Origin of the sequence: Vibrio sp. THAF64 (genome assembly GCF_009363455.1) — a bacterium.
GTDB lineage: Bacteria > Pseudomonadota > Gammaproteobacteria > Enterobacterales > Vibrionaceae > Vibrio > Vibrio coralliilyticus.
The window spans coordinates 1,556,256-1,613,926 of record NZ_CP045356.1 but is presented as its reverse complement, the minus strand read 5'-3'; the positions used below and the strand labels follow the sequence as shown (position 1 = coordinate 1,613,926).

50 protein-coding genes and 2 pseudogenes (1 of these 52 only partly in view) are annotated in these 57,671 nt (G+C 45.1%); 22 read left to right on the top strand and 30 right to left on the bottom strand.

Going from position 1 to position 57,671, the window contains the following annotated elements; translation table 11 throughout:
• From FIU99_RS23760 to FIU99_RS23750, 3 genes are all read right to left on the bottom strand, one after another.
• On the bottom strand, positions 1 to 746 hold the 5' portion of the coding sequence (locus tag FIU99_RS23760) for a MerR family transcriptional regulator (RefSeq protein ID WP_006961387.1). The gene continues 415 nt to the left of window position 1, outside the view; only the first 746 of its 1,161 coding nucleotides appear in the window; it begins with the start codon at positions 744 to 746; its stop codon lies beyond the left edge, outside the window.
• A gap of 119 nt (positions 747 to 865) precedes the next feature.
• The gene (locus FIU99_RS23755) at positions 866 to 3,991 is read right to left on the bottom strand and encodes an efflux RND transporter permease subunit (protein WP_006961388.1); all 3,126 of its coding nucleotides are present in this window, start codon (positions 3,989 to 3,991) and stop codon (positions 866 to 868) included.
• A 10-nt stretch (positions 3,992 to 4,001) separates the two neighbouring features.
• The gene (locus FIU99_RS23750) at positions 4,002 to 5,141 is read right to left on the bottom strand and encodes an efflux RND transporter periplasmic adaptor subunit (protein ID WP_006961389.1); all 1,140 of its coding nucleotides are present in this window, start codon (positions 5,139 to 5,141) and stop codon (positions 4,002 to 4,004) included.
• Positions 5,142 to 5,490: 349 nt separating this feature from the next.
• On the opposite strand from FIU99_RS23750, the gene FIU99_RS23745 reads away from it, so the two are divergent.
• The gene (locus tag FIU99_RS23745; RefSeq protein WP_006961390.1) at positions 5,491 to 5,964 is read left to right on the top strand and encodes an HAD family hydrolase; all 474 of its coding nucleotides are present in this window, start codon (positions 5,491 to 5,493) and stop codon (positions 5,962 to 5,964) included.
• A gap of 40 nt (positions 5,965 to 6,004) precedes the next feature.
• Here the strand turns inward: FIU99_RS23745 and FIU99_RS23740 are convergent, their stop codons facing one another.
• The 3 genes from FIU99_RS23740 to FIU99_RS23730 all read right to left on the bottom strand — a co-directional run bounded on the left by FIU99_RS23740 (position 6,005) and on the right by FIU99_RS23730 (position 9,141).
• On the bottom strand, positions 6,005 to 6,616 hold the full coding sequence (locus FIU99_RS23740; protein WP_006961391.1) for a YitT family protein: 612 nt from the start codon (positions 6,614 to 6,616) through the stop codon (positions 6,005 to 6,007).
• Between the two features lie 188 nt (positions 6,617 to 6,804).
• Positions 6,805 to 8,166 (bottom strand): diguanylate cyclase, encoded by a 1,362-nt coding sequence (locus FIU99_RS23735; protein ID WP_006961392.1) that lies wholly within the window; start codon positions 8,164 to 8,166, stop codon positions 6,805 to 6,807.
• 3 nt (positions 8,167 to 8,169) lie between these two features.
• Entirely contained in the window at positions 8,170 to 9,141 is a 972-nt protein-coding gene (locus tag FIU99_RS23730) for an ABC transporter substrate-binding protein (RefSeq protein WP_006961393.1), read from the bottom strand.
• Positions 9,142 to 9,451: 310 nt separating this feature from the next.
• Between FIU99_RS23730 and FIU99_RS23725 the strand changes: the two genes are divergently transcribed.
• Positions 9,452 to 10,159, top strand: a complete 708-nt coding sequence (locus FIU99_RS23725; RefSeq protein ID WP_006961394.1) for an SDR family oxidoreductase — start codon at positions 9,452 to 9,454, stop codon at positions 10,157 to 10,159.
• Here the strand turns inward: FIU99_RS23725 and FIU99_RS23720 are convergent.
• Together FIU99_RS23720 and FIU99_RS23715 are read right to left on the bottom strand one after the other, a co-directional pair.
• A complete protein-coding gene (locus FIU99_RS23720) occupies positions 10,132 to 10,287 on the bottom strand; it encodes a DUF2256 domain-containing protein (protein WP_080555942.1) in 156 nt (51 codons plus the stop codon). The genes FIU99_RS23725 and FIU99_RS23720 overlap by 28 nt on opposite strands.
• A 4-nt stretch (positions 10,288 to 10,291) precedes the next feature.
• Complete coding sequence (locus FIU99_RS23715) at positions 10,292 to 11,533, bottom strand: NADH:ubiquinone reductase (Na(+)-transporting) subunit B (protein WP_006961395.1); 1,242 nt, start codon at positions 11,531 to 11,533, stop codon at positions 10,292 to 10,294.
• A 138-nt stretch (positions 11,534 to 11,671) separates the two neighbouring features.
• Here FIU99_RS23715 and FIU99_RS23710 point away from each other — a divergent pair, with 138 nt between their 5' ends.
• Genes FIU99_RS23710 through FIU99_RS27770 form a run of 3 tightly spaced genes read left to right on the top strand, consistent with a single transcriptional unit; the run spans position 11,672 to position 14,161 of the window.
• Positions 11,672 to 13,060: a cytochrome ubiquinol oxidase subunit I gene (locus FIU99_RS23710; RefSeq protein WP_006961396.1), complete on the top strand. Its 1,389-nt coding sequence runs from the start codon at positions 11,672 to 11,674 to the stop codon at positions 13,058 to 13,060.
• Between the two features lie 10 nt (positions 13,061 to 13,070).
• The gene (cydB, locus tag FIU99_RS23705) at positions 13,071 to 14,069 is read left to right on the top strand and encodes a cytochrome d ubiquinol oxidase subunit II (protein WP_006961397.1); all 999 of its coding nucleotides are present in this window, start codon (positions 13,071 to 13,073) and stop codon (positions 14,067 to 14,069) included.
• Positions 14,069 to 14,161 carry a DUF2474 family protein gene (locus tag FIU99_RS27770; RefSeq protein WP_080555943.1) on the top strand — a complete coding sequence of 31 codons (93 nt, stop codon included), beginning with the start codon at positions 14,069 to 14,071 and terminating at the stop codon, positions 14,159 to 14,161. The genes cydB and FIU99_RS27770 overlap by 1 nt, the downstream gene beginning before the upstream one ends.
• A 10-nt stretch (positions 14,162 to 14,171) precedes the next feature.
• On the opposite strand, the gene FIU99_RS23695 is transcribed toward FIU99_RS27770, so the two are convergent.
• Positions 14,172 to 14,825: a Qnr family pentapeptide repeat protein gene (locus FIU99_RS23695; RefSeq protein ID WP_006961398.1), complete on the bottom strand. Its 654-nt coding sequence runs from the start codon at positions 14,823 to 14,825 to the stop codon at positions 14,172 to 14,174.
• A gap of 283 nt (positions 14,826 to 15,108) precedes the next feature.
• On the opposite strand from FIU99_RS23695, the gene FIU99_RS23690 reads away from it, so the two are divergent.
• Positions 15,109 to 15,585 (top strand): peptide-methionine (S)-S-oxide reductase, encoded by a 477-nt coding sequence (locus FIU99_RS23690; RefSeq protein ID WP_006961399.1) that lies wholly within the window; start codon positions 15,109 to 15,111, stop codon positions 15,583 to 15,585.
• A gap of 53 nt (positions 15,586 to 15,638) precedes the next feature.
• Here the strand turns inward: FIU99_RS23690 and FIU99_RS23685 are convergent, their stop codons facing one another.
• The 3 genes from FIU99_RS23685 to FIU99_RS23675 form a co-directional block, all read right to left on the bottom strand.
• Entirely contained in the window at positions 15,639 to 17,330 is a 1,692-nt protein-coding gene (locus FIU99_RS23685) for a methyl-accepting chemotaxis protein (protein WP_152472573.1), read from the bottom strand.
• A gap of 11 nt (positions 17,331 to 17,341) precedes the next feature.
• On the bottom strand, positions 17,342 to 17,767 hold the full coding sequence (locus FIU99_RS23680) for a BLUF domain-containing protein (protein WP_006961401.1): 426 nt from the start codon (positions 17,765 to 17,767) through the stop codon (positions 17,342 to 17,344).
• 391 nt (positions 17,768 to 18,158) lie between these two features.
• Positions 18,159 to 19,094 carry a DMT family transporter gene (locus FIU99_RS23675; protein WP_039952157.1) on the bottom strand — a complete coding sequence of 312 codons (936 nt, stop codon included), beginning with the start codon at positions 19,092 to 19,094 and terminating at the stop codon, positions 18,159 to 18,161.
• 114 nt (positions 19,095 to 19,208) lie between these two features.
• Between FIU99_RS23675 and FIU99_RS23670 the strand changes: the two genes are divergently transcribed.
• Positions 19,209 to 19,694, top strand: a complete 486-nt coding sequence (locus tag FIU99_RS23670; protein WP_006961403.1) for an Lrp/AsnC family transcriptional regulator — start codon at positions 19,209 to 19,211, stop codon at positions 19,692 to 19,694.
• 56 nt (positions 19,695 to 19,750) lie between these two features.
• Here FIU99_RS23670 and FIU99_RS23665 read toward each other — a convergent pair whose 3' ends face one another.
• Complete coding sequence (locus FIU99_RS23665; RefSeq protein ID WP_006961404.1) at positions 19,751 to 20,650, bottom strand: EamA family transporter; 900 nt, start codon at positions 20,648 to 20,650, stop codon at positions 19,751 to 19,753.
• Between the two features lie 101 nt (positions 20,651 to 20,751).
• Between FIU99_RS23665 and FIU99_RS23660 the strand changes: the two genes are divergently transcribed.
• Positions 20,752 to 22,137, top strand: coding sequence for a PLP-dependent aminotransferase family protein (locus FIU99_RS23660; RefSeq protein WP_039952249.1), 1,386 nt, complete (start codon positions 20,752 to 20,754; stop codon positions 22,135 to 22,137).
• Here the strand turns inward: FIU99_RS23660 and FIU99_RS23655 are convergent.
• Positions 22,134 to 22,955: an AraC family transcriptional regulator gene (locus FIU99_RS23655; RefSeq protein ID WP_152472572.1), complete on the bottom strand. Its 822-nt coding sequence runs from the start codon at positions 22,953 to 22,955 to the stop codon at positions 22,134 to 22,136. The genes FIU99_RS23660 and FIU99_RS23655 overlap by 4 nt on opposite strands.
• A 249-nt stretch (positions 22,956 to 23,204) precedes the next feature.
• Here FIU99_RS23655 and FIU99_RS23650 point away from each other — a divergent pair, with 249 nt between their 5' ends.
• Positions 23,205 to 23,819: a LysE family translocator gene (locus FIU99_RS23650; RefSeq protein WP_006961407.1), complete on the top strand. Its 615-nt coding sequence runs from the start codon at positions 23,205 to 23,207 to the stop codon at positions 23,817 to 23,819.
• A 159-nt stretch (positions 23,820 to 23,978) separates the two neighbouring features.
• Positions 23,979 to 25,028, top strand: a complete 1,050-nt coding sequence (locus FIU99_RS23645; RefSeq protein WP_006961408.1) for an ArsO family NAD(P)H-dependent flavin-containing monooxygenase — start codon at positions 23,979 to 23,981, stop codon at positions 25,026 to 25,028.
• 61 nt (positions 25,029 to 25,089) lie between these two features.
• On the opposite strand, the gene FIU99_RS23640 is transcribed toward FIU99_RS23645, so the two are convergent.
• Entirely contained in the window at positions 25,090 to 26,265 is a 1,176-nt protein-coding gene (locus FIU99_RS23640) for a PLP-dependent aminotransferase family protein (protein ID WP_006961409.1), read from the bottom strand.
• Between the two features lie 127 nt (positions 26,266 to 26,392).
• Between FIU99_RS23640 and FIU99_RS23635 the strand changes: the two genes are divergently transcribed.
• Together FIU99_RS23635 and FIU99_RS23630 are read left to right on the top strand one after the other, a co-directional pair.
• Entirely contained in the window at positions 26,393 to 27,262 is an 870-nt protein-coding gene (locus FIU99_RS23635) for a GyrI-like domain-containing protein (RefSeq protein ID WP_043009986.1), read from the top strand.
• 94 nt (positions 27,263 to 27,356) lie between these two features.
• Positions 27,357 to 28,157: an arylamine N-acetyltransferase gene (locus tag FIU99_RS23630; RefSeq protein ID WP_006961411.1), complete on the top strand. Its 801-nt coding sequence runs from the start codon at positions 27,357 to 27,359 to the stop codon at positions 28,155 to 28,157.
• 117 nt (positions 28,158 to 28,274) lie between these two features.
• Here the strand turns inward: FIU99_RS23630 and queF are convergent.
• The 3 genes and pseudogenes from queF to FIU99_RS23615 form a co-directional block, all read right to left on the bottom strand.
• Positions 28,275 to 29,081: pseudogene (queF, locus tag FIU99_RS23625) on the bottom strand (NADPH-dependent 7-cyano-7-deazaguanine reductase QueF).
• Positions 29,068 to 29,949, bottom strand: a complete 882-nt coding sequence (locus FIU99_RS23620) for a queuosine precursor transporter (protein WP_006961413.1) — start codon at positions 29,947 to 29,949, stop codon at positions 29,068 to 29,070. Before FIU99_RS23620 ends, queF begins: the two are co-directional and overlap by 14 nt.
• On the bottom strand, positions 29,942 to 30,538 hold the full coding sequence (locus tag FIU99_RS23615; RefSeq protein ID WP_006961414.1) for a helix-turn-helix domain-containing protein: 597 nt from the start codon (positions 30,536 to 30,538) through the stop codon (positions 29,942 to 29,944). Before FIU99_RS23615 ends, FIU99_RS23620 begins: the two co-directional genes overlap by 8 nt.
• A gap of 143 nt (positions 30,539 to 30,681) precedes the next feature.
• Here FIU99_RS23615 and FIU99_RS27405 point away from each other — a divergent pair, with 143 nt between their 5' ends.
• Positions 30,682 to 30,855: a hypothetical protein gene (locus FIU99_RS27405; protein WP_006961415.1), complete on the top strand. Its 174-nt coding sequence runs from the start codon at positions 30,682 to 30,684 to the stop codon at positions 30,853 to 30,855.
• 139 nt (positions 30,856 to 30,994) lie between these two features.
• Here the strand turns inward: FIU99_RS27405 and pulA are convergent, their stop codons facing one another.
• Positions 30,995 to 37,039 (bottom strand): pullulanase-type alpha-1,6-glucosidase, encoded by a 6,045-nt coding sequence (gene pulA / locus FIU99_RS23610; protein ID WP_006961416.1) that lies wholly within the window; start codon positions 37,037 to 37,039, stop codon positions 30,995 to 30,997.
• A 400-nt stretch (positions 37,040 to 37,439) separates the two neighbouring features.
• Complete coding sequence (locus tag FIU99_RS23605; RefSeq protein WP_006961417.1) at positions 37,440 to 37,919, bottom strand: MarR family winged helix-turn-helix transcriptional regulator; 480 nt, start codon at positions 37,917 to 37,919, stop codon at positions 37,440 to 37,442.
• 132 nt (positions 37,920 to 38,051) lie between these two features.
• Here FIU99_RS23605 and FIU99_RS23600 point away from each other — a divergent pair, with 132 nt between their 5' ends.
• Together FIU99_RS23600 and FIU99_RS23595 are read left to right on the top strand one after the other, a co-directional pair.
• Complete coding sequence (locus FIU99_RS23600) at positions 38,052 to 38,966, top strand: EamA family transporter (protein WP_006961418.1); 915 nt, start codon at positions 38,052 to 38,054, stop codon at positions 38,964 to 38,966.
• Entirely contained in the window at positions 38,963 to 39,556 is a 594-nt protein-coding gene (locus FIU99_RS23595; protein ID WP_006961419.1) for an NADPH-dependent FMN reductase, read from the top strand. The genes FIU99_RS23600 and FIU99_RS23595 overlap by 4 nt, the downstream gene beginning before the upstream one ends.
• A gap of 57 nt (positions 39,557 to 39,613) precedes the next feature.
• Here the strand turns inward: FIU99_RS23595 and FIU99_RS23590 are convergent, their stop codons facing one another.
• The 3 genes from FIU99_RS23590 to FIU99_RS23580 form a co-directional block, all read right to left on the bottom strand.
• Positions 39,614 to 40,180: a hypothetical protein gene (locus tag FIU99_RS23590; protein WP_039952158.1), complete on the bottom strand. Its 567-nt coding sequence runs from the start codon at positions 40,178 to 40,180 to the stop codon at positions 39,614 to 39,616.
• Positions 40,181 to 40,354: 174 nt separating this feature from the next.
• Entirely contained in the window at positions 40,355 to 41,044 is a 690-nt protein-coding gene (locus FIU99_RS23585; protein ID WP_006961421.1) for a flavin reductase family protein, read from the bottom strand.
• A gap of 174 nt (positions 41,045 to 41,218) precedes the next feature.
• Positions 41,219 to 42,682 (bottom strand): cryptochrome/deoxyribodipyrimidine photo-lyase family protein, encoded by a 1,464-nt coding sequence (locus FIU99_RS23580; RefSeq protein ID WP_006961423.1) that lies wholly within the window; start codon positions 42,680 to 42,682, stop codon positions 41,219 to 41,221.
• A 79-nt stretch (positions 42,683 to 42,761) separates the two neighbouring features.
• Here FIU99_RS23580 and FIU99_RS23575 point away from each other — a divergent pair, with 79 nt between their 5' ends.
• Positions 42,762 to 43,067: a DUF6482 family protein gene (locus FIU99_RS23575; protein ID WP_006961424.1), complete on the top strand. Its 306-nt coding sequence runs from the start codon at positions 42,762 to 42,764 to the stop codon at positions 43,065 to 43,067.
• A gap of 86 nt (positions 43,068 to 43,153) precedes the next feature.
• Here FIU99_RS23575 and FIU99_RS23570 read toward each other — a convergent pair whose 3' ends face one another.
• The gene (locus tag FIU99_RS23570; protein ID WP_006961425.1) at positions 43,154 to 44,695 is read right to left on the bottom strand and encodes a sodium:solute symporter; all 1,542 of its coding nucleotides are present in this window, start codon (positions 44,693 to 44,695) and stop codon (positions 43,154 to 43,156) included.
• 339 nt (positions 44,696 to 45,034) lie between these two features.
• Here FIU99_RS23570 and FIU99_RS23565 point away from each other — a divergent pair, with 339 nt between their 5' ends.
• The 3 genes from FIU99_RS23565 (at position 45,035) to FIU99_RS23555 (ending at position 48,496) form a co-directional block, all read left to right on the top strand.
• Entirely contained in the window at positions 45,035 to 46,330 is a 1,296-nt protein-coding gene (locus FIU99_RS23565) for an MFS transporter (protein ID WP_006961426.1), read from the top strand.
• Between the two features lie 99 nt (positions 46,331 to 46,429).
• Positions 46,430 to 47,446 carry a nuclear transport factor 2 family protein gene (locus tag FIU99_RS23560; protein ID WP_006961427.1) on the top strand — a complete coding sequence of 339 codons (1,017 nt, stop codon included), beginning with the start codon at positions 46,430 to 46,432 and terminating at the stop codon, positions 47,444 to 47,446.
• A 171-nt stretch (positions 47,447 to 47,617) separates the two neighbouring features.
• Positions 47,618 to 48,496 carry an AEC family transporter gene (locus FIU99_RS23555; RefSeq protein ID WP_006961428.1) on the top strand — a complete coding sequence of 293 codons (879 nt, stop codon included), beginning with the start codon at positions 47,618 to 47,620 and terminating at the stop codon, positions 48,494 to 48,496.
• Here FIU99_RS23555 and soxR read toward each other — a convergent pair.
• Complete coding sequence (soxR, locus tag FIU99_RS23550; protein WP_006961429.1) at positions 48,467 to 48,934, bottom strand: redox-sensitive transcriptional activator SoxR; 468 nt, start codon at positions 48,932 to 48,934, stop codon at positions 48,467 to 48,469. The genes FIU99_RS23555 and soxR overlap by 30 nt on opposite strands.
• A 115-nt stretch (positions 48,935 to 49,049) precedes the next feature.
• Between soxR and FIU99_RS23545 the strand changes: the two genes are divergently transcribed.
• Together FIU99_RS23545 and FIU99_RS23540 are read left to right on the top strand one after the other, a co-directional pair.
• Complete coding sequence (locus FIU99_RS23545) at positions 49,050 to 50,261, top strand: MFS transporter (RefSeq protein ID WP_006961430.1); 1,212 nt, start codon at positions 49,050 to 49,052, stop codon at positions 50,259 to 50,261.
• A gap of 138 nt (positions 50,262 to 50,399) precedes the next feature.
• Positions 50,400 to 51,992 (top strand): bacteriohemerythrin, encoded by a 1,593-nt coding sequence (locus tag FIU99_RS23540; RefSeq protein ID WP_006961431.1) that lies wholly within the window; start codon positions 50,400 to 50,402, stop codon positions 51,990 to 51,992.
• Here FIU99_RS23540 and FIU99_RS23535 read toward each other — a convergent pair.
• From FIU99_RS23535 to FIU99_RS23525, 3 genes are read right to left on the bottom strand one after another with little or no spacing between them, the layout of a single operon-like run.
• Positions 51,984 to 52,853: a DUF3626 domain-containing protein gene (locus FIU99_RS23535; RefSeq protein WP_050778634.1), complete on the bottom strand. Its 870-nt coding sequence runs from the start codon at positions 52,851 to 52,853 to the stop codon at positions 51,984 to 51,986. The two genes, FIU99_RS23540 and FIU99_RS23535, sit on opposite strands and share 9 nt — an antisense overlap.
• 8 nt (positions 52,854 to 52,861) lie before the next feature.
• Positions 52,862 to 53,383 carry a MerR family DNA-binding transcriptional regulator gene (locus FIU99_RS23530; RefSeq protein WP_006961433.1) on the bottom strand — a complete coding sequence of 174 codons (522 nt, stop codon included), beginning with the start codon at positions 53,381 to 53,383 and terminating at the stop codon, positions 52,862 to 52,864.
• Positions 53,384 to 53,391: 8 nt separating this feature from the next.
• Positions 53,392 to 54,312: a DMT family transporter gene (locus FIU99_RS23525; protein WP_236612187.1), complete on the bottom strand. Its 921-nt coding sequence runs from the start codon at positions 54,310 to 54,312 to the stop codon at positions 53,392 to 53,394.
• A gap of 153 nt (positions 54,313 to 54,465) precedes the next feature.
• Between FIU99_RS23525 and FIU99_RS23520 the strand changes: the two are divergent.
• A pseudogene (locus FIU99_RS23520) lies at positions 54,466 to 55,097 on the top strand (SDR family NAD(P)-dependent oxidoreductase).
• 37 nt (positions 55,098 to 55,134) lie between these two features.
• On the opposite strand, the gene FIU99_RS27700 reads toward FIU99_RS23520, so the two are convergent.
• On the bottom strand, positions 55,135 to 55,260 hold the full coding sequence (locus FIU99_RS27700; protein ID WP_006961436.1) for a hypothetical protein: 126 nt from the start codon (positions 55,258 to 55,260) through the stop codon (positions 55,135 to 55,137).
• A 372-nt stretch (positions 55,261 to 55,632) separates the two neighbouring features.
• Positions 55,633 to 57,543, bottom strand: coding sequence for a methyl-accepting chemotaxis protein (locus tag FIU99_RS23515; protein WP_039952160.1), 1,911 nt, complete (start codon positions 57,541 to 57,543; stop codon positions 55,633 to 55,635).
• Positions 57,544 to 57,671: the final 128 nt, after the last annotated feature.

The window sequence follows — 57,671 nt, the reverse complement described above, 5'->3', positions numbered from 1 at the left end:
AACTGAGCGGCTTCAAATGGCATGTCCGTCATGCTGGCACAAATCGCATTCACTTGTTTTTCAACGGGTATTCCTTCTTGTAAGCTTCTGAGACTTGCTTCGTCGTTATCCAACGCGGTAATACGGAATTCCGAATGAGACGCTAAGACCCCGGTGGCGATGCCTTTACCGCAGCCGACTTCCAGTAAAGCCCCTTTATTCTGGGATAATGCACTCAATGCACGCAATGTATCCTGCTCAGAGCCGGGGCCAAGTCTCTTCAATCCCGTAAAAATCTGCTCGAAATCTGCCATATATTGTTCGTGTTCATTCATATCTTTTGATAACCATTTCAATCTCAATGCCTGCTTTTCGCTGAAGCCCTGTTTTATCAACCACTCCATGTGAGCCGAAGGGGCGTGCTCCTCCATCTCCTGGTGCCAATCGCGCATTGAATTCATCCCCAACATGGCTGACAGCAGTTCCTTGGCTTTCTTCTTGCGTTGGATCTCCTCATCCAGCGCGTTCAGTCTTTGCAGTAACTTGTTTCTGTCGATTTTCGACTCCAGACATTCAAGACACTCTTCCAATGTCAAGCCACCTGCCTGTAGCTGCTGCAACAGACGCACCCTTTGCACATCTTTGTCTGTGTACATCCGGTATCCATTGGCTTGTCTGGTCCCTTGAATCAAACCCAGTTTTTCGTAATACAAAAGAGTGGAACGACTTAAGCCGATTTGTTCTGCGAGTTGAGAAATTCGATACATGCTTCGTCCTCATGTTGATATCAACACTATAAACTATGAAGCTTTAGACAGGTCAATAGAGAAAACTGACTTTAGGTGGATTAAAGAAAAGGGGGCCTAGTTGCCCCCTTGTATCCGAATTACTGTTCAACAACCTCCGACGTCGAGCGACGGGTCAGTTTCTGTTTTATCCAGCGGAAGATACCCTTAATGTCATCCAACATCAGGTACAAGCAAGGAACGAGCACTAAAGTTAACAAGGTTGCAAATAGCACAGCGAAACCTAAAGCAACCGCCATTGGAATCACGAATCTTGCCTGCAAACTCGTTTCGAACATAATCGGCAAGACCCCAACGAACGTAGTGATTGAAGTCAGTGTAATTGCACGGAACCTTGCACAACCTGCTTCAATCACAGCCTCCTTAATTGCCACCCCACGAGCACGCACATGATTGACGTAATCGGTCATGACCAAGGAGTCATTCACCACTACCCCAGCGGCGGCTATCAAACCAAAGGTCGACATCATGCTGAGATCTAAACCAAACCAGTAGTGTCCCCAGATTGCGCCAGTGAGACTAAACGGGATGACTGACATGATGATCAACGGCTGAGTGTAACTCTTTAACGGCACGGCTAATAAGATGTAGACGATGATCATCCCTGCGACAAAGAAGATTTTTTGCTCATCTTGCTGAGCTTGCTGTTCTTCAATGGTTCCGCCTAACTGGCTTTTCACGCCAGGATAACCAGATAGAATATCCGGTATGATTTGCTCATGGACCCGCTCTACAATTTCACTTGGCTCCACCAGCTCTTCATCAATCGAGCCGTAGACATACACACTGCGGAAGCCACCTTCTCGGCGAATACTGCTCACACCCGGTTTCTGGTTGATTTCTACTACATCTCCCAGCATTACCTTTTTGCCTTCGGGTGTAGTGATCACCGCATAGCGTAGAGAGGCGAAGGCTTCTCGCGTCAATTTAGGGTAACGAACCATGACTTTGATCTCTTCGCCATCCCTAAGCACGCGTTGTGCTTCACCACCGTAAAAACTACCGCCGACTTGCACGGCAATATCAGACAAATTAAGCCCGAGGTCGTAAGCGACAGGTGCCAGAGACAGTAAAACTTCCTGACTACCCGCATCAATAGAAGACGAAATATCAAATAAGCCTTCTTCTTGCTTCAGTTTCACAATCAGCGCACGTCCCGCTTCATTCAAAGTGTCAATGTCTGAGCCGTAAAGAAGGAAACCAAACTCGTCCCCTTTCTCATCGTCATTGACGTTGTCAGAGACATTGAGCATCTTCAGCCCCGGTATATTCGGCATCTCTTCACGCCAACGACGCGCCAACTCAAAGGTATTGAAAGGACGCAGTTCTTCGTCAACTAACGGGATCACCAATCGACCTTCTTTGCGGCCCTGGCTGAAAGTCAAAATATCCCGGATCATCTTCTGGCCGGTTTGCTGCTCCGTTTCCCTATCGATACGTAACACAGTACTTTCGATCTGTTTGAGCGCTTCAATGGTCTGTTCACTCGACACATTGTCGTTCATCACCAGCTTAATACTTGGGAAGTCATGCGGCACTTTCGGCGATGGTATGATTCTCACATAGTTCGCCATAACCAGAGCAATACTGATCACAAGCAACGCCGCGAATCCAGCAAATACACTCCAGCGCCAGTAAGTACAAGCGGTAACAAAGCGCTTGTAGGGGCCATGAACAAAACTAAAGAAACGCTGGTTGAATCTATCTCGCCAGCTTCCCTTTTTAATCGGCTTAAAGTTCGAATGTGCCAAATGTGACGGTAAGATCAGCTTGGACTCAATCAAGCTGAAGATGAGACACAGAATCACTATCGCTGCGATACCAAAGAAAAAGGCACGCTCAATTCCCTTCGACATTAAAAACGGCGCAAATACAGCAATTGTGGTCAGGACACCAAAGGTTGCAGGAGTTGCCACGCGCTTAACGCCGCGTACCACGTTATCAACCCCACCGCCGCTTTTCTCTATCTCAGAATAAGCACTCTCACCAATGACAATGGCATCATCGACGACTATCCCTAACACCATAATGAAAGCGAACAGTGAGACAATATTGATGCTGACGCCAATCGCAGGCATTAACATCACAGCCCCAAGGAAGCAGACAGGTAAGCCTATCATTACCCACATCGCAAGTTTGACACGCAAGAAAAGGCTGAGCATCAATGCAACCAGAACAGCACCTTGCAGCAGGTTTTTAAGCATCATATCGAGGCGTGCGTTGAGGTAATAGGTCATGTCGACCAGCGTTTTGATCTTCAGGTCTGCGGGTAAGCTTGTGTTCTTTTGCTCTATATAAGCCTTTACTGACTCCGCTACCGTGACCATATTTTGGTCTTTGGTCGCTTTTACAGACAGGTAAATAGCATTCTCGCCAGAATACTTAAAGTAGCGATCATCTTCGGTAAAACCATCTTTGATGGTCGCAATATCTTGCAGCAAGACCCGACCGCCATTAGCACCGATCTTGACCGGAATATCACGAAACTCTTCACCGCTGTAATACTGATTCTCAATGCGAACCGAAATCATCCCAGCGTTGGTTCTGACCTCGCCCGCCGAGTAGTTAGCGGAGTAGCGTTGAATCGCCTGACTCACATCATTGAGAGTGAGACTATATTTGCGTAGCACCTGTGGCTCTACTTCAATCGCAATTTCATACTCTGGCGCACTCAGCTCTACCAGAGCAACATTTTGCAACTGCAGCAGCTCATCTTCGATCTGCTTAGCTATCGGTTTGAGTTCCAGTAGCGAACGGTTACCGACCAGCGCCATTTCAATCACATCCTGCCTAAACTCAAACTGGTAAACCTGAATCGGCTCCATTCCCGCTGGGAAGTTAGATACAGAATCGACCTTTTGTTTGACTTTATCCAGCACGTCTTCGACGTCTTGATCGACATCGACTTCAATCTCAATAGCGCCACTACCACGAGAAGCTGTGGTGACCGCCTTTTTTATCCCCGTTACATCTTTTAGAGATTCTTCCAACTTAATGAGAATACTCTCTTCGATTTCTTGAGGCGAAGCGCCCGGATACTGCGCACTAACATTGATGTAGTTAACCTCAATATTGGGGAACATTTGTCTCTGAATGAAGAAGAAACTCACCGTACCAACAATCAGGACAAACACCATCAACAGGTTAGCGGCGACTGGATTGTGAGCAAAGTAGGCAATCAAGCCCTTTTGTTTAGAATCGTCCATGCTATAACCCCTACTGTTCACTTTCAGTGACGGCAACTTCTACCCGCATACCTTTTTGCGGATATTCAGGTACCGTCAGAACAATCTGGTCTTCGTCAGATAAACCTTCGCTGATCAGCATAAACTCTTGCTCGGCGCGTAACACGTTGACGATACGAGGTTCCAATTCGTTATCTTCGTTGACAACCCAAACCTGTCGGTTGTTGACCAACTCCTGAGGTAAACGGTAAATGTGTTTGAGTTCTTTACCGATAAACTGCACTTCCACATAAGAGCCAAACTTGAGCGGTGAAGCGTCGGATTCAATGGCGTACGGGTCATCAACACGGACCACCATATTGATCATTCGAGTAGCACTATCAACCACGCCAAGATCACGCTCGATTACTCCCTCTCGCTTCGCATCAATAATACCTCGTTGCACCACTGTGGCTGAGACTCCGGCGTAGTTTTCCGGCAAGAAAGCGCTGTCAAAGCCAGCAATCGGAATATGAACCTCACCTGCTTCAATATTGTTAAGCGTCGCGACATGTGCGCCAGCTGAAATATATTGCCCGACACCAATATCGCGTGATACCACCAGCGCATCATAGGGTGCAACGATTTTGCAGTTTTCAAGATCGCGCTTTGCCCGCTTAAGACCAGCCTGCGCTGATTTAACCTGTGCCATGGCACTCAGCACCTGGGGCTTGCGTAAATAAAGATCTGTTACCTGCTTAGCTGGCAGGTTTTTCGCCTGGCGCTTCGCCACCTCTGCTTTTGCTTTTTCTTCAATTAAAGACGCCTGAGCGCTGGCCAAATTCGCTTCTGCCTGTAATACCGCGGCCTGATAGTTGTCGCTCTCGATTGAAAACAGCGTCTCTCCACGTTTAACGACCCCACCTGCAACAAAATTGGGGTGCCAGCTCGTTACCTCACCAGATACCTGAGCAGAAACTTGCGTCACCTCTACGGGCAACAGTTCACCGTGACTGGTGATCAGTACTTTATGATCGCTTGATTTCACTGACGCTACAGTCACAGTTAACGGCTTTTTCTCTGGTTTAGTTTCTGTGCTTTCTGCTGCGCTTGAGGCAATTGCAGCATAGCCACCGTAGGCTCCTCCGAGGATGACAACGGGAAGCAACCAACGTAACGGCTTAGTTTTCATAAAAAGTCCTTATTAGAATGACAGCCTATTATTTTTCTGCTCTTACGAGGCAGGCTTTGTTTTATACGAGTAAGCTATAGCTTCGACATCATAAAGATATGAAATATCCATAAAATTAATGCTTTTAATTGGTAATCCATTTCACCGATGACGAATTGCTTGCACTAAAGGCGTGAGCAAAGAGAGTGCCAACAACAAAGTTCATAAAATACAAACAGTTAAATAAAACAAGCCAAACGCCGAAATAAATTAATTAGGTGAATATGTTTATATGTTGGCGAAATTTACCTCTGGATTTATGGCAGCCGATTTAAAATAATGAAATCAACCATGTTAAACGGAGAGAGTAATGAATAAGGTTTATCTTTTTGATTGGGGAAACACGCTCATGGTCGACTTCCCAGATCAGCAGGGGAAAATGTATCTATGGCCGAACGTAGAGGCCGTAGATAAAGCGGAACAGACACTTAAGTCGCTCAGCCGCCATTTCCCAGTCTACGTAGCAACCAGCGCTCAAGACTCAACCGAACGTGAAATCCAACAAGCCTTTCAAAGGGTCGGATTAGATCCCTATATTAACGGCTATTTCTGCAAGGCTAACTTAGGCCTAGAGAAGAATAGTGCTGAGTTTTATCTCGAAATTGCCAAATCACTTTGCCATCACCCCTCTGAACTGGTGATGGTCGGCGACATTCTTGAGAAAGATATCTACCCCGCAGAGAAAGCAGGATTACAGACCATTTGGTACAACCCAACAAATCTTCCTGTTCCAAAAGGCGTTCGCAGTATTCAAAGTCTAGAAGCGCTACTCGAAGACAGATAAAAACGGCTTAATATAGCATTAAACCGTTTGACTGCTTTATCTAAGATGCTGAGGATTGCTGGGGTTGATAACGACCCGGTTTATGATTCATTGCCAAGATTAGGTTTGTGGCAATGGCGCCAACTACTGAAAGCAGAATAAGAGAAAGATCGACAATAAACAGAGATAAAACAACGATTGTGCAATCCAGCACCATCTGAACTTTACCTGCTCGAATGCCAAAGCGCTCCTGAAGGAATAACGCCAGAATGTTAAACCCTCCTAGGCTCATTTTGTGGCGAAAGATAACTAGCATCCCCATGCCTATTAAGCCTCCACCCAGCAGAGCAGCGTATAAAGGTTCAATGCGAGCTATCTCAATGACATGATGCAGATGATCAACAGCAAGGGAAACAATACTGACAGCGACAAATGTATTGACGGTAAATCGCCAACCCATGCGAGCGATAGACAGAGCATAGAACGGCAGGTTAAGCATAAAAAATACCTGACCGAAGCTAAAGTCGCTGACTTTCGTCAGGAATATCGCCAAGCCAGCAGTCCCACCAGTCAGTAACCCAACTTTATTGAAGAAAATAACTCCGAGAGAGACCAAAGCGCTCCCTAAGATAAGTGCGAGCAAATTCTCACGTAAACTGTGTTCTTTATCCATGTTGGCTTCCTATCCAAATACGATTCACAAAACCATGCGTGAACCAAACGCGGATAAGATGTCGATAATTGACAATAATGTCGAGATAATGCGTTAAATCTATCAATAAACGGGTGTTTAAAGAAATGTACAACCTCTTAGAAAGGCCAGTGAATTTAAAGGCGATTTGAATCTATTCTGCCCTAATTTCAATCATTGATTGAAGTTAACCGAACAGACTTAGAACCTTTTTTGCAGACTGTAGTTTTCCCATCAAAACACGCGGATCCCGCCATCTGTTTCGCTCTGTACATCGCCTCGTCGGCAATACTTAATAAGACTTCTTTGTTCTTAGTCTGATCAGGGAAATAACTGACGCCAATACTAGCTCCTACTTTGAGGGTTCGGCCGTTGAACTCAATCGGTGCGTTAATCGCATCCAGCAGTTGCTCAGCCTTTTTTGCAACAATATCAAAGTCATGCAAAAGATCGAGGCAGATAACGAACTCATCCCCCCCAAAACGGCCAACAAAATCAGATTCACGGATTGCCGCTGTGATACGACTTGCCACCTCAACAAGAATGGCGTCTCCCGCTTCATGGCCAAATGTGTCATTGACGGACTTAAAGTCATCCAAATCAATGAAGAAAATAGCCAGTTTACACTGAGTACGGTTCGCTTTAACGATCGCATTCTCTAATGCTTTATCAAATGCTCTGCGGTTGACGAGATTCGTCAGAGGGTCGTGCTCTGATAAAAATATCAGCTGCTCCTGCTTATGTTTGAGCTGCTGAGTCTGGCGCATCACCTCTTCTTCCAGTTCTTGCTTAGTTACTGTTGTTTCACACAATGACATTGTCATCTGATTAAAAAATTGCGCCATGATTCGAAACTCAGTATCCATTTTCACTGCTTCGACTTTTGAGTCTAATTTCCCTTCAGCCAAGTCGATAATCGCATTCTTCATTGCTTCGGCACCGGATTTAAAGCGGAACGAAATCAACCAAGCCGTCGCACTGACCAAGACTGAACAGATGATCAACCATGCTGCCGCATAAAGCATAACTTGATGCAGGCTGTTTGCATTACGGTTAAGTACAGACTGATGAACATAAGCCAGCTCTTCTGTCATGTTCTGAACAATCATGTTGTAACGAGAGTGGAGTAAGCCTCGCGCATTGATGTTTGCGGACCCCTGCTCGTCGAGGCCATTGATGGATAAAAAGTACACTTGTTTTTCTTTATTCAGCAGCGCATTTAAGCTGTGATTCATACGCTGGATATTTCCTAGCTGACTGTTGTTCTGCTTATAAGCTGTCAATTTGGTCGCTAACTCCGCCTGAGCCAATTCCACTTGATTGAGGCTGGATTCATCACCAAACTGAAGGAAGACCCACAACTGGCTTCTGAGTAAATCAACGCACAATTGTAAATCAATGATCTGATCCAATTCGGCTTTTGTTTCACGTTGTTCTCCCGCCACTTTCGCAAAAGAAATGATGATGAATAACGTCAGCATCAAGGTTGTCGTTGATAGTACAAACAGCTTTTTAAACAGTGAATCCAACATAGCTTACTCTCGCAAAGCAATGATTTGTTGATAGGGTTGAGTAAAGAACAAGTCTCTGAAGTCGGGTTGTTCGCTCCCGACCAGTCCGCTTTCTACTGCCCATCTCGCTTGTAATTGCAGATTAGAAAGCAACGAATTGCCCAGCGATAAACGGAAAACATAGTCTTCCCATGACCACTTAACTTGATTGGCAGGAATATTGAGGCGTTTAGTAATGATGCCCAAAGCCTTGTCCGGATTTGCATTGATCCATTCCACAGCTTCATCAAGAGCGCCCAATAATTGCGTGGGCTCATTACCGGCAAACTCAAGATAAGGAGTGGTCGACAGTAAATTGAAGGACTGTTGATAAATCCCCGGAGTACCCAGATTACTCACTTCGGCAGCAGATAAGATGTCGGCTTTGTAACCCATTGGCTCCCAAGCTGAAATCGCTTCCACACGATAGGACAGTAACGCTGGAACCAACTCATGAGGCTGGAGATAGACTTTTTCTACATTGAGGGTTTTGAGATTGTTGGCAATCAGCACAGAATCAAAATAAAACTCGCTGGCACTGCCTTTTACTACACCTACTTTCTTACCTTGTAGCGCTCCCACGTCTCCGACTTCAGAGGGGTTTAGCGTAAGCAGCTTAAGGTCATTATCTGACTCAACAAAGCTCACCAGCAATGCCAAATCTTTACGCTCAAAACTCTGAAACATCACTACCGATTCGGAGGCGGTCGCGTACTCGACATCTCGATTTAGCATCAATTGGGTACAGGCTATTCCACTAGCACAAGGGTACAAAGTGACATCAAGATCATAGTCATCGAAAAGGCCAAGGTGTTCAGCAATCAAAAAGGGAGAAGCCAGCGGAGTCAAAGAGACACCGACTCTTATTTTGGTATCATTGGTCTTGTTTCGCGATTCATACTGACTGGCAAACAAAGCTGCTACTCCAATGAGTAAGGAGCCAAGACCTAAAGCCATTAAATTCCGTTTAACAAGTGGCATAACATACACACTCTAAAATAAGAAACCTAGCACATATAAAGTTAGCTTATAGAATTGTGACTTTGGAAGGGAACACGACTTTTTATAGAAATCTGTGTAACTCTTTATCATTTGCGTGAAATTAATCACATAAATCAGCGACTAAAGCATCACGTTTCTCAAAAAGCGGCGCTCAATAAAAAGTATTCGAACAGTAATCTCTCTCAACCTCTAGGTCGTAAAACAAACTATAAGTCATAGTTATACATTTAAATATCTCTCAAACAGCTTAACTCTAGGGTATCTAATGAAAGTACTTATTTTTGGTGGAAACGGCGGTATTGGACACGCAATTTGCCGGAATTTAGCCCAACATAGTCCTGATATTGAAGTACACGCTACTTATAGAAATCAGCAACCAACCCATTCTCATGAAACAATCATTTGGCACAAACTAGATGTGACAGATGAGGCGCAACTGCAATTGCTAGCGAATGAGATAGAGCAACTAGATTGGATTATTAACGCGGTTGGATTGTTACATGATGAACACCATGGGCCCGAAAAGAACCTCAAATCATTTGATCCCGATTTTTACCTAAAAAACATCATGAATAATGCGATGCCGACGATGCTGATCGCCAAACACTTTCAAAGCGCCTTGAAGCATAGTAGCCAGCCAAAGCTCGCAACTATCTCAGCCAAAGTCGGCAGCATTAAAGATAATCAATTGGGAGGCTGGTATAGCTATCGCTCATCTAAAGCGGCACTCAATATGCTACTCAAAACCCTCAGTATTGAATGGGGAAGAACTATGCCCAAAGCATGCGTTCTTTCACTGCATCCAGGGACAACGGACACCGAATTATCAAAACCTTTTCAAGCCAATGTACCAGAGGGAAAACTGTTTGAACCTGATAGAGTGGCCGCAGATCTCGTCAACATCATTTCCGAAGCAACTTCGGATATCAGCGGCAGCTTTCTTGCTTATAACGGTGAAGAACTGCCTTGGTGATTACGACTTCTTCTACATCGCTCCGAACAATACTTAACCTCCTCCCAACAATGGCGCCACTTATGGCGCCATGTAAATGGTCTACTGCAGACCACACACATTTTTTTCGGTAAATGCTGTTTCTTCATGCAGTTAGCGCTCACAACGCTTAAGTCTTCTTTTTATATTGCCTTCTTTGACCATGAAATCGAATAACGGCGCAAATAAATTAGCAAACAGAATAGCCAGCATTATCCCCTCGGGGTATGCAGGGTTAAGCGCTCTAATGCCTATTGTCATAACACCAATGAGGATGCCATATGCCCATTTACCTTTGTTAGTAAACGCAGCCGAGACAGGGTCCGTGGCCATGAAGAAAGTGCCAAATGCCACACCACCCAATACGAAGTGCCAGTAGAAAGGCATCGAGAACATGGGGTTAGTTTGAGAACCAATCACGTTAAGCAGTGTTGAAGTAACAGCTAAACCCATGATAACGCCCGCGACAATCCGCCACGATGCGATTCTCATCGCTATGAGAAGCAAGCCAGCGAGCATGATCAGCAACGTAGAAACTTCTCCCATCGAACCGGGAAGATTACCCAAGAACGCGTCGCTCCAACGCAACACTTCACCAGTCATATTGTTTATCAGAGCACCTTGACCACCTTCATACCATTGACTCAGCGGTGTCGCTCCAGAATAACCATCAGCGGCAACCCATACCGCGCCTCCTGACATGTTGGCAGGATAGGCAAAGTAGAGAAACGCTCTCCCAGCCAGAGCAGGATTCAAAAAATTTCGACCTGTGCCACCAAATATCTCTTTTGCCACGACAATACCAAAGGTGATACCGAGTGCAGCTTGCCAAAGAGGGATGGTAGGAGGAAGAATGAGAGAGAAGAGTACAGAGCTCACGAAGAAACCTTCGTTTACTTCATGTTTCCTCACAACTGCAAACAATACTTCCCAAAAGCCTCCGACAACAAAAACGGTGGCGTAAACTGGTAGAAAGTAACTTGCCCCAAGCAGCATTTTGCTCATCCAGCCGGCATCGGCGACCCCCTGAGCGGAGCCGAATGCCAACATTAGTCTCCAACTATCAGCAACAACGGTCTCCAATTCTGCCACAGAGTATACGCTTAACAGAGCCATGGAGGACTGGTTACCAACATTGTACATCCCCCAAAACATGGCAGGGAAAGTCGCCAGCCACACCATTATCATAATGCGTTTCAAATCAATGCTGTCACGCACATGTGTCACACCTCTATTCACTAAACCTGGGGTATAAAATATGGTCGCAGCGGCCTCGAACACGGGATAAAACTTCTCATACTTACCGCCCGGTTCGAAATCGGGGGCTATGGCATCCAGTCTACTTTTCAAGCTCATATCTTTACTTCCGAATTAAGTTTTCAATCTTATCTACGAGCATTTTTGTCGTTTGGCGCACTACTAATTTTCTTAGGTTGTGAACAATCAACTGCCAGACATCGTACATAACAGCATATTCGTCGCGAGGAGCATGTTATGGAAACGCTGGCAGTGGACTTAGCAAGATTTCAGTTCGCGTTCACAGTATCTTTTCACATCATTTTTCCAGCCTTTACCATTGGATTAGCGAGCTATTTAGCCGTGTTAGAGGGTTTGTGGCTTAAAACAAACAACGAAAAGTACTTACAGCTGTACAAGTATTGGCTGAAAATCTTCGCCATCAGTTTCGGTATGGGGGTAGTCAGCGGCATCGTGCTTAGCTATCAATTCGGCACGAACTGGAGTGTCTTCGCAGACAAGACGGGGCCAATACTCGGACCTTTAATGGGCTATGAGGTTTTCACCGCTTTCTTCCTCGAAGCAGGCTTTCTCGGCGTGATGCTATTCGGAATGGACAGGGTCGGTAAAAAGCTGCACTTTGCTTCAACTTGTGTTGTCGCTTTCGGCACATTTCTTTCTGCATTTTGGATACTTTCCGTCAACAGCTGGATGCAAACACCCGCGGGTTATTCAATCAATGAAGTGGGTCAATTCATCCCAGAAAGTTGGTTTGAAATCGTGTTCAACCCTTCTTTTCCATATCGATTAGTTCACATGCTACTCGCTGCCTACCTAACCACAGCCTTTGTCGTTGCTGCTGTAGGTGCCTACCACTTGCTATCTGCTCCCCACAACCCTCTGGCTAGGACAATGTTCTCAATGGCTATGTGGATGGCGGCCATTGTCACGCCAATACAGATTGTTGCCGGTGACATGCATGGTTTGAATACCTTGGAGCATCAACCAGCTAAAGTCGCGGCTATGGAAGGTCATTACCAATCACACAAAGGTGCGCCGCTAATCTTGTTTGGTATCCCCAATGATGAAACTCAGGAAGTGGAATATAAGGTCGAAATCCCCAAACTTGGCAGCCTGATTCTGACACATGACTGGGATGGTGAAGTAAAAGGCTTAGATGCATTTCCAGCCGACGAACACCCTCCTGTTGCTATCGTATTCTGGAGTTTCAGGGTTATGGTCGGCATTGGCTTTGGCATGCTATTCATAGGTCTTTGTAGTTTATGGCTAAGAAAGAGAAAAACTCTGTTTAAAACGCCTTGGTTCCACAAACTGTGCGTACTCTTTGGCCCGGCAGGTTTTATTGCTGTACTAGCTGGCTGGATAACCACTGAAGTGGGTCGCCAACCATACACCGTATATGGACTACTCACTACCGCCGATTCTGCGTCGCCTATTGACGCCGCAGCGATAAGCGTTTCCTTAACCGCGTTTATCGTTGTGTATTTTGTTGTCTTCGGAGCTGGATTCTTTTATCTGTTGCGCTTGATGCGTAAATCACCAACAAAATATGAAGAGTCGTTGGACAGTCGTCTCCCTGATGGCACAGATTCTCCACCTGCTTCTCATTCCAACCATCTAACGTGAGGAAGGCGATATGGATTACGCACTAATATGGTACGGATTAATCGGTTTAGCTGTCCTCATCTATGTAATTTTGGATGGGTTTGATCTGGGAATTGGTATTCTCTACCCCAGCGCTCACAGTGAAAACGAACGCGATCTCATGATGAACAGTATCGCTCCTGTGTGGGATGGTAACGAAACTTGGCTGGTGTTAGGTGGTGGCGGCTTGTTCGCGGTATTCCCGCTGGCTTATGCCGTCGTCATGCCAGCACTCTATGCCCCGCTGATCCTTATGCTTTTAGGGCTCATACTACGAGGGGTTTCGTTTGAATACCGCTTTCGAACCAAACGAGGCAAATTCCTGTGGGACGGAGCCTTCTTTTTGGGTTCATTACTAGCAACAGCGATGCAAGGCATTATGCTCGGTGCCCTTCTTCAAGGTATCAAAGTGGATGGACGTTCGTATGCTGGCGGCTGGTTTGACTGGTTAAGCCCCTTCAGCGTGTTCTGTGCTGTGGCCTTAGTTTGCGCTTACGTATTGTTAGGTGCTTGCTGGTTAATCATGAAATTGCCCGATGATCTGATCAACCGTTACTATACGGTCGCAAAACGTTGGGGGTTGGCACTCGTTACCTGTATCGCAATCGCTAGCTTATGGTTACCACTCAGTAATGGTTTGGTATTCGAACGTTGGTTCAGTTTCCCTAACGCGCTGCTCTTCCTTTTCATTCCAATTGCTGCAGCATTGTGTATCTGGACACTATTTTCCGCTTTGTTGGAACACAAGGCACTCAAGGCGTACCTGTGCGGCATAGGACTGTTTGTTATCTCTGCGCTTGGTTTTGGCGTAAGCACTTTCCCCTACCTAGTTCCATTTGCACTGACATACCAAGAGGTCGCAGGCCCAGATTCAAGCCTTGCTTTCTTGTTGGTCGGAGCGGCTATTTTGCTACCCATGATCATCGCCTACAGCGCTTATTCATACTGGGTATTCAGAGGAAAGCTAAAACACGGTGAGGGGTACCACTGATGAAACAATTTGGATGGTTTTTCTTGATATGGTTGGCGAGTGTTTTTTCACTCGCCGTTATTTCGATGTCAATTCGTTGGATACTTTTTTAGAGGAGTAGGTTTAACCAATCACAACCAAACCAAACTTCGACAGTAGCTGCTCTTGCTGCCAATCACAGATCTTCACACCGTTGAGTGAGACCCTACGCATGTCTAAACCTTCCAGGTCAACATGAGTTAAGTCTGCGCTTTCCAAGTTGAATGTGCCCCACTGTTCTTTGCTGAATTCACCACGTGACAAATCCGCGCCCAACATACTGGCTCCGAACAGGTTGGCACCACTCCAACGATTTTCAAACAGCTCGCACTTTTCTAGCAATGCACGTTCAAAGTTGGCGTAACTCAGGTTACACCCAGTTATGTATGCAGAACAAAAGTAAGCTGAATGGCTAATACGATTAACAAAATTTGCTCGCTGAAAGTTCGCACCTTTTAAATCGCACTTTCTAAATTCGATACCAAAACAATCAGCACCAACAAACTGACTCATGGCTAACATACAGTTTTCAAAACTGGCATCCTTGAGGTTGGCATATTGGAAGCTGCACCCTTCCAGCGCTTGCGCTTCAATGAATTTGCAGTTGATGAACTTTGCATCACGTAAATCCGCTCGGTCAAAGCTGCATTTAATGAACTGACAACCCTCATACACCTGCTGCTGTAAGTCCTGATGAGAGAAGTCTTGCTGATGATACGTCTGATCTTTTATAGACATGTGTTCTCCTTAGTTGGCGCAAGACTAGCACTCTAAGCCTTTGTTTTTCCACAAAAATAAAACCTTAAACATCAAGAACTTAAAACACCCCAAAATCGCCAATTTAAGGCATCAAAATGGCGGTTTAAGGGTGTGCTACTTTGAAATTTGAAGGCGCGTATCAAGAAAAAAGTTTCAACCTTTAAATTACTGTTCAGATGACCGTTTTAAAAAGTAAAAAGGCGTAGAGCAATTGGAGCAGTTTTGCTCTAATACATGGCAGTTAATCTTAAGAGATCATGTAATGGAAGAAATCTATTTTGCCGGAGGCTGCTTGTGGGGTGTACAGGAGTTTATGAAACATCTGCCCGGAGTAATCGTAACTGAAGCCGGGAGAGCCAATGGCACTAATCAGGATACCAAAGGGGAATATGATGGCTATGCGGAATGCGTCCGCACTCAGTTTGACCCTGAAAAAGTATCAGTTCTGGAATTGATGGATTTCTTCTTTGAAATTATCGATCCTTACAGCCTCAACAAGCAAGGCGAAGATATCGGTAAAAAATACCGCACTGGTGTATATAGCATAAACCATAAGCATTTGACTCAGGCTCAGGACTTTATTGAGTCTCGTTCAGATCGCGAACGTATTGTGGTAGAGATACTTCCGCTGACCAACTATGTTAAAAGCGATGATGAACATCAGGATCGCCTAACCCTCCACCCAGACGATTATTGCCACATTCCGATAGATTTACTGCACAAATACAAAAACCAATAAATAAAAAGGCCAGAGCAATGCTCTGGCCTCTCGTTAGCAAGTTCAAACAGCTCTTACACTTGGAACTTGTTAAGGTTTTTGTGTAAATCAATCACATTCATCGCGATGGTTTCACTTGCAGCCGCTGTATTCTTTGTTTCTTCCGCGGTCTCTTCTGCTAACGTTTTGATACTGGTCAGGTTATTGTCCAAATCTTGCGCCACCGTCGATTGTTCCTCAGCAGCAGCTGCAATTTGTAAGTTCAAGCCAGCGATCTGATTGACCGATTCAGCAGCAACAGAGAAGGTATTGGCAGACTCCGAGCTTTTCTCAAGACAAAGCTTCGCGGTATCTGTTCCTTTCTTCATACTTGATACGGCATTTTTCGCTTCCGACTGCAACGTATCGACTAACTTCTGAATATCTACGGTTGCTTCTTGAGTGCGCTGAGCGAGTGAACGAACCTCGTCCGCAACCACCGCAAAACCACGCCCTGTTTCACCTGCGCGAGCCGCTTCGATGGCAGCATTCAAAGCAAGCAAGTTAGTTTGTTCAGCGATACCTTGAATAGATTCCAGTACTTGGCCGATATTGTTGGTTTCAGAAACAAGGTTTTCAATCACACCGGATGATGTGGTCACCTCATTCGCAAGCTCTTGGATAACCTCTTGAGTAGCTAGCGCTTCTTTCTGACCTTCCATTACGTGCTTTCTCACTTCATCAGTCACCGAAGACGCGTTTGCTGTACTGTTCGCCACTTCCTGTGTCGTCGCGTTCATTTGGTTAATCGCTGTCGCTACCTGCTCGATATCACAACGCTGCTTTTCAACGTTCTGCAACGTACGCTGCATAGCTGAAACTGCGACTTCTGATGACTGCCCGAGTTCTTCCGCCTTAGAGTTGATTTGAGTGATGGTTCCCATCAACACACCCAAGAACTTATTGAATGCGTTTGCCACGGTACCCGTTTCATCGCGGGACGAGTCATCCAATCGAATGGTCAAGTCGCCATCTCCTTCAGCCACCTGCTTAAGTCTGTCGATGAGATTCATTATTGGGGTGCGAATAGCACGTGTGACCAAGAAAGGCATAAGAATACCTAAAACTATTGACACTGAAGCAATGATCGTCATCCACTTGATCGCGTATTTCTCATCCTCTTCAGCTTGAAGTGCACTGGCGAGAGTAAAGTTTTGCACTTCATCGAGAATCGAAATCAACGATTTATCAATTTCATTTTCATGTGCTTCCACTTTCTTAGAGAACTCGAGCATCTCTTCGATTTGACCATTGCTGCCGTAGTCCATTGTTTTGTCAACTTCACCAACAAGCGTGCTGTAAGACTTCTCGACAACTTTCAGCTCGCCAAGAAGCTTCTTGAATTTTTCTTGAGCCTCAACTGAGTGCAACAGTGGTATGGCTTTCTCAATGAACTCTTCAACTTCATAGAGTTCTTTTTCGGTTTTGACCGTCAGGTCATGAACCTTTTTCTTAGCTTCTTCGAATACACTCATCTGGGCCAATCCTTGCTCAACGCGGATCGCTTTAATGAGTGCTCTTTCGAACAGAATCGCTTGTTCCAACTGATGCTCTGTCACCACCGTCAACATTTTAGTTAACGGGATATCTTCTTCTGCGATATCAACCAGCTCGTTACCAATCTTGTTCATTTGATAAAGGGCAAAAACGCCCATAATAATCATGGCAAGCAACTGGGACAACCCGAGCAAATACACCTTCTGGGCAATGGTTAATCTAGATAACATGCCTATCCCCCTCAATCCTTTTTAACGAAATGCTTGATCATTCGCATGGCAAAGCTTTTATGCTCCAGCAGGTAATCGAGGTCTCCTTTGTGATCCATAAAATCACTAAATCCAGGAATCGACGACCCAAGGTGCTGGTCAAGAACTTTGAAGCCCATTTTCCAATCAGGGAAACTGCGAGTGCTTATATGATGAAAACCGATACGGTTAATGTTGGTGTGACGAGTGTCTTTCTGTATCTTACTGAATAGTGATTCGACGCTGTTTTCAGGCCCTTCTAAAACTTGGATGAAGGTGCCATAACCGTCGTAAAGGAGAAGGCCAGTAATTTCGTTGTCCGTATTATTCTTACGTGCTTTCGACAGAATCGCTTCCAATTGATCTTGCTTAAGCCGTTGAACCGCTTTGCTGACATACACGAGTTCAATCATTTCCATTTATGGCTCCCATCACTTATATGTCCTAAGCCAGTGTGTTCAATTTTTATGACTCGGGCATAACTTGTTCTGAACTGATTTTGCTCCATCAAGACGACAGATAAAGCTTTGATAACAGATTCTTATCAAAAGTGTTTCTTGTATTGAGATACTTTCAAAAGACTCTGCACTAAAACCTTACCACCTAATAGGTAACCAAACATTAACAATATACTTACAATTTACATGCCAGATGAGAAAGCGTGAACAGCTGTGAGATTTGAGTGAAAACACATGATAATATCCATCAAGTGCATATTATCAATTGCATATTGCAACATAAGTCGCAATATGCAATTGCAATGTGGTTAAGGTGAGTAATAACCACACAAAACATATGGAAAAGAGTTGCTTAGATTTTTTGCTGACTTTTTACGGTTGGCATTAATGCTCCAATCCGCCAGTCAAATTTTACGGCACATACAGCCAACAATATCCCAATAACTCCCAAACCTTGCGATAGATTCACCACATTATCAAAGGCAAAGTAATCCACCACTAAAGCGGTCACGGGGTACACGAAAGATAAAATGGCGATGAGATGAGTGGTGAGTTTTTGAAAGGCATCATACATGATGACGTACATAAATCCGGTATTTACCAAACCAAGTGTGAGTAACGCTCCCCACTGAACTGGAATCTTCGGCAGCGCCGACCAATCCACCATAGGTAACAGTAAGACAACACCCACACTGAGCTGAACAAGTGCAATCACGCTTGGCGATACTTGGCTGACTTCTTTGGTCAATAATGTCGTCACTGTGTACAACAGTGCAGCACCCAGTGCCAATAACAGCCCAAACAATATTTTCTGGCTGCCAACATCTTCACCTTGCAGCAAAATACTTAGCTGCTTTAGATCCAGATCAGTCACTAACACCAACCCCAGCAATGCTACTGATAGCCACACAATGAGATTCACGCTTGGCAGTTGCCTTGCCATCAGTGAACCAGCAACAACTAACATAATTGGTTGCATGTGGTAAGCAATCGTAGCAATAGAGAAAGGGATATAATCAAAAGAGGCAAAGAGCAAAACCCAGTTACCCACCAAAGTAATACCACCCGCCAAAATCAACCCAAGTACTTTTCTATTCAGGCCTGCAGTAAACGAACCATACTGCCATTTAACGTAACCAGCCAGAAACAGGCCTGCGATCAAACAGCGGAAAAATACGACATTCCAAAACGATTGACCTGACTCAATCACAAACAATCCTATGGTTCCCGATAACACCATAGCGGTGATCATTTTGATGGTGCCGGCTTCTGTATCATTCCTATACATAATTCATCCCCTTGAATCTACTAAGTAATACACATAGATTAAGAAGTAATCCCCCACAAAGGCATGGCGAAATGAAGCTCATTTTTCAGTGAGACTTAAAAAAGGAAGACAAATATGCGTAAGAACCTTAAAAACGAAGATTGGACGCTGGACGCCATCGATAGCCAACTACTCGACTTACTTAACGAGAACGCACGAATGCCAGTCGCAGAGCTAGCCAGAGAAGTGAAAATGTCGTCTCCGAGCGTTAACGAGCGACTCAAACGTATGGAAGAGTTCGGCGTTATTTCAGGATATCGGGTTCAACTCGCACCAGAAAATTTAGGATTCCCACTTGAAGCCATCGTACGTATGCGTCAACTACCAGGAAAGATAAAACAGCTGGAAGCCATGATCATCGAAACGCCAGAGTTTATTGAATGCGACAAAGTCACTGGTGAAGATTGTTTTTATGCTCGGATGCGTTTCGGCACAATGGAGCAATTGGATGAAATCCTAGACAAAGTATCCTCTCTGGCTGAAACCAATACCTCCATTGTGAAATCAACACCCGTCAAACGACGTAACGTGCCTTACCAATATTCTCGCTCACAAAAATAATGGGCGAGCAAAACTCTGCTCACCCATCTTAATCTTCGCTCAATGAATAAATCCATTCATCGACTTTGACCTGCTAACTTAGCGCTTGCCGCTCTGTGTTTTTCCGAGGCAGGTTTTACAATCAAACCGATGCCTATCAGAAACAACGCACTCGCGATGACTTGCGGCATAGAGAGCACTTCGTCATACATGAAATAGCCACTGACTAAAGCGAATACTGGAACAAGCAAAGTCAAAGGTGCTGCGGTGCTTAACGGGTACTTAATCAGCGTTCGATTCCAGACCCAGTAACCAAACAAGGTGGTTGGGTAAGCCTGAAAAACCACTGCAATTGTCGTGTTCATATCCCAGTTTTCATACGCTTGCCAAAGGATTTGTTCACCGTGCAATGCCGTCGCGAACAACACGAGCGGTACAGGCGCAAACAACATTCCCCATACATTAAATGCAAAAGCCTGTTTGGTTTTGGAAGCTTTAACGATGACTCCCATTAAGGTCCAACTGATTGCCGCAATCATAATCAACATAAGGCCTGAAGCAGTAATATTACCGTTGGTCGCAGACACCAGCACCAGCAGCGCGACCATAGCAAGCAAAGCCCCCATCAATTTTCGAGGTGACGACTTTTCTTTAAAGACAAAAAGCCCGACCGCCATGCCGATCAATACGTTGCTCGACAGCAAAACCGAAGACATTCCGGAAGACAAACCCGCAGTAATCGACCAAGACGCCATGCCCCAGATCCCGACGCCAAACACTAACCCATAACTGACCAGATAGCGCCAAGCCACATTTGGTCTGGCGATGAAAAAGATCGCCGGGATCACCGCAAGCGCGAAACGGGCAGCTGTCGCAATCAGTGGGTGAACATTGGTAATCCCCATTTTGATCATTGAGAAGTTAAATCCCCAAATAGCCATGACGAATACCGCAAGTATTAGGTCGTTTTTTTTCATTGTTATCCCTCCATTCATTCTGTGAATATGAGTATCGCTTGCGAGCAAAAAGGGATACAGATACAATTTTTCAAATAAAAACCAGTACAGTTGTTATGATGATGAGCATTTATAAGCAGTTAGCCAATCAATTCATTGAAGATATTCAACACGCTAAGCTGTGTGAAGGGGACAAAATGCCCTCTTTACGGCAACTCTCACAGCAGCACTCTGTCAGTATGTCGACCGCCGTTAGTTGCTATCAAGAGCTGGAGTCACAAGGGTGGATCCAATCCCGCCCGCAAGCAGGTCACTTCGTCGCACCTCGCCAGCACTCCCATCAGACACCCGAGCTCAAACAGTTTGTCAGCACCGTATCAACAGTCCGCAACTTCAATTCCGTACATTCTGCACTGCGAGGCCCATTAGGTGTTTCCAGTACCGCCAATGATGAACAAGCCGTAACAGAGCTCGAACGCAGTTTTCGCCGAGCCTTGCGCCGAATGGGCGACCGACTCAACCACTATCCTGATGTTCAGGGAGAGCCTTTGCTGCGTCAGGCATTATCGACTCACTTTTCTAAAGTCGGCGTACACTTTTCTGCCAGTGATCTTGTCGTCACAGCTGGTTGTATGTCAGCGTTAAAAGCAGCGATTGAATCCTGCACTGAGACAGGTGATGCTATCGCAATCAGTTCACCATGCTTCAACGGCATCATCGAATTACTTGGTCAGATGGCGCGAAAAATTGTCGAGATTCCCTCTTTAGACGACGGCATCGATTTAGCACAACTGGAAGCACACTTTCAGCAAGGCAATGTCAAGGCGGGTATTTTCTGTACTTCTCATATGAACCCACAGGGGATCAGCATGTCGGCTCAGCAAAAACAAACGCTGGCGCAACTGGCAAATCAATACCAGATTCCTGTGATTGAAGACGACGTTTACCTAGAGCTATCCTACTCTGACCATACGCCTTTGCCTGCAAAATATTACGATCAAGCTGGTTATATTCTCTGGTGCGGCTCAGTTTCAAAGAGCCTGTCTCCGGGTTATCGATTAGGCTGGTGCTTGCCCGGTCGTTACAAGTCAACCTATCAAGGTCAGTTTGGAGCGAGTTGCTATGGAGTTTCGACTCCGGTTCAGTTAGCCGTGGCTGACTTCATTGATTCTGGCCAGTACGCCAAGCAACTCAGACGCAGAAAGCAAAAGCTACTTTCGCTAAGAAAAGACTATCTCGACTATCTAACCGCGCAGTTGCCCGAGCACATAAAGATCAGCAACCCACAAGGCGGTATGGTGCTTTGGATCCAAGCTCCGGGTTTGGACAGTAAACAGTTACAGAGCGAAATCGAAACTCACAAAATTGATATCCGCCTCGGGCATCTCTTTACCACTCTCGATCTCTATTCCGACTGTGTGAGAATAAATATGGGTTACCCGCTTGAAGGGCGTGCAAAAGAAGAATTGGACACGCTTATTGATCTTTTGATTACGCTTTCTGACTAACGGCGGCACATCTGCATGCCATTGAGATAGTGCTTAGGCGTCACGCCGAGGGCTTTTTTGAAGTGAGCAGACAAGTGGCTTTGATCGTAGAAGCCGCAATCAGTCGCGACAATCGACGGTGCCACACCTTGACGCAAAAGCGTCTGAGCATGGCGAATCCTCAGCTGTATCTGATATTGATGAGGCGCCAAACCGTAAGCCTGCTTAAACTGTCTCAATAATGTGTATTTGTTAATGCCGGCCAGATTTGCCAGCTCATCGATGGTTAAGTTTTGGTGTGAATACTCTCTGATATAATCACGCACTCGTTCGATGTTAGCCTTTGCACTGGCCGTCTCACCATCCGGCAACTTAGAACCGGAAGCACGAGCAAGACTGGAGAGAAAAGTGATCAACAAGGATTCCAGCACTAGAGCAGGCGCATCGATATCCGAGTATTCAAATAAGGTGCGTAAGTGATTCGTCAACGCCGGATTTTCAATTGTTGGCGTCTGAAACGAAGGGCTGTAGTGGCGACCATCGGTGTAATCGGCCAACACTTTGTTTACCACTTCAGGGGTTGGGTAAATGGCACGATAGCTCCACCCATTGTCACTGGCTGATTGACCGGTGTGGATAGCATCTGCATTTACTGCCACTAAAGAACTCGCACCAGACAAGTGGTTGCCACCTTTGTAGAAGAATTTCTGTGCACCACGTTCAATGATGCCGATGGCATAACCTTCGTGAACGTGAGGAGAAAAGTGTTCATCTTTGTAATGGGCATAGACACTCTCGATGCCTTCAAAGCATTTGATTTGCGAATACGTTGAATTCACCCAGACTCCCTCCTTGATCGTTCTATTACTTAACGCTAATCGAGTTTGAGAAAGGCTTCAAGTCAATTTCATCCTATTACTTTTCTACTCACAGTTAACCTAACTATCTAATAATTATAGAAATAACAAAGAACGCTCTTATATTTGAACGAAAACCAAGCAATAAAATGAGCTTAAAACGCCAATATCGTCCTATCTCGAAAGCATGAAACACAGAAAAATGGTGTAAAAAGAGATAGGAAAACCAAGATGCTTCAACACACTGACATGCTCGCTTATATCATGACTTGCCTAATCGCAGCAGGTACACCAGGCCCCGGCACTCTTGCCGTCATCAACTCTTCGATTATTAAAGGCACCAAACGCACCATTCCTCTTATGTGCGGGATTATTACCGGGATGGCGCTGGTTGCTACAGCTACGATTCTTGGGTTATCAGCCATCATTTTAAGTTCACAATCGCTGTTCAAAGCCGTTCAATTCATAGGAACTGGCTACATATTCTATCTTGGTGTTGTGAGCTTACTGCGCTCCCACCCTAGTGAAGGTGATGATGCTCCGCAAACCACTCACCGTACTACCGTATTCACTTCTGGAGTGATGTTATCTGTGTTTAACCCCAAAACTATTGTCTTTTTTGTCGCACTACTGCCCGCTTTCATCAACACTGAAGCCAATAGCTTACAAACTGGTATTGAGCTCACTGTAATCCTTTTATTATGTACCTTTTCCGTACACCTTATTTACGCGTTTGCTGGCAGTTATGCCGCCCAGTTTATTAAAGCGAAAACTCATTGGATCGAGGTTGCCACAGGTTTATTGTTCATCGCTCTTGCTATCTTTATGTTGATAAACACATTTTAAGTGAATCACACTCCCCTCTTTCTTCAGGCTTGTATTTCATCATTCACATCTAAATTTCCAATTTTGTCGAAATATATTGACGAACCAGTCACAAAACTTTAAATTTCGAATATTCTGGAAATTTAGATTTCATCAACATTTTGGTGTGGGAAGGTAAACATGACCGAGCAAGTAATCATTATTGGTGCAGGGCAAGCTGGGCTATCGACCGCTTACTATTTGAAAAGAAATGGTATTGACCCACTGATCTTAGATGCGAATCCAACACATGGCGGCGCTTGGTTACATGCATGGGATAGCCTGAGACTATTTTCACCAAAGGAGTACAGCTCGCTTTCTGGTTTTATGATGCCTAAAACTCGCGAGGCTTACCCTAGCCGTGATGAAGTGATCGACTATTTCGGCAAATATGAGCAGCGTTATCAGTTTCGTATTGAACGTCCTGTGAAAGTGCTGGATGTCACTAAGTTCGAAGACACTTTTCATATCACAACAGATAACGGGGAATTCCTCGCGAAAGCCGTTGTATCTGCGACTGGTAACTTTTCAGGCCAATTCATTCCAACTTTCCCCGGCCTAGAGCGCTTTATAGGTGATCAGGTACATTCTGCAGACTACAAAAACAATGCGATATTCGCTGGTAAGAACGTCGCGGTGATAGGCAGCGGTAACTCAGGATCTCAGATATTGGCTGAAGTATCTCAAGTCGCCAATACGCACTGGTTTACCAATCGCCCTCTCGATTACCTCGATGATGAACTGGATGGACGTTACTTATTCGAGCTTTCTACAAAACGTTATTACGCCGCGATGAAGGGTGAAAAGCTAGAAAACACCGATGACTTCTCCAAAATCGTCATGGTTGACTCGGTCAAAGAAGCACGTGAACGCGGAGTGTTGATTCGTGAAGAAGACATTGAATCTTTTAGCGAGCATGAAATTATCACTGCTAACAAACGCATTGCCATTGATGCAGTTATCTGGTGCACAGGCTTTAAGACTCAGCTCAACCACCTGAAAGGCTTACAGCTAAATACGGATCTACAAAGTTTGACTCAAGGCACTCGCTCTACTCAGCATTCAGGCCTATGGCTGATTGGTTATGGGGAATGGTCTGGCTACGCTTCGGCGACCATTATCGGCGTACAAAAGCATGCCCGAGAAACCGCCCGCCAGATAGCCGAGTCTTTTGAATTGATTGCAAGCTAGAATCTAGGTTCAGTAATGAAAAAGCCCCCACTCTCAGTGAGTAGGGGCTGTTTTTCATTCATTACGCGTTTTCGAGTTCAGGCTCGCTGATGGATGCTTTCAAGCCTTTAGCAAGACGCTCGACTGCTACCGTTAGCTCCTCTGGCGAGGCATTAGTGTAGTTAAGTCTTAATGCGGGCTTGGCTTCATCTGCATTTGGATAGAACACTGGGCTTGGCACAACCGCAACGCCATTCCCTAGTAACGCTTTTGCCAGTGCAAATGTGTCGCAAGATGGCAACGTCACCCAAATGAACATGCCTCCTTCAACAGGCTTCACTTCGCAGCCAGCTGGTAGTTGCTTTTGCAGCTCAGAAAATAGCTTCTCATAGCGAGATTGGTACAAGTCTCTAACCGTACCAATGTGCTGTTCAAAGCCTTGGTGTTTCAGCAAGCCCAGAAGTAGCGCTTGCATAGGGACACTTGAGTGTAAGTCAGCACCTTGCTTGATCTTGATGAGTGGCTCAAGATATTCACTCTTACCACTGACGACACCAACTCGCAGACCTGGAGACGCAATCTTTGAGAAAGAGCGCAGCACAATAGAGTGTTGTGGACAGAAATCAGAGACCAATGGAATCGCTTGACCTGAGAATCTAAGTTCACGGTACGGTGCATCTTCAATCAGAACAACATTGTATTGCTCACACAGTGCACCAACCTTTTGGCGAGTTTCCAACGTCCAGCACACACCAGTTGGGTTATGAAAATCTGGTACGGCGTAGAACATCTTAGGTGATTGTTCAGCGAAGCTCTTCTCAAGCGCTTGTAAATCAGGGCCCGCCTCCGTCTGAGGTACAGTGACAATATCCGCCTGAACCAAACCAAACACCTGCATCGCACCAAGGTAGCTAGGTGCTTCCATGACCACTTTGTCACCTAGGTTTACATAAGCACGAGCGATCAGGTCTAGCCCTTGCTGTGATCCTGTACACGCCATTACTGAGTGCGTCTCTGGCAACTCAAAATACTCTGTCAGGAACTCTAAAAGTGGGGCGTAACCTGCAGTTGCCCCGTACTGGAAAACTTCCGGCATTGATGAAAGGCTTTCTAGTGTTGGCTTCATTAATTCAATTGGAAATGTACTTTCATCTGGTAAGCCACCCGCAAGCGAGATGACATTCTTATCCGATGCGGCAGCGAGAATTTCACGAATATAAGACGACGAGATTTGTTGCAGGGAGCGAGCGATTTCCATAACAGTTCCTGAGTGTAATTTTAGAATTTTTATCGTCGAAAAGACGTTAATGAAGTGTATAACCCATTGATGAAAATAGGATGTCCGTTTATGCTGTTCAACATGTCCATTTATGCTATTTTTCTTTATGAGCCGACAACACATATTCCGAATCAATGACGTGCTTTATCACATTCATAAAGACATCAGTAAATCCTTACCAGCCAAGGAATTAGCGGACATCGCAGCGTATTCTGAGCAGCACTTTCACCGCGTTTTTAAGCAGGTTGTCGGAGAATCCATCCATCAGTATATTCGCCGAACACGAATGGAGTACGCCGCAAATCAACTAATGTTTGATCCGCATTCCTCGGTATTGGACATCGCCAACAAATGTGGCTTTCACTCTGTTTCTTCGTTCAGCCGCGCATTTAAATCCACTTTCAGTGTCTCACCAGGAGAATGGCGAAAGCACGAGCAACAAAATATCGATAAGCCCTATCTCAAAGATCCTGAAATCGCCGCAGGCTATTATCGCGTCGCAAAGAAAACTCTTCCCGAGCCTAAAATCATCGAAACCTCCGATCGTCTCGCTGCCTATGTTCGCCATGTAGGTTACAGCCGAACCGTAAAAAATGCTTGGCGAGTCTTAAATGCATGGGCAAGCAGCGAGGGGCGTGACACATCACGTCAATACGGTTTGCATCATTCAAACCCAGCGTTGGTTGAACTGGATAACTGTCGCTACGTTGCGTGTATCGAGATAGACAAACCAATCAAGGTTCGAGGTGTGGTTAATCAGTTAGTGATACCGGGTGGATTACATGCCGTGTTTCGTCTCACTGGAGTGTATGGAGAGCTGCTTCCTCAAATCAGTAAGGTTCATGAACAATGGTTACCCGAATCTGGCTTTAAATTGGGGTCAACACCCGCGTATGTTCACTATCATAGGAACCACTTCCTACATGACGATGAGCACTTTGAACTCGACTTTTACCTCCCTATCAGTTTCTATTAGGCAGTCACTTAGCTCGCAATCATCAAGGCTCGGATTGAATTAATTAAACCTCTTCTGTTAACGTGTTATTTCTCATTAACAACGGAGCTGTTCAATGGACTCAAGCAGACTAAACCAATATCTTTCTAAGATCGGTCTGTCATACATACCCCAAACCACAATCGACGATCTCACTGCCCTCCATCGTGCTCAACATCGCAGAATTCCTTTTGAAAACTTTGATGTAGCACTGCGCCGCACCATCCATTTATCTGAGGACGCTTTGTTCGAGAAACTGGTTCTGAGTGAACGTGGGGGCTACTGCTTTGAAGTGAATGCCTTGCTTCTTAGTGCTCTCAAGAGTCTTGGCTTTGATGCAAAACCGCTGCTTGGTCGGGTACATCTTGGGCCAGAACCATCCAGCCGCAGCCATCAGGTATCGCTCGTTGTGCTTGAGGGGCAGGAATGGATTGTCGATGTTGGCTTCGGGGCCCAGACTCCGCGTGCTCCTATACCTGTTGTTTTCGACAGGGAAATCACCACCGACTTACAGACCTTACGGTTTGTAAAACATCCTCTATTTGGCGCCATGCTTCAGGCAAAAATAGACGATAACTGGATTGATCTTTATAGCCTTGATTTCACTCACGTTTGCGAAAGCGATATTGCTTGCGGCAATTTCTACACCTCGACCAGCCCTGACTCCACTTTCTTGCAAAAGCGGGTGGCAACAATAACCACAGATAACGGCATCATCACGCTGCTTAACAGCACGTTAAAGATAAAAACGAACGAACATACAGAGGAAAAAGAGATTGCTGAGGACGAAGGCTATCTTGGTGTTTTAAAAGAAACGTTTGGCATCGAACTGGACGCAAGCTTTGACGATTTAATACCACTCAGCCCAAATATTTAGCGGTGTTGGTAGAGCAGATGTAAGCAAGACATCTGCTCTGAACAACGGACCTACAAGTTAAGCTCAATTCGGGTTAAGTCCCTCTTTCAAGCAGGCTTTTTAGTTTAAGCCGTTGGTTTACTGTCTCGGGTTTCTACCAGAGCAGATTTCGCTTTCAAAGTCGCTACGATAAGGGTTTATATCAAGACCGCCTCGTCGCGTGTATCTAGCAAAAACTGTCAGCTTTCATCGTTTGATATCAGAATAGATGCGCTCGACGCATTGCTCGTGAAACTCATTATGTTCACGGAATGAGATTAGATATTTCAGAAGACTCTCATGATTGATTTTAGCTCCCGTATAACGGATGTATACGCTTCCCCAATCTGGCTGATTCGTCACCAAACAGTTCGACTTCAAAAGGTGGGAACATAAAGATTCAGAGACATATTCATCCACAGTGCTTCCGGAGAGCGAATCCTCATCATACTCAAACGAGTCTACGGTGATATCCAAACCATCAATGCAATCAAATTGCTTATTTATTGAGGTTTGTTGTGGTTCATCTACACCCATAAATGACACCGTCACTTCAGCACCAGCAGCATTAGTTAAGTCGGACTGCATTTTCTCAATAACAATATCTTTCGACTCAAAACGTGTTTGATTGAAGCTATTTAAATACAATTTGAATGACTTCGATTCAATCAAGTTGTTGGACGTATGAGGAATAATAAACTCCGCGATTGCGACGATCGGCTTACCTTTATTGTTCAACCATGACACTTCAAAAGCCGTCCATAAGTCATAACCAGCATGAGTAGCGACCTTAAGGTCTTTAATCTCATCTCTGCCTTTTTGTCTTGGGATAGGATCGAGTAACTCAGGTTGATACTGAGAGATATACTCGCTTTTTTTACCTAGGTTCTTATCATAGGTTGTCATTATTATTTAATTCCTTGACGTTGATTAAGCGGGAAAACAATTTCCTTGCGAAATAAATTGGCGCGACACTGAACAGTGCATATAAGATCTTAATAGTAACCTGGCTGAGAAACATTACGAACAGCACGTCATTTGGTAGTACATTAAAGAATGCAATACTAATAAATAGTGCGCTATCCACTACAGATGCGATACTGGTACTTGCTATGACTCGAATGGCAAGCCATCGAGATTGTGTGGCGATCTTTATTTTGTTCAGGACGTAAGCATTGATGTTCTCAGAAATAAAGTAAGAACTTAAAGAAGCTAAGAACACTGAGGTCATACTCGTGACAAGCGAAGTATACTGTTCATCCATCGCTTGCCATGGGCCTATGCTAGGAATAGTGGTGGATAAATAGAGAAGAACGAGTATCCCAGCATTGACCACTGTCGATTGTATGATGGCTTTTCTGGCGAGCTTTAAACCAAAGTATTCGTTTAATATATCAACAAATATAAATGAAATTGGGTAAAGAAATATTGCGGCAGGTACAATTAAGCCTGTGTTGAATATTTCTACAGGTTTAATTCCGGTAATGTTTGACAATGTAAAAAGAGAACACAGACAAAGTACGAGAAAAGAGTAACTCATCCAATAACTTTCATGTCTGTCCTCTAGCTCGTATGCTCCTTCAAAGCTCGATTTTGAATAAACTTTCTTACATACTTCAACTAATTCATTTCGATTTAGATCATCAGCAACTTCACTGGAAATAAGATCTTTAGCGGGCATATTCACGACCTTTCCAGTTCCCCGTATCATCACGCTAGCCATCATTTCAGGGGCACCATTAAAGCCAATCAATTTATATTTTTTATTAAACACAAAAACGTTCCTCGAGTATTACTCCAAAAAGAAAATCGCCTTCTAAAAGAGAAGTGTTAGGGGGAAGAGAATGCAATGCACCACCGCGAACAATGAGCTTACTCAGCTCTTTTTCATTGTGATTCGAGCGATCAATAATCAGTAGATTGCCCTTGGTAAAATAATTAGACAAAACCTGACCCACTCTAATCGCTACGATGTTACTCCCTTCAGAAAAGTGGTAGGTAAGGGGATAATCAGTGACCAGGTCGCCGATGTAATATTCACTTTTCTGGATGAACTCCATTTCACTCAGAATCGGAACAGCAATTGGGTTCTTGTTTCCGCATACCGACACGACAGGTGTTTCAGATAGAAGATCTTCTAGGGATTCGTTTTGAATGATATGACAGGTTGTTCCAAAGAAGTTAGCAATGCGTTCAACCGTCGAGGTCTGCACTCTTTCAACCTTGCCATCAAGTATTTTATAGATAGTCGAACGCGTAACACCGGTTTTGCGACTTAATGACGCCTTCGTTTCTTTACTCTTATTTAGGCCAAACTGTATGTTGTCTCTGAGTATGTCCAGTTGCTCACTGTTGTTCTTCATTTATGTGCCTTTTGGTCATAAAGCGAGGCCAGACCTCTCCCAAAAAGCAAATGATATCAGTATCATATTAAAAAACAATTAAATATACACATGCATGCATAATGTGTACACTAAAGTGTATCTTTTACTGTTGGTAAATAATCATGAATACAGAAGACCTAGAGTCTCGCCTTCAAGAGATAACCTACTGGTGCCGGTTGATTCACGCAGAGCCCGAGAAAAAAGAGGCGATAAGCTACCTCTATGTTCACACACAGCTACTACTGGACGAACTTCAGAATAAGAAACCTACCAACCAAGTGATTCACCAGAAATAAAACGTTGGACTTGGTCATGACCAAAAGACTCAACCATTAAATGTTTATCAACAGCTGCATTGATAATTGGACTCTAAAACAAAAGGCTCTCCACATAGGAGAGCCTTTTTCGTTTCAGTCGACTTCTTATGACAAATGATTATTTGATTAAAAGAAGTCGCCCTGTCAGAGCTGGAACAGAAACCGCACCGGATGTTGCCTGAACATTAATCAGCTCACCACTCATCAAGTCTTCAAATTCGTCTGTCGATTTGACTCTTGTTAAATCGACATTGAGTGTTTGTTCCGATGTTGATGTGTTCAGCACATAGATGATCTGCTCATCACCATTCACTTTCAGGTCAGCATACAGGTTGTCATCCAACCATAAGTTGCGCCTCTCACCCGCATAAAGCGCCGGATGTTCACTACGAACCTGCATAATTTGAGTCAGATAGTTTTTCACATCTTGTTGCTCAGCAGTCAGTGTCACCCCAGTCACGCCTTGCACTTTCGCGCTTGAGCGAGCGACATGATCATCACACAGCCCCTGAGAGGCACAATCTGATGTGACCTTGTCCGAGAAGTTAGCGACTTCGTCACCAATCTCTTCACCATAGTAGAGTGTGATTGGTCCAGAGTAAGCCGCTAGAAAGCTAAACGCGGCTTTGTGTCGTTTGACTGCTTCACCAAGATTGCCACGCTGAATCAGGTCACCGAAGCGCAACAAGTCATGGTTACCAAGCATTAAGTTTGGCATCGCATGGTAAGGCGATTTAGCGCGGTTGTTCCACTCTGCATCCAAAACACGGGCATTGTTGCTCGCCCCTGATTCTTCAACCGCCAGAGCTTGAACTAAGCCGTAGCGTAACGGGAAGTTGAACGCCGACGAAAGGCCCGGTTGTGAGTCACTGCCATAGGTTGTTGCCGTAATCTCATCTGCACCTTTCCAGACTTCACCGACCATGTAGCCCAGTGTTCCCCATTGCTTACCAGCATTCTTATTGTCCAGTGAGGCTTGCTCTACTGCAGCTCGAATGTTGCGCCATGCCTCAAGTGGAAGCTGATAAGATTGGTCGAGACGCCAGCCGTCAATACCAAACTCTTTCACCCAATAAGTTGCCACCTCTGTGAAGAAGGCTTCACTCGCTGCATCTGGGTAATTCACATACATACCCGGGTAACCCTCTTCCCCTCTCAGGCTTGGTAGCTTACCCGTTGGGGAAGGTTTCACACCAGTAAGGTTAGTATGACCGAACACCCCATCTAAAAGCACGTATAGACCTTTAGCGTGAGCAGCATCAACCAGTTCTTTCAGCTTCTCATTCGTGCCAAATTTAGGATCGACATTGAAGTAGTCACAAGCAAAATAGCCCGTGGCGTCAAGGCGATCATCACCAGCCTGGCCCGCACAAGAATCAAACACAGGTGTTAACCACAACGCATTCACGTTTAAGCTTGCAATGTAATCAAGACTGTCAATGACACCCTGAAGGTCTCCATTGTGGTGCGAATTGCCGTAGCCCACACCATAGTTATGGTCTGGGTCTCCATCGACAAATGACTCCACCATCACCTGATAGATCCTCAGATCACAAGCTTTGCTGTCATCCTGATAGCAGGCATAGTCAAGATTTGTATCTACGACAGATACTACCAACGCGGATTGGTCTGAAGCGTCTAACGTAAATTTGTACACGCCTTGCTCGGTCACTGTCACCTTGATATTGCCATTACCTGCATCCTCAAGTGTTACGGAACCGTTGCCAGTTGAGAAGCCACCAAAACCAAGATTGATCGTACTCCAGTCAGAAGAAGCCAGTTTGAACTCATACTCTCCCGGAGTGAGGTAGCCTTCAAAGGCGTACACACCGTCACCCTGATAGGCCATTTCATCACTGGTACTCCAGCCATTCATTGAGCCACGAACGTATACTTTTGTAGAACCGTAAGGCGCGACATCAACTGGCTTACTATCAATATTCAGCCCTTCTCCTTGCGCACCATTTTGTGTCTGGACAAAGACAGCCGCAGTTAATGGTGGAATAGTGAAAGCGCCGTCTTCAAACTTCGCCTGCTTAACGACTGAATCAGACGAGGCTTTCAACACAGGATGCAACTCAAAGCTTTGTGCTCCAGCAATCTGAATGGTTTGTGCTGAAGTATTGGCATTAATCGCAACAACAATTGAGTCGAAGTTGCTATCAAGGTCTGCGCCTACACTCACCCCATCATTCACCGACATCACAATCATGCCCGGTAATGTCGACGGCCCAGTATTATGGAAACGTACACGCTTCAAGACTTGCTCTTCACTCACTAAACGAAGCAATGGCGTGCCGGAACGAATCTTCAGCAGTTCCTTGAAGACCTTGTCTGTCCAAGCAATATGCTCCGGAGTTGCCACGGTATTCGGGTTGCTAATGATTGATTGGATAGCACTCCAGTTAGCCTGATCTTTGTCAGCACGTGGCAGACCAATGTTCCAGTTATTCGTCTGCTTACTGAAATCGACTTTGTTGTACCAATCACCACTGTCGTAACTATCGCGTTCCATGGATTTAGAGCGTAGTAATTCAGACCCCATGTGCAAGAATGGTACACCTTGTCCGAGCATTACAGTTGATAGACCTACGATCTGCATCCGTGCACGGTCTGCTGGCGTAGCGCTGGCATCGGCTTTGTACTGGTTGAAATCCCACAACGTTTGGTTGTCATGCTTTGAAACATAGTTAATGGATTCCTGAGGATCGAGCGTATAAGCCGCACCTTGCCCTCCGTACTGGAAGTCACGACCGTACACAGTGGCACCGCTATACGTTTCTAACGGGTAGTTTTGCAGATTACCTGTCATACCGTAACGGATAAGATCCATCTTCGATTTCAGATCATCATTGAATCGGCTACCCGCATTAGCAAAACCCGGATTTTCAAGCAAGGCATCACCACTATCGAATGGACCACCACCGCGTACACCATCACGTAGACGATCGTTGTAAGTCCCTATGCCTGTACCCGCCATCGGCCATTGGGTTGCGTTTTCACCACGTTGACCATCAGCAACTTCACCAAAGTTCCAACCTTCGCCATAGAACCAAGTGTCTTCATCTACTAACTTGGTTTTCTCATACACGTGCAGCATGCTCGACTTCATCAGGTGTCCCATCAAATCGAAGCGGAAGCCATCGATCTTATAGTCCTGAGCCCACATCACTACACTGTCTGCCACCAGTTTCTCGAACATGCGGTTCTCAGACGCAGTGTTATCACAACAGGTTGAGTTCTCGACAGCACCCGTGATCGGATTCAGGCGATGGTAGTAACCTGGCACCGCTTTATCGAGCACAGATTTATCATACAAGCCTGACGAATAGGTGTGGTTGTAGACAACATCCTGTACCACTCTGAAGCCCATATCGTGAAGCTTCTGCACCATCTGACGATACTCACGAATACGCGAAATGCCATCTTTTGCAACAGCATAGCTGCCTTCTGGTGCGTTGTAGTGGAATGGGTCATAACCCCAGTTGAATCCATCCAGTGGACGAACATCTGCGAGCAATGCCTGTGCTTCGCCACTGTTAGGGTCCGTTTGTTCTAACAAAGACAGAATGGTTGCACCGCGTGAAGTACCATCGCTACACAACTTGGCATCAGGATTAATGCCGCAAAGTTTTTCTACGGTATCGGTCAGATTCACCGTCTTCGCTGGATCTTCAGGGATGGAAGCCAAATCGTAAGTCGGTAGAAGATGGATCGTTGTCAGGCCAGCTTCTTTTAACGACTTCAACTGCTTAACACTGTCGCGTTCATCTTCTAAGAAGGCCAGATACTTACCGTTGTTTGCTGGTGTACCCTGCGTATCGCTGACACTAAAGTCACGTACATGGAGCTCGTAAATGATGTGATCTTCTGGATTCTCCAGCTCTGGAATCGATTGACTGTCCCAACCTGCCGGTTTGGTTTCATCATCGGTGAGATCAACCAGTTGAGAGTGCAAACTGGACGTACTCAGAGAGAGAGAATAAGGGTCAGTAGTCATCATCCACTCAACGTGGTCGGTTTTCGGATGGTAAGCCTTCACACGGTAACGATAGAACACATTCTTCAGTGAAGCATCGCCTTGGTAATGCCAGATGCCAGTTGCTGAGTCGACAGTCAAACTGAATGGCGATTGTGCGATTAGTGCTTTATCCTGATCGTACAAATACAGTTCAACATCTTGAGCTGTTGGCGCCCAAAGCGCAAAGTTCGCACTATCGCCTTCAATCCAGCTACCCAATTTAGCTTCATCCGCATCATTTGGTCCTGCGGTGTAAAGCGTGTCGACAACACCCGGAATCTGGACACGAGTTGCGACCAACGGTTTGCCTTCATCATCGAGTGCCACTGCAATTAGCTGTGTTTTCAGCAACGCTTTAGCCGTCTCAGTATCAACATCCAGATAGAAACCGACACGATCTTTCAGGTGTGGGAAGTCAGGATTGTCAACGTTGCCAGCAAATGAAATGTCGTACTTGATAAACTGTTCTGGCTGGTTGATATCACCATTACCCGCAGCACGACTCCAGATTTGATAACTGGCTGCTTCACTATGATCAAACCAAGCAATGGAATTAACATCGAGCCAGTGAGCCGCTGCACCATCAAGTTTCACCACAATTTGCTCATCTGGTGAGTATTTAACGACTGAGCTACCGTGTGTCGTATAAAGTGTATTACCTTTAGCAAATTCAGCCTTCAGATCATCACCGCCCAGCGCTTTTTCGTCACCTTTGTGCACGATGAAGTTCATACATGCACCGTGATCGGATTTCAGTGGTACAACATACTTAGCACCATATTGCGGGTCGATTTCTCCCCAAGCGTATGGGTTGCCCCAATCTACGCCGTTTAAGGCGTCAGCCGACACTGCGTCACAAGATGCGTTATTCCACAGGTGCAGCCCCCAGTCCGCGTAATTACCGTCATCTCGTTTGTAGTAAATGATCGATTCAGAATAAACAGGGGCAGGCTCGGATGAACTGTTATCTGGGCTGGTTGGGTTTGGATCGATGCTGTCTGGAATCCCATCTCCATCATCGTCGCTAGAGGCAAAGTCTCCTAGCCCATCGCCATTGGTGTCTTTACTTTCAAATCGATCTTCCGGGAACGCGTCCATGCCATTGTCGGCACCATCACCATCAATATCACTATCTTCGCTGTCAGTGATGCCATCACCATCACGATCGGCAGGTTGACTGGATGCCGAGTAAGGGTCGGTTCCTAAACGAGTTTCTTCTTCATTACTCCAACCGTCACCGTCGATATCTGAATCATGCGCATCTGGGATTTTGTCGCCATCCAGATCGGAGGGGAAGCTCGCCGATGAGTAGGGGTCGCTAGCGAGTTCTAACTCGACAACATCGCTGAAACCATCATTATCATCGTCCGTATCCGCATGATCGCCAATTCCGTCATTATCGGCATCTGCCGACTCTTTAATATCGGTTGGGAACAGATCAATCGCATCGGCTACGCCGTCACCATCGCTATCTTGCGCGATAACCGGCACACCTTGCTCATCCAGCATTAACGTCTTGTTAAGCAGTTCATTACGACCACGTTTAAGCTCTTTTCCTAATGCTTTACTGCCCAGCTCCAACGTATCCGCCAGCGCTTCCATATCTTGCTCTTCAACGGTTTCTGGCAGTAATTGCGTTAACGCCTTCGCGCTTCTTGCGACGACCACCTCTTTCTGATCAATATAATCGCTTTCAATATCTAGGTGTGGCTGTTTGAGTTGTCGACGCAGTTTGCGCAATGCTTTACGTTCGCTGACACCTTGCTGCATTTGCGCAGCAATGTAAGTCGAGAATGGTGTGACCAAAGAGTAATGGCTCGGTGCCATCAAGGTATAGTCTCTTGTCACAGCGACACCCGGAATATCAGCGTCAATCGATACGCCTCGTTGGGTTTTAGCGACAAGATAAACGTCTTCGTCTTCGATATTTAGACCTTCAAGGTCAATGGCAGCATATCCGTCTTTATCAGTGACGGCTGACGGTTCATAACGGTCTTGTCGACCATTTCCGTTGACGTCCAGCCAGACAGATGCCTTTTCGATGTAGCCATCCATCACGTTGACTTCTAGCGGGTCATTACAACCTGCCAAAAGCCCAAGTGACGCCATAGCTAGGCTCAGTTTTGTTAGCTTGATGTTCATTTTTATTTCCATTTATATTCACGTTCCACGAGCGATAAACTTTTCTGTTTGGTTAAATCGCTTCAAGCTAACGTTATATTTTTAAAACAGTTAATTTCCTCATCCTATAAAACTGATTGAGTAGGCGTAGACGGAGGGGAGGAGAAAAAATTTTAGAATCAGGCTCACAATTACAGCCCTGAAAACGATCGAAAAATTACTCAGATGATGTGCAATCAGTGAGAAATCTGACACTTTGTAGTGACGAATAAACCAACCGCTGTAGGATTACAACAAGCTGTTTCAATGTTAAGAAATTGGATCTTTAACCCAAACTGATGTCAGGTAAACAAAAGGGAATTTTGATTCATGCGATATCGGTGGCAAAGTAGCGATTACCCTACCACCTCACTTCCATCAATCACTGATTTGCGAGCAGTACTTTTCGCATCATATTAGCCAGCTGGGCTTTTTCTTGTTCATCAAACATGCTCAACATTCCGTTCATATTTGATAAGTGTGATGCTAAAGCCTCATCGACTAATTGAGCGCCCTGCTGGGTAAGCGTTACTTTACAACTGCGTCTATCATCGCCACTTGCTAATCGCTCAACCAAGCCTCGTTGAACCAACTTTTCAATCCGAGTGCTCATAGCGCCTGAGGAAATCATCAGGGTTTTGTACATTTCAGTCGGGGTCAGCGGTTGCTGATTTCGCATTAATGTCGCGAGAATATCAAACTCCAACATACTCAGTTGATGCTGCTTAAACACATGTTCCAATTGACTGTGCCAGAGCCCATGAACACGCATCAGTCTACCGACAATTCCCATGTCAGAACAATCCAACTCAGGCTTCACATCGCCCCACTGCTTCAAGATGTGGTCGACAGGATCTTGCATATCTCATCCCTCTACTAATTTATCTTTTCAAAAAGATACTTGATAAAAAGATAAATCACCATTACTTTATAAAAAGTATCTTTCATGAGAGATACTTTTTATAAAGATAGGCTACAGCGAAAGGAGGCACCAATGACACGCACACAACGAATAGCGACGTTAGCCATTACGGCATTAGCGCCTATGGTCTGGGGAAGCACTTACATCGTCACCACTGAACTTCTGCCTGCCAACAGCCCTTTGTTAGCATCGATGCTGCGCGCTTTGCCTGCTGGGATAGTATTGGTGTTGTTTTCTCGCTCGATTCCAAATGGAAGTTGGTGGACGAAACTGGCCGTACTTGGCCTACTCAACATCGGATTTTTTTTCTACTGCCTATTTTATGCTGCCACATACTTACCCGGAGGTATGGCAGCTCTGATTATGTCCATCCAGCCTATTCTGGTTATGGGACTGAGCGTGCTTTTGTTGAGAAACACATTAACTTTCACGCAAATAATCGCTAGTGGTTTGGGGATAGGTGGCATCGCCATGCTTGTGGTCAATAACCCAGGTCAACTCAATACCTCGGGAGTTGTCATGGGGCTGCTCGGTACCGTTAGCATGGCGCTAGGCGTGGTGTTAACGAAAAAGTGGGGGCGACCTTCAAACATGTCCCTGCTGAGCTTCACTGGCTGGCAACTGTTGTTTGGAGGGCTGATGCTACTCCCTGTCGCCATCAGTACAGAGGGGTTACCGCAACAAATCACGTTAACAAATGTTGTCGGTTACAGCTATCTGGCAATTGTTGGCGCCATGCTCGCCTACTCACTCTGGTTCCGTGGAATTGAAAAGCTCAGCACAGTGTCTGTCTCATTCCTTGGCTTTCTCAGCAGTGTATCTGCTGTGGTCCTCGGTTACTTGATCCTTGGTCAGACTCTGACCTGGGTTCAACTTATCGGTGCCTTAAGCGTATTAGTTTCAATTTTGCTGGCAGCCTCAGCCCCGACCTATTCAGCAACTAAAACAAACACATCATTTATTAATAGTAAAAAGGAACTCGCATGAAACTTACCATTATCTCAGGCAGCCAGCGTGCTGACTCACAAAGCCTAAAAGCAGCCCATTATTTATCGACACTGGCAGAGGCTGATTTTACGAATATCGATATTCTCGATCTCCACCAGCTCAATTTACCGTTATGGAATGAAGGCGTATGGACAGGTAGTGAGGAATGGGCTCCTTGGCGAAAGATTGCCACCCAGCTACAAGACAGTGATGCGTTTGTTTTCATCACCCCAGAGTGGCACGGTATGGCAACACCAGCTCTAAAGAACTTTTTAATGCTATCGACTGCTAAAGAGATGGCACACAAACCTGCTTTAGCCGTCAGTATCTCGGCCAGTGTTAATGGGGTTTATCCTATTAGTGAGCTTCGTTTAACCGGCAGTAAGAATAATCACGTGTGCCTGATTCCGGACCACTTAATCTTTCGCAACGTGGAAAGTCTGTTCAATCCAGATGGGAGCGTAAATGATGTGAACTTTCATGTTCGTAGTGAGTACACGATGAAGCTGTTATCCGCTTATGCACATGCACTAAAGCCAATACATCGGGATATGGTGGAGGCAGGAAAGCCATTTCAGTATGGGATGTAAAAAGAAGTGAAACATTCTTGAGCACATTCATCCGTGCTCAAGAATTTAAGCTATTTATCAGCCTTTGACATTCGGCTGATAATGATACCTTTCGATGTTTTCACCAGTAATTACCTGGATTTCAAAAGGCTCACTGGTATCTAAACCATTGGTCGCAAGTTTGGAATCGTTACGCCACAGGCGTGATGGGTAATCCATATTTGGAACATCCCCTACAGCATCAAATACACCGCGCTGTACGACTTTTCCATCTTGCACTAATTTAACTTTGTACAAATCGCGGCTAACCGAGTTAATTGTTTCACCGTATACTCGTACAATAAATGCACCATTCGAATAAAGAGAATTTAATAGCTGAGTTTGATGCTCAACTTTCTCTTGCGACCACAGACCACTTTTCGCCTTTTTAGTGTATATCCCTTTTGATTGCTCACGAGAAATATACTCAACAGATGTCACCATAGATTGAGAATTATCGAACGCCATATTATAAGTAGTGTTATTGACATCAATCTCGAACTGTTTATTTAGGTTATTCGCATCCTTTTGTATAGACGTGCTTGTGCTCTGACAACCAGTTAGTGCGACTAGTACTAAAGCACTAACTATAGAGCTTCTAAACATTGTTACTCCAACAACTGACAATTTAGTTATAAAACGCGGTGATTATACATATTAACAACTTATATAAAAGTCATTTATGGGAGCAATCTAATACTTATTAACTAATTAGTTGACAAGGTGAATATAATTTCGATGTTATTTTGAGTGATGTATTAATAACATCATTGAATTTGTTCAATCTGTTTCCGATTTCAAAGCCGCCCAAGAAGAAGGATCCCCTTCTAACGTTAGTGGATGTAACGACAAATTGGGCTTTGCATAGCTCAGTCGATACAACCTTTGAGTTACATGGTAACTATCCAGTCCTGAGATTGTGACTGCTTCCATCGATTCGATGTCGACGTATCCATCTGGTTGGATAAACTGATCCGGAATCAGGATTTCCTCCACCTCTCCAATAATTAAGCACGTATTATTTGCAGTGATATCAATGTATTCACTGAGCTTTAAACCGATTTTTAAGTTACTCTCCAACACATATGGAGCGGGGAAACACTCAGAAAAATACGGTGTTAAACCTGTTTCATCAAACTCTGACTGCGCTCTAGAGTACCGTGCTGATGTTTGATGTGCTGCTCTTGCAATGTCAGATTCGACTGAGTTAATAGAGAAAAAACCAGACTGCAAAACATTCTCGAGAGTGTGCCTGTCAACGGTGTTTGGTCTGCTGACAAAACCAAGAAGAGGAGGAGAAGAACCTATATGCACAACAGAGCTGACAATTGCGAGATTGTTGTTGCCGAATTTATCTTGGGTTCCAATCAAGTTGGCGCTTTTAAATCCCGACAAACTGTTTATTAGCCTAGCTCTCTTTCGCTCATCCATGGCAGTGATTTGAGATTTGGTAAAATTTTTATCTTTCATTGAACGTTATCTAAACCATTTAAGACATCAGAATTAACAGGCACGCAGCTAAGCGGCTAAATAGGAAAGAATCAGAAACAGTATTGCAGTCACTATCAAGGTTGGCTTCAACATAACGTGCTCCAAGAATTACAGAGATATAATCCACTTTTACGGTTCATTTATCCCATTAGATCAACTGCTTCTGACATGAGTGGACAATATTCTTTTTGCTTCCAAAACGACGTCTTCTTTCTTCTTCCATGCCCAAAGTCTGTCCCTCGCTTCCCTGCCTGCTGTATCAAGATCAATGATGGGATTTAGGTAAATGCTAGATCCTTCAATGTCGTACATTAGCGCTTCCATTGCACTCATCTTCCAAGGTTCAAAAAGCAATGAAATCGGGACGTCTTTAAGTTCTGGCACCCATTTTTTAATGAACACTCCATCGGGATCATGGTCAATTGCTTGCTTGGTCGGGTTATAGATTCTTATTGTGTTGATACCTGTAACGCCGGACTGCATTTGAAATTGCGCGTAGTGAATACCAGGTTCAAAGTCCAGAAATAAAGACGCGAGATGAGCGACTCCGTTACGCCAATCTTGAGCCAAATGATGGGTTAAAAAACTGACGAGCATCGCCCTCATCCTGAAGTTCAGATAACCAGTATGCGCGAGGCATCTCATACAAGCATCAACCAAAGGATAGCCAGTATTGCCCTCTTTCCATGCTGTGAGATGATCGTTGTTTGTCTTGGCTGAATGTTGGATCAGTGATTCATAGCCTCGATTGACGCATCTGAATTCCATCTGATGCTCCGACTCAAATTTTTGAATAAAGTGACAATGCCAATGCAGTCGTGAAGAGAATGCAATTAAGCTTCTTCTCATTCCTTTGTCGTTCCAGTGACTCAGTAGAAACTGATACACCTCACGCAGTGACAAATTCCCCCAGGCCAAATAAGGCGACAATCGTGAGCACGCCTCCCGGGAAGCCGAAGGGCTAGAGATAGAGAAATAGTAGTGCTTGACCCTCCGAGTAAAAAAGTCATTCAACGTTGCCCAGCCGACTTTGACACCCCCAGTCTGAATACCGGGCACCTTACTCAACCATGCTTCAGGAGGAGTGAAAACAATGCCAAAATCATCGTTGAGATTTGGAAGAAGAGCGCCAGCACTCAATGCGTTAGATTCGATCGGTGCGCGCATCACCCTCTGCCAATTCTTATCCCAATGTTTTCTTTCCTTACAACCTCTTACCACAGCACCATTAGCGAACTCATACCAACTAATTTGGCGGTCTTTACACCATTTCAAAACCTGTTTGTCTCGCTGAAATGTCACGTCTAGACCAGTTTCTTGGTGCGAATAGAGAGCTTCGATCTGAAATTGTTTCGCCATCTTTTCAAGAAAACTCAGTACATCACATCCACCAACCATCACTTTGGCATTGAAAGGTGCTAAATGGCCGTTGATGTCACTGAGTGACTGCCATACAAAACGCCAATGTCGTTCGGAGTAATGTGCGTTTGCTAGAAGGTCTGGTTCGAACAGATAAAAAATCAGAGTTGGAGTATCAGAGCATAATGCTGCATTAAGTGGCGCATGATCCGTTAGTCTCAGATCGCGTTTCAACCAGACTAAGTTAATCTTTTTCATAGGATTCCTCGTATCAAAGACTTGTACGAACAATCTGTATAGCAATATCAATTATTTTATATAATTACTGGTGAGCACCATGAAAATGAGTTTGAGTAAGCTAGAGAAATTCTTCTTCATCGATAAATTGATCATTCATTCTCTGGATTTGTCACTCTATCAAGCATCTGTCGTTATAGAGGGGCAGGAATATTATGTATCGGATGAGCAGGGGCTGATGCTGAAAGCTCTATCCGTCGTTGAAATGCAAAAGAAATGTTCAAAGCTAAATGTCACTAAACAATACTTGCGGCACACAAGCGCCTATGACGAGATGGTGGGTGGTCCTACAAAAGGATCCAGCAACGCTCTGGAGGTTCTGTTGTTGGACAATGAATACTACTAAGTTGACCAATTACCATTATAAATCAACAGCTCTGCGAATAACCTCTGCTCACTGATAATCAGCACCAGTCTGAAGATATCTAAACATTAGGACAATGCAGTATAAAGCCAGTCAGGAAGAATTAGACAAGCAGAAATAGAGACGATGGCAAACAGCAGCAAACCATAATGGCTGATGTTAGGCGTTGCAAAAAGATGCTTTTGATTTCGAATAAAAGACGCCTGTTGAGAGGTAATTCGCCCCCAGAATCGACTCGCTATTACGCCAAATACTAAGAAAACAACAGTGCCTATTGGCGCAAACCAAGGCCAAGCCACCTCTGCATACCTTGCTGCAAACACGGCAAATACACTGGCAATACTGCCTACAATCACCCCTATCTCGTTCGACCTAGACCAAAACAAACCAAGCACAAAAGAGCCTAGTCGAATGCCAACAAAAATGGACGTAAGGCTGGCAATAGTTTTCAAAACAGATTCATTGGATACTGCCAGCAACGCAGGCACGACGACCATCGCCGCAGCAAGAAGGCTCATCTTACGTGCAACTGACTCGTAGTGCTGAGCTGTTGCGTCGCGTTGAATAAAACGTTTATAGATATCGAATGTAGCTACTGTTGCCATCGAGTTGTAAGTAGAGTCCAACGTCGACATCGCAGCGGCAGCCAATGCCGAAATAATCAAACCTACGACGACTGGATTTGTATGATTAAAAACGAAATCTAGAATCACTTCATTACTATTATCAAAGCTTTGATCTTGATAAAACACACTGAGCAATACGCCGATCAAAGCAAAAAAGAGGTAAATGAAAAAGGCGCCATACCCACACAGCAGCATCGACTTCTGCGCAGTGTGTTCATTTTTGGTTGCCAATGTTCTTTGAATAATGAGCTGATTGGTGCCATAAACACTTAAATGTAAAAAGCTCACAGCAACCACCCCTGCCCATAACGTTGTATCAATACCCAGATCAAAGTCTGCATTGATAATATTGAGGTGCTGCTTCGAAAGATGCTCTGCGGTATTGATATCCATCAGTAAGATAACCAGTATGGCAATACTTCCAATTACTAACACCACAGATTGAAGCATGTCTGTCCAGATGACTGTTGATATACCACCCGCATAGGTGTAGCAAGCAGTAAAAAGACTGATATAGATAATAGCTTCGGAAATAGAAACGGGCAGAACCTGGACAAGAATCAGGGCGACGGCATACAGGATCACGCCAGCAGAAATACACTGAACAATCAGAAACACCATTGAGTTGATCGTTCTGGCATAAACACCGAAGCGCAGCTCTAGATACTCATAAATTGAGGTCAGACCGAGCTTATAGAACACTGGAACAAAGAAAATAACCGCAAAGAAAATTACGATGGGATAGTTGAGGTGGATACTCATCGCTTCCATACCTGAGCTGTACACCCAACCTGGCATTCCTACAAACGTCATTGCGCTAATGTAAGTCGCGAGAATCGAAACCCCAGCAGTAAACCAACCAAACTGCTTATCTCCAGTAGAAAAATCCCCACCAGCACGGCCACGTTTATTAACTAAGTAGCTGATCAGTATGGTTATAAATATATAAATAGCAACAATTGCAAAGCTTGAGTACGTAACCATTTTTAGATTTCACCTGATAGCATAGTGCCGTAAATCACGTACTCATCATACTTAAAAGGATCTGATACCTGGCATTTCTTCACCATTACTGTGATTACTGTCACTTGATTTGATTACTTTTCGCACATTAACTGTTAGAACACTCAAAATGGCGATCTTGATCACCAAAAACAACAAAATGGGTACGCACTCATTTTAAAGTTGATTTTGATCACGGATCCAATCACAGCAAAAAATCTATGATCCACAGCGAAATACAGAGTGGTCAGATCCGAGAACGATCGTTTTAATTCTGACTTACAAAACTAAAAAACCGAGTAAAATAGAGGTTTATCGGTCATGAATTCGAAAAAACACATGAGCGAAGTTCCTATAATTCAAAGGGTCACCGCCTATCTAGCGATACTAGTCGGATACTTTTTCTATTGTTATAACTTTGTAATTATTGACTACGTACGCCCATATATTGTTGAAGCCTATGACGGCATTAGCCTGTCTGATACTGCTCAATTCTACACCTGGCAGTCAGTAGGCGCGCTGATCGGGGCGTTGAGCTGTGCCTGGTTTGCGACCAAGTTTGGTAAAAAATCAACTTTGATTACCATCACAGCTCTAAACGGCGGTGCCACCATCATCAATATGATGTTTACCGACTATACAACCTGGGCAGCGATGCGATTCATTATTGGATTATCGTTGGGTGGCTACTTCACGGTGGCAGTCAGCTTAATGATTGGCCTATTTACCCCAACGGTTCGAGGTAAGCTAACGGCATTTGCTTCATCGATGTTCTCAGTCGCTCTGATGGTGATGGGGGCTTATGCAGCGTTCATTTCCAGCATTGATGCTCCATGGGAAAGCTTGATGTGGGTCGGCGGTATCCCTCCATTAGTCGCCGCACTAGCGATGATTTTTGTTCTACCAAGTGACAAAAAGGTCATCGCCTATGGTGAAGAGGAGCAGGTTTCTGAATCAGGCACATCCACTCCAGCTAAACAAGGTTCTTGGGGTGAAATGCTCAGCAGACCCTATCGAACCTTGACCATCAGCTGCATTTTGTTGGCGGGCCTTAATTTCTATGGTTTCCAATTCTTCAGCGGCTTCGTAACCACTTACCTGAAAGAAGTTCGTCAGTTTGATGGAGCCACTATCGGAGTCATCTTCTCCATTTCTGCTTTTGGGTCTCTATTTGGAGCCTGGGTTTGGGGAGCAATCGCCGACAAATATGGACGAAAGGTTAACGCATTCGGCTTCATCCTCGCAGGCGTGATGGCATCTGTATTCTTCATTGCGCCGAGTGACGTCATGATCGGGAGCCTGAACATGCTGGCTATCCTCGGTTTAATTTACAACTTCGGCTTATCTTCATCAGCAGTATGGGGTGGCTATTTCTCTGAGCTATTCCCTGCACACCTTCGCAGCTACGGCGCTGCTCTGTTCCATGGTGGTCGAATCATCGGCATGTGGGCGCCAATGGTATTGATCTTTATTCAGGAACGTACCGACCTACAAACTGCTATGTGGGGCTCACCGATTGTATGGATTGTCGCAGGCTTGCTCTGGCTATCACTGCCAGAAACCTTGAAAGGTGGCTTATTCGACAAGAAGAAACGAGCGGAAGCCGCTCAAGCATAACTGAGTCAGATTTTCCGGCCTGAACACTGGGCAGGCCGGTTCCAAAAACTTTTCGAGTCCTGTTCCAACATCTGGCTCGACGTATCAAGAGAGCAAATTATGGCTAAATATCAAGAAGCAAAACGCATCGTGCGTGATTATTTCAACGCAATGGAAAACGCGACTCATGAGAATGTTGCAGAAGTACTAAAAGCACATACCTCAGAAGATTACTTGTGGCGCGGAGTCTACCCTTTCCGCGAGCAAGAAGGAGCTCAAGCTGTCGCCGAGGTTTTCTGGGCGCCGTTGATGAAATCAATGACACGCATGCAGCGCCGTCAGGATATTTTTATTGGCGGTAACAACGAAATCAATCCAGATGAAATTTGGGTAATGAGCATGGGGCACTTTATGGGCCTATTCGATGCAGAGTATCTCGGGATGCGCCCAACAGGGAAGATCATGAACGTTCGCTACGCTGAGTTTAACTGCGTAGAAAACGGTAAGATCACAAAAACAGGTTTGTTCCTCGATCTGCTTGGCGTGATGGATCAAGCTGGCTGTTACCCACTTCCTCCTTCAACTGGTCAGCATTTTGTTTATCCTGGGCCACGTAATCATGACGGCCTGCTATTTGACGATGCGCAACTGGAAGAAGGCCAAGCGACTCTCGACTTGGTTAACAAAATGGTCGATGACCTGTCTTCACTGAACGATAGCGGCGCTATGGGTTGCCCACCAGAAGTTCTCGAAAAGAGTTGGTCAAAAGACATGATTTGGTATGGTCCGTGTGGTATTGGCGCTTCTTACACAATTCCGCGTTACCAACAACAGCACCAGTTGCCATTCCGCAATAACTTGAAGGACAAGAAGTTCAACGGCCACGTTTGTCGATTCGCAGAAGGTAACTTCTCTTGCTTCTTCGGTTGGCCAAATCTTTCCAATACGCCAATTGGAGGCTTCCTTGGAATGACAGGTGGTGAAATCCGTGCTGACATGCAGGTGGTTGACGTGTATTACCGTGACGGTGACAAACTATCTGAAAACTGGGTCTTGATTGATCTTCCATACTGGCTGAAACAACAAGGCCTTGATGTATTTGAGCGCACTCAAGCAATCCTAAACCCTTCTCTGTAATTATCCCTCAATGCCTGAGCAACTCTTCGCTCAGGCATTGAATCTCAACCGACATATACACTCAGAAGTAAAGCATCTGGACGCAACAAAGCTTTTGTTAATCTCATCGCGTTAAATTATCCATTTATCAGGTACTTTGCTTAAAGTACTCAATCGGATTCAAGGACGAATATGTTGGAGCAGGTTATCGGGATTCTATTCCCGGTCTTCGCGCTGGTTTTAGTCGGTTTTTCTGTTGGACGCTGGCTCAAACCTGACTTTCGCCCAATCAATCGCATCAATATGGATGCGTTTACGCCAGCATTAGTGTTTTCGTCATTAGTCTCAATGCCGTTGGACACCGAACAAGTCCCGTTGCTTAGCGCTTCATTAATCGCGGTACTCTTGCCGGGGGTTTTAATGATCCCCATCTGTAAACTTGCAGGCCTGCGCTATAAAGCATGGGCTCCCCCTCACATGTTTCGTAACAGTGGTAATCTGGCGATTCCACTCTTTACCTATACCTTTGGTGATACAGCCTTGGCATCAGCAGTGCTATTGTTCGTTGTTTCAGCCTGTATCCACGTTAGTCTTGGACTCGCGCTGCTAAGCGAAGGAAACCCTTTTAAGCAAGTCATTCGTATGCCGGTCTTTCTCGCTGCATTTGCCGCCATGGTGCTTAACCTGAGCGGGATCGGTGTGTGGGAACCACTTTATGAAGCGACGGCGTTGCTTGGCCAAGCAGCAGTGCCAGTAATGCTACTCTCACTGGGTGCACAGATGTGTAATATGCGATTGAGCGGGCTTAGAGTAGGGATTTTCTGCACTCTTCAGTCTCTGGCAACGGGTGCGGCTGCTTTCTGGGTAATTTATACCTTTATCCCTCTGCCAGCCATGCAGTTACAAATGATGGTGCTGTTTACTATGCTACCGCCTGCCGTCATGAATTATATGTTTGCAGAACGATTTAACATCGAGCCGAATCGTGTGGCATCCATGGTACTGTTTGGCAACTTCTTCAGTATTCTAACCTTACCGCTATTATTGACTTTCGCTCTGTCCCTCGGCTGACCATTCTTCGGGATTAGTGAGCATTGTTTTCCCTTTGAATGTTTCAGCTCGGATGTCCTGTGGGTTATAAATGGCACAAGATTCCATCGATAAACAACCACAGCCTATGCAGCCTCCAAGGTCATCCTGTAATGCTTTAAGCTGTTGAATTCGATGATCCAGCAAATCATGCCAACCTGATGCCATGCGCTCCCATTGCTGACGATTGGGTGCTTGATGTTTAGGTAAATGAGACAGAGACTGGGCAATCTCTTCCAATGTCAGTCCGACTTCCTGCGCTGCTTTAATTACAGCGATTCGACGTAACACACTGCGGTGATAGCGACGTTGGTTACCTTGATTCCGCCAACTGAAAATAAGCCCCTTTTGCTCGTAAAAATGCAACGCAGAGACTTTTACCCCAGCACGCTTTGCGACCTCTCCGACGGTCATCTCCATATACCTCTCCCTCCTTTCTGGCTATCTCAGTTAAATAAACACAAAAAAGCGCTTTACCTTAAGTTAACTTGAGGTTTTAGAGTAACACCAAGTTGGCTTGCAGTGGAGAATAACAATGCAATTAATTATGAAAAACAGAACCATGCCCTACTTGAGTGGCCGTTTCTTTGATGGAATTTCTTCCGGTTTATTTATGATGGCTTTACCTTGGGTCATGCTGGAAACGCCAGGCATGGGCCCTTTTGTGGCTATGGTCGCCTTAGCGTGTACAGCAATTTCTTTTTTCCTGACCCCTTTGTTTTCCACTCTCATCGACAGGCATTCAAGAAAATCGCTGCTAGTACTGGTTCAGATTTTACAATCATCGACAGCCGCCATCGTCATGTTGGCCTACGGACTAGGCATTGAATCAAACTGGTTGCTGGCTACGGCACAATTAGTCTTCTGGGTTTCAAGCAACCTTGCTTGGACTGCAAACAACGCTTTTACACAGGAAAACTATGGCCCACATGAGTACGCGGCGATTTCAGGCAAACAGGAAATTATTCTACAGGGTACTACGTTGGGTGCTGGTGCGTTGGGCGTTGTCTTACTGCAAATCTGGGGCATGCTCGAATTTGCGGCGTTTGCCGCGGCAGCGTCTGGCTTATCAACGTTAAGCTATCTAGTGACGCCATATCGTCAGAAATTGCGTCAGAACAAAACCACATCCTTTATTGGCCAAATGAAAGAGAGTAAGGAGATATTCACTGCTCAGCCTCGCTTTTACGCATTCTTGTTACTCTCAGCATTGAGTTATCCGATCCTGACCTTCTTAAGCAAACTGGTGCCAATCTGGTTTTCAGAAGTCGGGATCTCGGGAGACTGGTATGCAGGCTACAACATCGCCTTTGGTTTAGGATCATTGATGACAGGTTTGTTTGTCGCCAAATTGCTTAATCTGGCATCTCACCAGTCCACCATGCTCTACTCAATGGCCATAGCGTCCGTGATGCTGATTGGTATGAGCTTCTCTGTTCACCCAGCATACTTATTGATATTCACACTGTTTTTCGGTTCATTTAACGCTCTCAATCGCATTGCCCGAACCAATTGGATGCACCACACAATTAGGGTCGAGCAGAGAGGTCGAGCCGATGGTGGATTGCAGATGTTTGCGACCATGATACAGAGCGTCAGCTACACAGCAATTGCCTTACTAAGCCATTACGGAATCACTCAATATGGCTTCATGCTGGCGGCAGTCTCTATGATAGGCGCAGTGTTAACGATGCATCAGCTCAATAAGCACGATGATATAGAGCCAGAAATCATCGTTCAGAACTAAAACACCATGATACAGCCTGAGAATTTCAGGCTGTATCGACAGAAAATATGGAAATACTCGCCTATAAGTAGGGATATCTGGATCTTTGGCCTAAATTTATTAGGTAGAACATTGAATATACCACCAAGGAGTTGGTGCATGTTTGACAGTCTTGCCGAAAAATTCAGTCAGTTTAATCCCATCCAGTGGATAATCGTTTTCTCCATTCTGGTTTCACCTGCAGCCCTCTATCTAATGTTTGCACAAGCGTGGATCGGGCTATTAGCACTCGTGCTATATCATTGCCTGATGCTGGCTATGTTTTATGCCTTAAGCCAGATGCTAAACCAAGTCCGAAATGCGGCTAGGCAGCTCTCTGAGGGGGATCTAACGGTACGTATTCCACTACAAGATCCCGAAGCGCGATCATTATCCCGGACAGTCAATCGCATCGGAGAAGATATCTCGCGTACCGTTCATGCCCTTGGTAAATCAACTACAAGGCTGCTGGACGTTGCAGATACCGTACAGAAAGACTCAGAAATATCGCAAGCCGGCGCCATTGGTCAAAAGCAAGATGTCGACAGCGCTAAAACCATCATCAATGAGTTGTCTGATATCACTCAGCAAGTCTCTGAACATTGCGAATCAACTGCAAATTTGGCGAACGAAGCCAAACTCAAAGCCGATCAGGGTTCACGCGACATGGTAGCGCTGGAGGAAGCACTCAACAGTGCTAACCAACATATTGAAAACTCCAATGAACATTTCCAGTCGCTCATGGAAGAAACCACTCAAATCAGCCAGGTAATGGAAACCATAAGCAGCATCGCAGACCAAACCAACTTACTGGCATTAAACGCAGCCATTGAAAGTGCACGTGCTGGTGAACAAGGGCGCGGTTTTGCTGTCGTTGCTGATGAAGTCCGAACTCTGGCAATGCGAACACAGGAAGCAACAGAAGAGATCCGGGGTAAGATCAACAACCTGCAAGCAAAAACCGATGACGTGCTTGAAACTATGAAGGAAAACAAAACCAGTATGGACAAATCGTTAGCGTTAGCTTCAACTGCTGAACAGTCTTTTAAGGCGCTAAATCTGCAAATTGAAGAAGTCCGCTCTTACGGCCAGCAGATAGCCCGTTCATCAGAAACGCAATTGAGTCAAACACATGACCTGGACAGCTGTTTGCAGCAAATCACGCAAGAATCTGACAATAACGTCCAGTCAACACGTGAAACATTACGAGCTAGTATCACAGTACGAAACTTGTCAGGGGAAATTGATTCACTGCTGCACCGATTCGAAACCAATCAGACTCAGATTCAGCAGGAAGAGTCAAAACGCGACAAGCTGATGGAGTGGAATGAGCAGCTCGATATTGGGCTGGATGAAATTAACCGCCAACATCAAACCTTGCTGCACTTGATTAATGAGCTGTATTACTTACTCAAACACAACTATGGTCTCTCTTCGATCAAACGCGTCGTACAAGGTTTGATCGATTACACGGCTAACCACTTTAAATATGAAGAAACTCTGTTTGCTCAGATTGGCTATGAGCAGACACAGGAACACATTGATAAACACGCTCAACTCGTCGATGAAGTGTTGGCGTTTCAAAAACGCGTTGAGCGCGGAGAAGACATAGGTGAAGAGCTGATGAGTTTTCTCAAAAACTGGTTAAGCCAGCATATTATGCGCGAAGATAAAGCTTACACCGATGCCTTTAAGCAAAACGGATTAAATTGAGCCGCTTACGCCATAGCCAAAACGAGCAAGATAGTGCCACACCTTTTTCACATTTTGCTCGTCAAACCCTTGCTGATAAATAGCGTGAGACAGCACATCAGGCGTAATCAAGTTACTTACGGCAATCTGCCTAGCCAATTCAATAAATTCCTCACCGCGGTATTCCGGAAAAGCAGAAAAAACATCCACCTCTGCTCGATAGCCTTCATGGCACTCGATTTTACAAGGTAACTCATTCGCCAGCTTCTCTATATTTGTCCCTTGGTAAATTGGGTCGAGTACAAGGGCATCAACGTCTCTATCAATGCGGATTTCACCATGGATATGTGCTTCAACATAGCGATCTAACTCGTCCGGGATGTCACCCTCTGCCAATGCAATCAGAGTTGAGACTTGCTCAGCAGTAGCAAAGTCTTCAGGCTCATAGAAACTGTCTGGATAACAAAAAGTGGTGCGTTCCAAAACATGGGGTTTCAGCCTGAAATACGAAGAACCAAAACGAGGAGCGCCGCCAGCGACGCTTTCGATGAAATGAAGTGCGCCATATTTCGGACGAAGATGATCGCAGCTCTGATCGTACACGCCTTCAAAAACACGCTGCTCCCACTTCCAACGGTCACCCCCATGGAATGCGGTCAAACCACCATTACTGGTGCCTGTTTGAAACTGAGACTTGAGCACGCCATCTTCCGCCATCGCGGACAATATAGGTCTCCCCTCTTTGGTCATTCGATCAGGGTGAAAGTTAATCGTGACGGGAAATGGACACAATGTATTCACAGTTGATGACTTAGCGCGAATAACCTCGATGGCTCGATTAATCAAATCCTCTTCTGAACATGGTTCGAATTTCTTGTCCAACCTTCCTCCTAGGCACGTGCCATTGCACGTATTTCTGCAATCTCGTCAACATCAATTTGTAACGATTCAAGGAACTCCTGATGAGCATCAGGCTCCATTCGTTCAAATTGTTTATGCCAGTTAGCCATATCTTCTTCAGTCATGCCAGAACTTCTAAGCACGTTGACCCAGCGCTCTTTGGTCAGCAAATTCTGGTCAAACAAAATCGGCTGCTCTAGGAGAGCTAAAATCGCTTTTTGTTGCTGGCGCAATGTCTGGATCTCGCGTTCCAAGGCAGTAAACTGATCGCGCAACGTCTGTTCTTGTTTATGCTCATCACTACGGTCCAGCAACGGCTCAATGTCCTGAACCGGCAAGCCAAATGATCGGTAAGACATGATGCTTTCTAAACGCCGACGCTCTTTCTCCCCATACCAACGATAGCCATTGTCTGAGCGAGTGGCAGGCGTCAGCAAGCCAACACGTTCGTAGTACAGCACTGTGGTTCTGGAAACATTACACGCTTTGGCTAATTGAGTGACAGTCAACATAAGCAACCTTATGAAATCGTTTTGTTTTTATATAGCATAGGTAAGATAGCGCTGGCTATGATGATCATGGCGCCAACGATCGCCATCCAGTTCGGTATTTCAGCAAACAACCAGTAGCCAAACAGCAGTGAGTATAGGATTTTTGCGTATTCCACATTGGCAATCACATTCGCCTCACCATATTTGTAGGCGGAAATCCCGATCCATTGTGCAAAGGATGACAACACACCGACACAAATCAGCAAACCAAATTCAGAAGCCGAAGGCCATTGCCAGTTACGTAAGCTGGGGATCAATGCCATCAAGCCGACAAAAATCGCCTGATAGGCCAGCAAAGTGATCTTGGGTTCGACTTGCGCCACTTTACGAACACACACCACCGCTACAGCAGCCCCTAACGCGCCGACCAAACCTAGCCCGACATAGAGTAATGATCCTTGTTCAAAACTCGGCTGCACCACCAGCATCACGCCGATAAACCCGACCATAATCGTAAACAGGCGTGATGCCGAAATACTCTCGGCCAAGAATAACCTTGAAATACAAGCAACAAACAAAACTTGGGTAAAACCTAATGCTGTCGCGTCTGCCAGAGGAATGTTGCTTACGGTAACAAACCCGAGATACAAAGCGGTGAATGCGCCAAGAATACGGAATGTATGTAATTTGAGTCTTTTGGGCTTTAGCAATACCTGAATATTGCTACAGATTGCCGGGGTAAGTAGCACGACGAACACCAATTGGCGAAACAACAGAATCTGAAATACCGCCATAGTGTCGCTCAGAATCCGGACAATAACGCCCACAACCGTGAAAGTCGCCGTCGAGATGAGTGCAAGCAGGACTCCTTTCCAAATGTTAGGTAACAATGAGAATCGGCTTCGCAATGACTGCAACCGACCTGAGGAATGGGTATGACTTGACAACATAGTAACCTCCATTCAATGGACAAAATGGAAGGTTAAAGCCTTCACCTATAGACGGGTCAATGGTGACTTTACTTCTATTTTTGAACTCACCTATCGTCTAAGGTACGGAAAACTGCATAATGCGATTAATTTTCATTATCAGGTAAGGTACAGATACAAACGATCGTTATTTGGGGCGCCGCAAGTGGGCTGGGGGCAGCGATGGCTGAACATTTCCACTCTCAAGATTACCAAGTGATTGGCATCACCCGCAATCCAGAGAAAAACCCTCGCCTTGCTCAACTGAGCATCTAGACTTGTCGTTGCGATGCCACCGTTCAGGAACAAGTGACAGTGTCGTACGCCAATTGCCTCAGGGTGCCCTGTCTGTCTCTTCAATGGGCAGTTTTCGCGCAGATGTGCCTGTTGATTACATTGGTCATCGTCACTTGATCAATGCTATGGAAGCACACGGTCTACATCGATTCCTGTTAGTGACTTCACTTGGATGTGGTGATTCATGGCAATACTTATCTGAGCGTTCAAAGCAAGGTTTCGGGGCTGCAGTGTGAGAAAAATCACTCGCAGAGGCTTGGCTAACTACAAGCCAGCTGGATTACACCATCTTACAACCTGGTGGCTTAAAAGACGGTGAGCAGACAGGCAAGGGGGAACTATCTCAGGCATGTGAGGTTCATGGCCTTATCTACCGAGAAGAAGTGGCTCGATTGGCCGAACAGTTGTTAAACGATGCCAGTAGCACCGGACAGATTTTCCAGTGCATTGATCCAACGTTAACCTATTAGTTCTAGATGAAAAGAGCCTGTCAAAAACAGGCTCTGTTTATTTTTTAGATGGTAGGTCGTACGCAAGTCGGGTCAGGCGGTTTAACTCCTGAATCATCCCTTTAACGAACAAGAAATACATGGCAATACAGCCACCGCTAAATCCCCAAAAAAACTCTGCCATAGTCTGCTCCAGAAATGGATTGAGACCGCCATTATTCTTCCCGATAACGCAACCTCACTTCGATAAATCATCACTCCTACGACGACAGAAGCGTCTGGACCTCGTATGGCACAGAACGTTGAGAATCCTATCAACAAGATAAATAAAAAAGGTAAATAGTGACTATTTTTTATTTTTATTTGGACTTTTAGATAACGTGATGAGCGCCGCTAGCTCTGCATATAGCCTCTGAGTCATAGGACTGTGTTAAGTGGATGAACTGGAGAGGAAGAAAATGGTTTAGGTAACTTTTTTCCCATTGTTAGGATGGCAAAGGCTTCCCCAAAAAAAAGAGCCTCGCGACTAGCAAGGCTCTTGATTAAACAACATTATTTAAGACAGCTTAAATCGATTCACGATACTCGATAAATGCGCATTAATGTCCGCAATACTGTGTGCATCTTCCAAAGCTTGCTGGCCGTTGCTGTCCAACTCACCAACAATATCGTTAATTGCACTCATATTACGACTCAACTCTTGGGTCACACTACTTTGCTCTTCCGCTGCTGTAGCGATTTGCGTACTCAGGTCATTAATCTCCGTGACAAAATCTGTCATTACGTCGAGACTTTCAGCGACTTCACCCGCACCTTCGGCTGTCTGACCACATTTGTCTTTGGTCGAATCCATTGAATCTACCACCGACTGACTGCCTCGCAGGAGACTGGCCAACGCCGACTCAATTTCTTCTGTACTGTCTTTAGTGCGACTCGCCAGTTTACGTACTTCATCTGCAACCACCGCAAAACCTCGGCCTTGTTCACCTGCACGAGCCGCCTCAATCGCCGCATTCAGTGCAAGTAAGTTGGTCTGCTCTGCGATATCACCAATGACACCCAAAATGGTATTAATACCATCGGTCTCTGCAGCCATCTTATTCACGTTTTCAGATGCAACACTGACATCATCCACTAAATCCTGCACGTTAGTCTGTGCCTGCGTCACCGTCACTTTTGATGCAGAGCCCGCTTCATTAGCTTTATGAGTGAGCTGAGCGGTATTTGCAGCGTCAGTCGCCATGGCTTCTGCCGTTGAGTTCATTTCTTCTATTGCTGTTACCACCTGTTCCGTTTCCTGAACATGGCTTTGAAGAATAGACGAGTTACGCTGACTCTGATCCCGCATACGGTCTACGTTACCATTGAGTTGATTGGTAGCTTCACTAATCTCCAACATCATTGATTGTAAGCTTGCAATGAACTTGTTCACACCCTCTGAAATCTGACCTAAGTCGTCATTGGTCGTGACCGTGATACGCTGGGTTAAATCACCATTACCTTCACTCAAACCAGCAATGGTTTCTTTGAGTACCAGAATTGGTCGATAAAGGATTTGCATGACAAACAGCGCGACAACGATACTGATGATGGTAGCAATCACCGCGGTCAGGATGGCAGCTTGCTTAGCGGAAGCCAGGTCTGCAAATGCAATGTCTTTGTCCAGACCGACGACAAAATACCACTTTTTACCTGCGATATTGATTTCATGGGAAAAGAACAGTTTTTCAAGATCATCTTGGTGACCATCATAAACCACATCCGTCTGACCAATAGCTTTGTTGGCTACCGTGTTGAGCCAAGGATATTTGTCAGTCTTGTTGCCTGCCTCAACATTATCCATTGAAGAAGCCAAAATTGTCGTATCGCTATTCAAGATAACAGCAACCGCTCCTGGGATACTATTGGCGCTCTTAGCAATCTCATTGAGAAAACCCAGCTGCATATCGACGGAAATCATACCACTCAGGGTCTTACGTACGATTGATACCCAGTACTCCCCGCCGCCGCTACCTTGATAAGGTTCAGTAATCGATGCTGTCGAGCTCTGTCGACCTGCCTGATACCATCCTCGGGTGGTGACATCCCCCTCAAACTTGTGGTTGGGCCAAGTAGCGGCATCTTGGTTCCAATAGGCATCACCATTAGTAAATGCAACGACGGAGCTGTTTAGATTGGTTGCATTAGCGATGATATGAGTGAGCTCAATAAAGTCATCAGATGTACCTGTGATTTCCTTATTTTCAAATTGCTTACCCAGTTTCTCTAAACCACCAACTTTCTCTCCAAGCTGGTCGGCAATTTTCTGCGCTTGCCCTTTCACATAGCTCTGGTTTGAAGCGGTAATTAACTCCACAAGTGTCTCTTCCTGCTTCACATAAGCTACGTAACTTGAAACAGACACTGATACAACCACCAGTGCAATAATGGACATGAGCAATAACTTTTTAAAACCCAGATTTCTCATCTCTTTTCGTCCCTATGCATCTTAAATTCATTCATCATAAACTTTCCATACACCATTCCATTAGGAGATATGCACGACCTAATCAACAAGTTTATTAATAGATTGTGGTAGGAATATGCCCAAACACC

Bases quoted from the DNA above. Each gene is read 5' to 3' on its own strand.
- FIU99_RS23755 (WP_006961388.1), bottom strand. From the start codon at position 3,991: ATGGACGATTCTAAACAAAAGGGCTTGATTGCCTACTTTGCTCACAAT.
- FIU99_RS23750 (WP_006961389.1), bottom strand. From the start codon at position 5,141: ATGAAAACTAAGCCGTTACGTTGGTTGCTTCCCGTTGTCATCCTCGGA.
- FIU99_RS23745 (WP_006961390.1), top strand. From the start codon at position 5,491: ATGAATAAGGTTTATCTTTTTGATTGGGGAAACACGCTCATGGTCGAC.
- FIU99_RS23740 (WP_006961391.1), bottom strand. From the start codon at position 6,616: ATGGATAAAGAACACAGTTTACGTGAGAATTTGCTCGCACTTATCTTA.
- FIU99_RS23735 (WP_006961392.1), bottom strand. From the start codon at position 8,166: ATGTTGGATTCACTGTTTAAAAAGCTGTTTGTACTATCAACGACAACC.
- FIU99_RS23730 (WP_006961393.1), bottom strand. From the start codon at position 9,141: ATGGCTTTAGGTCTTGGCTCCTTACTCATTGGAGTAGCAGCTTTGTTT.
- FIU99_RS23725 (WP_006961394.1), top strand. From the start codon at position 9,452: ATGAAAGTACTTATTTTTGGTGGAAACGGCGGTATTGGACACGCAATT.
- FIU99_RS23720 (WP_080555942.1), bottom strand. From the start codon at position 10,287: ATGAAGAAACAGCATTTACCGAAAAAAATGTGTGTGGTCTGCAGTAGA.
- FIU99_RS23715 (WP_006961395.1), bottom strand. From the start codon at position 11,533: ATGAGCTTGAAAAGTAGACTGGATGCCATAGCCCCCGATTTCGAACCG.
- FIU99_RS23710 (WP_006961396.1), top strand. From the start codon at position 11,672: ATGGAAACGCTGGCAGTGGACTTAGCAAGATTTCAGTTCGCGTTCACA.
- cydB (WP_006961397.1), top strand. From the start codon at position 13,071: ATGGATTACGCACTAATATGGTACGGATTAATCGGTTTAGCTGTCCTC.
- FIU99_RS27770 (WP_080555943.1), top strand. From the start codon at position 14,069: ATGAAACAATTTGGATGGTTTTTCTTGATATGGTTGGCGAGTGTTTTT.
- FIU99_RS23695 (WP_006961398.1), bottom strand. From the start codon at position 14,825: ATGTCTATAAAAGATCAGACGTATCATCAGCAAGACTTCTCTCATCAG.
- FIU99_RS23690 (WP_006961399.1), top strand. From the start codon at position 15,109: ATGGAAGAAATCTATTTTGCCGGAGGCTGCTTGTGGGGTGTACAGGAG.
- FIU99_RS23685 (WP_152472573.1), bottom strand. From the start codon at position 17,330: ATGTTATCTAGATTAACCATTGCCCAGAAGGTGTATTTGCTCGGGTTG.
- FIU99_RS23680 (WP_006961401.1), bottom strand. From the start codon at position 17,767: ATGGAAATGATTGAACTCGTGTATGTCAGCAAAGCGGTTCAACGGCTT.
- FIU99_RS23675 (WP_039952157.1), bottom strand. From the start codon at position 19,094: ATGTATAGGAATGATACAGAAGCCGGCACCATCAAAATGATCACCGCT.
- FIU99_RS23670 (WP_006961403.1), top strand. From the start codon at position 19,209: ATGCGTAAGAACCTTAAAAACGAAGATTGGACGCTGGACGCCATCGAT.
- FIU99_RS23665 (WP_006961404.1), bottom strand. From the start codon at position 20,650: ATGAAAAAAAACGACCTAATACTTGCGGTATTCGTCATGGCTATTTGG.
- FIU99_RS23660 (WP_039952249.1), top strand. From the start codon at position 20,752: ATGAGCATTTATAAGCAGTTAGCCAATCAATTCATTGAAGATATTCAA.
- FIU99_RS23650 (WP_006961407.1), top strand. From the start codon at position 23,205: ATGCTTCAACACACTGACATGCTCGCTTATATCATGACTTGCCTAATC.
- FIU99_RS23645 (WP_006961408.1), top strand. From the start codon at position 23,979: ATGACCGAGCAAGTAATCATTATTGGTGCAGGGCAAGCTGGGCTATCG.
- FIU99_RS23640 (WP_006961409.1), bottom strand. From the start codon at position 26,265: ATGGAAATCGCTCGCTCCCTGCAACAAATCTCGTCGTCTTATATTCGT.
- FIU99_RS23635 (WP_043009986.1), top strand. From the start codon at position 26,393: ATGAGCCGACAACACATATTCCGAATCAATGACGTGCTTTATCACATT.
- FIU99_RS23630 (WP_006961411.1), top strand. From the start codon at position 27,357: ATGGACTCAAGCAGACTAAACCAATATCTTTCTAAGATCGGTCTGTCA.
- FIU99_RS23615 (WP_006961414.1), bottom strand. From the start codon at position 30,538: ATGAAGAACAACAGTGAGCAACTGGACATACTCAGAGACAACATACAG.
- FIU99_RS27405 (WP_006961415.1), top strand. From the start codon at position 30,682: ATGAATACAGAAGACCTAGAGTCTCGCCTTCAAGAGATAACCTACTGG.
- pulA (WP_006961416.1), bottom strand. From the start codon at position 37,039: ATGAACATCAAGCTAACAAAACTGAGCCTAGCTATGGCGTCACTTGGG.
- FIU99_RS23605 (WP_006961417.1), bottom strand. From the start codon at position 37,919: ATGCAAGATCCTGTCGACCACATCTTGAAGCAGTGGGGCGATGTGAAG.
- FIU99_RS23600 (WP_006961418.1), top strand. From the start codon at position 38,052: ATGACACGCACACAACGAATAGCGACGTTAGCCATTACGGCATTAGCG.
- FIU99_RS23595 (WP_006961419.1), top strand. From the start codon at position 38,963: ATGAAACTTACCATTATCTCAGGCAGCCAGCGTGCTGACTCACAAAGC.
- FIU99_RS23590 (WP_039952158.1), bottom strand. From the start codon at position 40,180: ATGTTTAGAAGCTCTATAGTTAGTGCTTTAGTACTAGTCGCACTAACT.
- FIU99_RS23585 (WP_006961421.1), bottom strand. From the start codon at position 41,044: ATGAAAGATAAAAATTTTACCAAATCTCAAATCACTGCCATGGATGAG.
- FIU99_RS23580 (WP_006961423.1), bottom strand. From the start codon at position 42,682: ATGAAAAAGATTAACTTAGTCTGGTTGAAACGCGATCTGAGACTAACG.
- FIU99_RS23575 (WP_006961424.1), top strand. From the start codon at position 42,762: ATGAAAATGAGTTTGAGTAAGCTAGAGAAATTCTTCTTCATCGATAAA.
- FIU99_RS23570 (WP_006961425.1), bottom strand. From the start codon at position 44,695: ATGGTTACGTACTCAAGCTTTGCAATTGTTGCTATTTATATATTTATA.
- FIU99_RS23565 (WP_006961426.1), top strand. From the start codon at position 45,035: ATGAATTCGAAAAAACACATGAGCGAAGTTCCTATAATTCAAAGGGTC.
- FIU99_RS23560 (WP_006961427.1), top strand. From the start codon at position 46,430: ATGGCTAAATATCAAGAAGCAAAACGCATCGTGCGTGATTATTTCAAC.
- FIU99_RS23555 (WP_006961428.1), top strand. From the start codon at position 47,618: ATGTTGGAGCAGGTTATCGGGATTCTATTCCCGGTCTTCGCGCTGGTT.
- soxR (WP_006961429.1), bottom strand. From the start codon at position 48,934: ATGGAGATGACCGTCGGAGAGGTCGCAAAGCGTGCTGGGGTAAAAGTC.
- FIU99_RS23545 (WP_006961430.1), top strand. From the start codon at position 49,050: ATGCAATTAATTATGAAAAACAGAACCATGCCCTACTTGAGTGGCCGT.
- FIU99_RS23540 (WP_006961431.1), top strand. From the start codon at position 50,400: ATGTTTGACAGTCTTGCCGAAAAATTCAGTCAGTTTAATCCCATCCAG.
- FIU99_RS23530 (WP_006961433.1), bottom strand. From the start codon at position 53,383: ATGTTGACTGTCACTCAATTAGCCAAAGCGTGTAATGTTTCCAGAACC.
- FIU99_RS23525 (WP_236612187.1), bottom strand. From the start codon at position 54,312: ATGTTGTCAAGTCATACCCATTCCTCAGGTCGGTTGCAGTCATTGCGA.
- FIU99_RS27700 (WP_006961436.1), bottom strand. From the start codon at position 55,260: ATGGCAGAGTTTTTTTGGGGATTTAGCGGTGGCTGTATTGCCATGTAT.
- FIU99_RS23515 (WP_039952160.1), bottom strand. From the start codon at position 57,543: ATGAGAAATCTGGGTTTTAAAAAGTTATTGCTCATGTCCATTATTGCA.